This is a genomic window from Pseudodonghicola xiamenensis DSM 18339 (genome assembly GCF_000429365.1).
GTDB lineage: Bacteria > Pseudomonadota > Alphaproteobacteria > Rhodobacterales > Rhodobacteraceae > Pseudodonghicola > Pseudodonghicola xiamenensis.
Window position 1 is genome coordinate 1 of sequence record NZ_AUBS01000029.1, and the last position, 52,869, is coordinate 52,869.

A 52,869-nucleotide genomic window follows, 5' to 3' on the forward strand; every position below is an offset into this window, starting at 1 on the left:
CTGGACCGTATTCCTTCGGTGCATCGCTCCAGCGTAACCCATTGCGGTTGACGAAGATTATCCCGCTCAGAACACGACGATCATCGACCCGTGGGCGGCCATGGCTCTTCGGAAAAAACGGCTCGAGCCGCGCCATCTGCTCGTCGCTCAGCCAGAAAAGATTGCTCACCACACCCTCCTATAGTTGGAGAGCGTGAATCACGCCGCCAGTGGCGCCGCAAGCCGATTAATGGGTCCTGAGCCTAGGTGTTTGATCCCATGGTTTGATGGTGCGATCCATTCGCTGGAATGGAAGGAAGCACTATGGGACAAGTTCGTCACGGCTGCGCCACGACCACGCACGCCATCCGAGCAGCAATACAGCGATCGCAAGCTTCGACCGCGGCGCTGAGTCGGGAACTGGGGATCAATCCGAAGACGGTGGCTAAGTGGCGCAAGCGCGAGACGGTCGAGGATTTGAAGACTGGGCCGCCCAAGGAGCCCCGGTCCTCCGTTCTCAGGCCGAGGAGGCGATGGTCGTTGCCTTTCGGCGACACACGCTCTTGCCGCTGGACGACTGCCTCTATGCCCCGCCGCCCACAATCCCGCACCTAACCCGCTCGGCGTTGCACAGATGCCTGCAACGTCACGGCATCTCGCGTTTGCCCGAGGTCGAAGGCGACAAGCCAAAACGCCAGCGGTTCAAACGATATCCCATAGGCTTCTTCCATATGGATATCGCGGAAGTACAGACCTCTGAAGGCAAGCTATATCTCTTCGTGGCAATCGACCGCACCAGCAAGTTTGCCGTCACCCAGCTCGTTGAAAAGGCCGACAGGCGCACCGCCTGGGAGTTTCTGGAGCACTTGCTGGAGGCCGTTCCCTACCGCATCCATACGATCCTGACCGAGCGAGCCATTGAAGGCGCCATCGGTTCGAGCCCAATGGCGAGCGGCATTCAGTTCGCCGACCAGCCTCGGAACAGGAACACCGCCTATTCCCGGCCCATGCGGTTCGATTTGATCTGCGAGGCGAACGGGATCGAGCACCGGCTGACCAAACCGAACCATCCATGGAGTTCCGAGGATCGGAAAACATTCCGGGGGACTGTTTTCCCGAGGGACGGCCAAGTCGAGCGGCTGAACCGAACGATCAAGGAGGCCACCGTGAAACGCTTCCATTACGATAGCCACGATCAGCTCTGCGCCCATCTCACCGACTTCATCGCGGCTTACAACTTCGCCCGCAGGCTCAAGACCCTCAACGGGCTCACACCCTACGAATACATTTGCAAGATCTGGACATCCGAGCCCGACAGATTCATCCTAAATCCGATCCAACAGATGCCGGGACTGAACACCTAAACATAGCGGAGGATCACTTCAGTCGGGGAAGACCAGCATGGCGCGCAGATAGGATGCCGCATGTGCCGCGGCACACAGCCTGTGCACGACATTCCGGTCTGCCTCGGTCACGGCGCGGATGCGGTTCGACCCGCCAGGAAGCTTGCGGCGGGCGCACGAAGATCGGTCTTCAGTCAAGGCAACGTTCCTGTCCGGTCGAGCGACGCCCCCATGACGGCGATTTGCCTCGGCCCGATCAAGCCGCAGAGTGGGAATATTACTCCACGAAGGCCGCTCCCGAGCGCTGCATGCGCTGCCTGCCCCGAAACTTTCGCCCACTATATCGAGCAAGTTCCGACAGGAACTGCGTTGCGCCTGCGGCACGGCGCAAGCGCTCAGGGGCCTGGCTGCAGGTCGCCCTATCCGGCCGTGGCGCAGCTGACCGCGATCCCGGCCCCGACAAGATGGTCGCGCAGCGCCCGTGCCATGACCACCGCCTCAGCCCCATCGCCATGCAGGCAAACGGTGTCGATCCGACAGGGAATGCGCTTGCCGCTCGCCGCGATGATGGCGCCCTCGCGCAGCATCGCCTCGATCCGCGCGCCCACCTCGGCCGGATCATCCAGGACAGCCCCGGCCTCGGACCGGCTGACAAGCGATCCGTCGTCCGCATAGGCCCGATCGGCGAAGATTTCGCCGACCCAATTCGCCTGCAGCTCCCGCGCGGCCTGTTCCATCGCGGTCTGCGGCAGCACGAACAGACAGATGCCCGGTTCCACCCGCAGCGCCGCCTCGAAACAGGCCCGCGCGATCTGCACATCCTCGGCCGCCATGTTCGACAACGCCCCGTGCAACTTGAGATGGCGCACCCGTCCCCCGGCCCTGCGGGCCATCGCCTGCGCCGCACCCAACTGATAGGCAACGATATTGCCAAGCTCATCTGCCGACAGCGTCATGCGGCGGCGGCCAAAGCCCTGCAGATCGGCAAACCCGGGATGCGCCCCGATCCCCACCCCGCGCGACACCGCGCCGCGCATGGTCGCGGCCATCACCTGCGGGTCGCCGGCATGAAAGCCGCAAGCAACATTGATCGAAGACACCAGATCGAGCAGCGCCGCGTCCTCGCCCATCCGCCAGGGGCCGAAAGCCTCGCCCATGTCGCAATTCAAGTCGATTTTCATACGCGCTCCAGATCGTCGCCGCAGGTCACCCCGCTCACCAGTTGATAGGACAGAAGATCGCGGATCGTCGCCGGATCCCGAACCAGCGGGGCGCAGCGGCCCGCCAGGTCGCGCAACAGCTCTGCCTCCGAACGGATCGTCGCGATCGCCTCCTCAAGGGAAATGCGCCGGGGCTGCAGGATCACCCCCGGGGCCGCCTGCGCCACCAGCGGCAGATCAGATGGCAGCACCGTACCGATCCGCGGATAGCCTCCGACAGTCTGACATTCCGACATCAGGATATAGGGCACCCCATCACCGGTCATCTGCACGTCGCCCGGCCCGATGAGATCAGAGGCCAGACCCTTTGCATGGGCGCTGGTAAAGCGCGCGTCGGCATCAAGCTGAATGCCCTGACGGTTGCCGCGCGCACCGCGCCGGAAGGCGGTCGTGTAAAAGGCCTCGAGCACCTCGTCGCTGAACAGCGCGGTGTGCGGCCCGTCGATCACCCGAAACGTGCCGCCCTCGAATCGCGCATCGGGGACAAACCCATGGGCCGGTCGTTCCGGCACGGGATCGTCACCGACCGGCAGGCTGTCACCCGGCGCAAGGGTGCGGCCGATACCGATGTTCAGATGCGCCGCACGGCTGCCCAGCCAGGGATCGGTGGCGATACCGCCCGCCGGCGTGAGATACCCGTAGACCCCGGCGCGCGCGCCGCCAATGCGCAGTTTCTGCCCCGGCAGCACAAGATGGCTGGCATTCCACTGCAGCGGCTCCTGGTCCAGCGTCGCCGACATCGGCGCACCGGTCAGCGCAATCCGGGTCGGGGCGGTCACGGAGAATTCGCCCCCAGCCCCCGCCATTTCGATCGCCGCGCACGGAGCGTTCACCCCCAGAAGCGCCGCCGCCTCGAGCAGCGCGCAACGATCCATTGCGCCGCCGCGCGACAACCCTTCTGCAAGATGCCCGGGCCGGCCCATGTCCTGCACCGTCAGGATACCGTCGGCACGGGAAATCTGCACAGCAGTCATCGCAGAACCTCCAGCCTTGCGCCGCCCATACGGTCACCATCCTCGGCAAGGTCTGCGATCTCGTCCCAGGCGGCAGGCGCGAAGCGGATCGCATCGCCGCCCAGCAGAGGCATCGGCGGCTCACGCTCGGGAACGAAGGTGCGGAACGCGGCACGCCCGACCTGCTGCCAGCCGGTGGCCGAGGCCGCGCCGAAGAGAACGAACTGACGCACGGCCACCACCAGGGCGCCCGCCGGAACCGAGGGGTTGAGCTGCGCCATGCGCGGCAGATTCCAGGCCTCGGGCATCAGGCCGATGTAAGGCTGGCCGGGGGCAAAGCCGATGGTCAAGACCCGCAGGTCGGCCTCGCAAATCTGCCGGACGGCGGCCTCTTCGCTGATCCCCAGGGCGGCGGCGACCTCGGCCAATTGCGGCCCCTGCTCCGCCCCGAATGCCACCGGGATCGTCCAGCGGCGCGCCGGCTCCGGCAGTTCGAGCGGGCCCTGCACCGTCTCCCGCGCCATTGTCTCGAGACGGGTCTTCAGTTCGGAACGATCCGCCAACGTGGCATCGAAGCGCACAAGGACAGACACCAGCGCGGCGGCGATTTCGCTCAGCCCCTCGGGCGCGCCGGCCTCGAGCCGGGCGGCAAAGCGCCGTGCCGCCGTCATCGCCACCGGGTCCGGCGTCAGCGAAAACCGCACGAGAAACCCGTCGACACCAGCGGGCAGGACCTCCGCGGTCAGCGGTGTGGACAAGGTCATCGCGCTCACCCGTTCAGTGCATCCGCAATCGCGAGAAGCCGCGCATCGGTGCCCTTGACCCCCGCCAGCATGGTCATCGCATAGGCCGGCCTTGCCCCCGGTGTCGGCATCGCCAGCGCGCAGCCGTCGACCAAGTTCACCAGAGAGGTGTTGCGCAACATTTCGACGTTGAGCCGGTCGAATTCGGCTTCGACCTCGGCAATGCTGGGCGGCAGACGCATCAACGTCGGGGCGAGCATGGCATCCGCCCCCGCCATCGCCGCATCGAACCGCGCAACGATCTCGGCGCGGCGGGCATAGGCGGCAGCGATCTCATCGGCACTCAGCGTCTCGGCGAAGCGGATGCGCGAAAGCACGCGCGGATCGCCGACCTGCTCCAGCCGGTCGAGATCGTCGGCATAGATGCGATGCGCCTCGACCGCCACGATGATCCGGTTGAGCGAGATCGCGGCCCCGATCTCGGACATATCGACGGTCACCAGCGCATGGCCCAGATCCGCGATCCGCGCCATCTCTGCCTTGAACAGCACGGCGACCTCCTCTGACAGGCCGTCGGTAAAGGCACCGGTCGGCACCGCGAGGCGCAGGCTGGCCGGAACGCTCGCCTCAAGCGCGTCATCGGCCATCACCGCGGCAAGCCGCCGCAGCAGACCCAGGTCACCCGCCATCGGGCCCGGCACATCAAAGGTCGGCGCCAGCGGATGCACGCCCTGCGCGTCGATCAGGCCCTGGCTCGGCTTGAAGCCCCAGATACCGTTGGCGGCGGCGGGAATGCGCAATGAGCCACCGGTATCGGTGCCGATCGCCGCATCGGTGATCCCGAGCCCGACGCAGACCGCACTACCCGAACTCGATCCCCCGGGCATGCCGCCGGCGACCAGCGCGCCCGAGGGCGTGCCGTGATGCGGATTAAGGCCGACGCCGGAATAGGCGAATTCGGACATCGAAGTCCGCCCGAACATCAGCGCCCCGGCGGCTTTCAACCGGGCGACGGCAATGGCATCCGTCTGCGCCGCCGGACGGTCGGCCAAGAGGCGCGACCCGGCGCTGGTGACCTGGCCCGCCTCGTCAAAGAGATCCTTGACCGAGACCAACGTGCCATAAAGCGGCAGTGCCTCGCCCGCCGCGTGGCGGCGCTGCAGATCAGCCGCCTCGGCGCGAATGCGCTCAGGCGAGAATTCGGTGAAGATCGCGCGACGCTCCGCGGTGGGCAAGGCCTCGACGCGAGCAATCGCCTCCTCGACCTTTACGTGCAGTTCCTGGCTCATGCGACCTCCGGCAGGGCAATGGTTTCGTATTCATGGACGATCCTGCGCCCGCTCTTCGGGTCATGCATCTCCATCCGGAACCGCCCGGCCGGACGCACGCCGCCCTTGGCGCCGAAGGTACCGCAGAGCATCGCCACGGGTCCATCCTCGGAAAGTGCGACAATACCGCTGCCCTCGATCAGATCGGCAAACGGGCGGATCGAGGCGATGGTACCCGATTGGTAGAGCACCCATTCGCCGGCCTCCTCGATCCAGCTTGTCAGCTCGATCTCCTCGATCCGGTCGGCGATCTCGTCCCAGGGCCAGAGCTCTGCCGCGCAGGGTTTCGCGCAGACCTGTTTCGACATCGCCACCGAATGCGCCTCGAGCGCACGGTCGGTGTGATCCGACGCAAGCCCGAGATAGCGTTTGCCGCCCGCCACCACGATCAGCGGCTCGACCTCGCCGGAGGATGCGCCGCCAACCGCCTCGATCTCCGGCGCCATGGTCAGCAAGGGCGCCGACACCCGATAATAAAGCGGCGTCTGCGACGGCGCCGGCACGCCCAGCGCGGCGAGCTCCTCGATGTGGTGGGCAATGGCGGCGGCGTCGCGCCCAGTCCAGCCCGCGACGATGAGATGTTTCAGGGCGAGCGGAAGCGGCGCGCCGTTCGCGCGAAATTCGAGGGTCATCATGTAGTCTCCTGTCAAAGGATGGAGGGCAGCCAGAGCGCCAGACCCGGCGCGGCAATCAGCAGGGCAATCATGCAGAGCATGACCAGGACGTAGGGAATGACGCCGAGGATCACCTCGTTCATCGAGCCCTTCGACCGCGCGCCCTGCACGACAAAGAGGTTCAGCCCCACCGGCGGCGTGATCAGCGCCATCTCGATCAAGACGATCATCAGCACCCCGAACCAGACCTTGTCATAGCCAAGCCCGGCGACGATCGGCACGATGATCGGGATCGTCGCGACCATCAGAGACAGTGTCTCGATGAAGAACCCGAGCACGAGATAGAGCAGCACCACCAGCAGCAGGGTGCCCAGAGGCGGCAACCCAGTGTTCCCCAGCAAGGCGGTCAATTGACGCCCCAGCCCCGCCGAGGTCATGGCGAAGTTGAGGAAATAGGCCCCGGCGATCACCAGCATGATCATCGCCGAAATGCGAATGGTGCCATGCAACGCCTCGGCGATGGTGCCCAGACCCAACCCGCTGCCCAGCGTCATCGCGATCAGCACCGCGATGACGACACCGATGGCGGCGGATTCGGTAGGCGTTGCCCACCCCGCATAGATCGACCCGATGACCACGGTGAACAGGATGATAATCGGCACCAGTTGCACGAGGCTGCGCATGCGATCAGACCAGCTGAAGCTGCGCGACGGACCACCAAGCCCCGGGCGGAGCTTGCAGATCACCGCCGTGACGATCACGAAGGCCAGCGCCATCAGCAGCCCAGGAACCAGTCCCGCCGAAAAGAGCTGTGGGATCGAGGTTTCGGTCAGAAAGCCGTAGACGATCAGGTTGATCGACGGCGGGATCAGAATGCCCAGCGTGCCCCCTGCCGCGATCGCCCCGGAAAACAGCTTAGGGTCGTAATTCAGCCGATCGGCCTGCGGCATCGCCACGGTCGCCACGGTCGCGGCAGTTGCCACCGACGATCCCGAGGTCGCCGAGAACATGGTCGCCGTCGCGATATTGGCATGGATCAGCCCGCCCGGAAGCCAGCTCAGCCATTTGTCGAGCGCCCCATAGGTGCGCGCCGCGACGCCGCCGCGCACCAGGATCTCGCCCAGCAAGACGAACAGCGGAATGGCGATCAGGGTCGAGGAAGAGGAGGAAGACCAGATCACCTGGCCCAGCCCACGCAGCAACGGAAAGGCGGAAAAGAATTCCCCCACCCCGATGCCGAGGATGAACAATACGATCCCCACCGGAATCGACAGGGCCATAAGCCCGAGAAGAGAAACTGCGACAGTCCAGATCATTGGTCGAGCTCCGAGCCGATGCCGATCGAGGCCATGAATTCCGCCCGGCGGCCCTGAACCAGATAGGCGATGCCGATCAGGCTCAGCAAAGTTGCGCTCAGCGCGAACCAGGCCCATCCGGAGAACCAGATGCCCTGCGGAATCCACAGAGGCGTTTCAAGCGGGGTGTTTGCACGCGACCCGCGTTCCAGGGTTTTCTCCAGCACCGGCCAGCAATGATAGGCGATCAGCATGACGACGCCGTTGGTCACGATCATGGCGAACAGATCCATCATCGCCTGCCCGCCCGCGCCCAGACGTTGCCGGATCAGGTCGATCCGGACGTGGGCGCGGTCAAGCAGCGCGCAGGCCAGGCCCCAGCTTGCCACGGCCGCCATCACATAACCCGAGATCTCGTCTGAGCCCCCCAACGAGCCCCAGCCGGTCTTGCGCCCGATCACGTCGACCAGGACAAAGACAATCGTTGCCACCAACGCCGCTCCAAGCAGCAACGCGACGAGGCGGTTGGCGCGCCGCAGCGCGCCTTCCAATCTGTCGATCAGGCTCACAAGGGGCACCTCAGTTGGAAACGGGCACGGTCACGCCGACGACCTTGCCGACGCTGTCATTCCAACGGCGAGCCCAGTCAGCACCGGCGCGGTCAGCCCAATCGGGCAGCACCTGGGTCTCAAGCACCGTCCGCGCCGTTTCCATGTCCGCCGGGCTGGCCTCGACCAGCGTCATCGACGCGGTCTCACCCGAGGTGCACTCACCCTGCCCGGTCAGGCAGGCGATGTCGTTCTCGAGGCCACCCTGCGCCGCAGCCCAGGCCTTGTCCTCAAGCCCGACCTTGACCGCAGCCTTGAGTTGCTGCTGCGCCTCGGGCGCCAGACCGTCATAGCGATCCTTGTTCATCGCGATCACCACCGAGTCCCAGCCGCCGAGCGGCAGCGTCAGCAGGTGATCGGACACTTCCCACCAGCCAGCAGAATAGCCCGATCCGGCACCGGTCACGGCGCAGTCGATCACCCCGCGCTGGAGCGACCCCGGCACTTCGGAGAAGGCGATGTTCACCCCTTCGGCGCCAAGCGCCTCGAGCAGCTTCGTGGTCATCCGCCCCGAGCCGCGAACCTTCTTGCCCTTGAGGTCGTCCAGCGAGGTGATGGCGCCCTTGCAGAAGACCACCTGCGGCGGATAGGGCGCGATGCCCAGAAGCTCGGCATCGAAACGGTCGTGCATGATGTCCGACACCATGGGGCGCGCCGCGTCGACCATGGCCTTGGCCTCTTGCGCCGTCATCGCGACCAGCGGCACATCGAGCCCCTCGAGCTCGGGCGCATCGCCAACCGTGTAATCGGCAACCGTCTGGCCAATGTCGAAGACCCCATCACCAAGCATGCGCAGCACGTCGCCGCCAGCGATGCCCATCTGATCGAAACTGGTGAGCTGCGCGCTGAATGCACCATCGGTCAGCTTCGGCAGCTCTTCGGTCCAGAACGGCGTCGTGAACTGCTTGTAAAGCGGCAGGTTGGACCAGCTGCCGACTACGGCCAACTGGTCTTCGGCATAGGCGGCGGAACCGAGAAGCGCGACCGTCATTGCGGTCATCATTGTCTTTTTCATGAGAGGTCTCCTGTTGGGTTAATTCGTTCTGGTCGTCGGAACCGGGGGCGTCAGCCGGCATGAACACCGGTCAGGCGACGATCGGCCTGGCCGGAGGGGATATCAGTCACCAGCATGTGCCCCGGGGCATGGGTAATCGCGAGAGCGGGCTTGGCGGCAACGATCGCCGCTTGCGGGGTAACTCCGCAGGCCCAGAACACCGGAATATCGCCAGGCCGGATGTCGGGCGCATCGCCATAATCCGGCTGGTGAATGTCGGCGATCCCGATCTGCGACGGATCGCCCAGATGAACCGGCGCGCCATGGGCCAGCGGAAAACGTTGGCAGATCGAGACCGCCTGAATGGCGTCGGCCGCCGGCATCGCCCGCATGCTCACCACCACCGGGCCCGAGAACTTGCCCGCCGGTCGGGTCGCAAGATTGGTGCGATACATCGGCACGTTGCGCCCGGCCAGTTGGTGGCGCACCGGGATGCCGGCGCGGGTCAGCGCATCTTCGAAGCTGAACGAACAGCCGATGGCAAAGGACACCATATCGTCACGCCACAGATCGGCGATGTCGATGGGTTCCTCGACCAGTTCGCCGTCGCGCCACACCCTATAGAGCGGCAAGTCGTGGCGCAGGTCGATATCGCCAAGCGTCGGAAGCGCCGGATTGCCCGGCTCTCCCACCGCCAGCAGCGGACAGGGCTGCGGGTTGGCCTGGCAGAAACGCAGGAAGTCCTGGGCGTCTTCCCCGGGAAGTATCACCAAGTTGGCCTGCAGCGCATCGCCGCCATGGCCTGCTGTCGGCCCGAGGAACCGACCGTCGCGAATCTGCGCGCGCAGATTTTTGGGATCAAGGATGGAATTAGTGAGTTCGGTCATCGAAGTCCTCCGGTTCCAGTCAGAATCCCGCGGAACCACCGACTGGATCAAGAGTTCATTTATCACCAAAAATGATCTAATTATGAGATCAATCAGTCGCTGCCTCGATCGCCGCAAGCGTCACGGCGCGCCCGATTTCCTCGTTTCTTTCAGGATCGTAGCAAATCCCGAACTCAAGCGGCGGCAACACCGCCTCAGGGAGAACCTCGATCTCGCGCAGCATGGCATGCGGCCAGGCCGCCACGATGGAATGCGGAATCGTGCCGATCCCGAATCCCTGCTGCACCAGATGCAGCATGGTCGCCAATGACGCGGACCCATGCACCGTGGCCGGACGCCGCCGGCCTGAGCTGAGCCGTTCAAGCACCTGCCGGTGCGGAATGGTACTTTTCGGGAATGACACGATCGGCAGCGACACCAGATCCTCGATCCCCGCCGGGCTGGGCAAGGTGAAATGCTCAGGCGACACGAACCAGCCCATGCTCACCGGCGGCAGTGGCGCCAGCACGATGCCGCGCGGCGCCTGATCGCGCAGCAAGATCGCGACATCGAGCGCATCGTCCTTCAGTGCCTGCTCCATCTGGTCCGAGGTGTCGACCGAGATCTCGAAACGCAACATCGGGTGACGGTGGCCCAGGGTGGTCAACATACGCGGCAGGATCGTGTGGGTCATCGTCTCGGCCACGCCAAGCCGAACGACCCCGGCCATCATGCCCTGTGTCAATTCCTCGACGATCCGATCCCGCTGCGCGACAAGCACCTCGCCTTCGTCGCAAAGCCTGCGCCCCGTCGCGCTGAGCCGCACACCGCGCCCGTCGCGTTCAAAAATGGTGATCCCCATCCGATCCTCGAGATGCCGGATTCGCCGGGAAATCGCCGATTGCGCCAGCCCCGTCGCGTCCGAGGCCGCACGGAAGCCGCCATATCGCACAACGGAGCGGATGATTTCGATGTCTTTGAAGTCGAACATGGCGAAGCGTAATGCCCTGCGCGGCCCCGCTGTCAAGCGATTGCGCCAGGTTGCCAACAGGGCCACGGAGGGACATCCTTGCCCCGGCAATTGTCATGGCAAGGTCGGCCGCAAGATCGCCACCGGATAGGACCGCATGCCTGCGCGAAGCGACCGGCACGCCGCAAGCCGCCTCCCCTCCTCCGATCAGAACTGCAAGGGGTCCACCCCGACGATCCAGTCAAGAAAGCTCTGCGCGGTCCGTGACGTCGGTGTCGCCGCAGTGACGAAATAGCCGGTCCCCAGATCGACCTCTCCACCCGGCCACATGCGCAGCGCCCCCTCGCGGACCGCCCCGGCAGCGATCGAACGCCACCCCAGCATAAGACCACGCCCGTCCAGCACAGCCTGCGCCGCCTGCACATAATTGTTGAAGCTCTGCCCAGCCAGCCGGGCGCGATTGACGCCGCGGGTGCGCAGATAGTCCTCCCACCCGGCCCAATGCTGGTTGTGCGGGCTTCGCACATGGATCAGCGGCGCACGGTCCAGCCCCACGCCTTCGGCCAACAGCCGTTCGACCAGCGCCGGCGCACCCACGGGGCAAACCTGTTCATCGAACAGCTTCATCGTTCTTCCTTCGAGCCAGGCGCCAGTGCCATAGCGCACGGCAATGTCGATGCCCGGCGCAAGATGCGGCAGGTCAGTGGAGGGCGCCTGCACATTGACGGTAACCTCAGGATTGCGGGCGTAGAAATCCGGCAACCTCGGCATCAGCCAATACGTCGCCATGCCAAGGGTGCAGGACACGGTGATCTGACTGTCGTCTTGTCCGCTGAGGCTCCGGATATCCTCCAGCGCGGCCGAGATCTGCCCCAGACCATCCCGCACCGCGCGGGCCAGCAGCTCACCCGCCTCGGTCAGCCGCGCCGGACGCGTGCTCCGGTCGAACAGCGCCATACCGACATGGGCCTCCAGTGCCTTGAGCGCCTGGCTGATCGCCGGCTGCGTCACGTTGAGCCGCGCAGCCGCCTGCCGCATCGACCCATGGCGTGACACCGCTTCGAAGGTGGTCAGCAACCGTAATGGAGGAAGGGAGCTCAAAACTTCACCATTTGCTTAAGTTATCTTCAGGCTAATCCGTCTGTTTCGAAAATGAAAGACGTGAGATGTTGGTTTCACACTCCTTCACAACACTCCCCCAACATCCTGAGATACAACATGAATGTGATGACGCCTCCGGTCTCGACCCCCTCCCTGAAGGAAAAGGGCCTTGATATCATCCTGTCCGACGGCAGCCCCCATTACTTCAATTATTTCTGGCTGCGCGACAATTGCCCGGCCTCGTTCAACGCCGATACGCGCGAACGCAGCTTCGACATTTTCCATCTCGACGCAGCGCCGCGCGCCGCCAACGCGAAGATCGACGGCGACGCGCTGGAAATCGTCTGGGAGGGTGAGGATCATGTCACCCGCTTTCCGCTGAGCTGGCTTGAAAGCTACAAGGAAGCTACGCCGCGCCCGGATCCCTCGGACCTGCCGCGCCAGGCCTGGTACAGCGATCACTACCCCGATGTCCCCCGCTTCAGCCAACCCGAGCTGATGGCCGACCCCGCCGCGCGAACCCGATGGATCGAGGCGATGCTGGTCAAGGGCTTCGTGATCCTGACCGACATGCCCGACAGCGACGCCGGCCTGACCGAGACCGCAAGCCTGATCGGCCAGGTCCGGCCGACCTTCTTCGGCGATTACTTCGACGTGCGCACCCATATCAACCCGACCAACACCGCCTATACTGCGGCGGCGCTGGAGCTGCACACCGACACCCCCGCCGAGGAACACGCGCCGGGCGTCCAGTTCCTGCATTGCCGGGTCAATTCTGTGCAGGGGGGAGAAAGCCTCTATGCCGATGGCGTGGCGGTGGCGAACGATTTCCGTCACCGCGATCCAGAGGGCTTCAAGCTGCTGTCTGAAATCGCCATCCCCTTCTATTGCGAACACGACGACTATGACATGCGCTCGCGCCAGACCGTGATCGAACTGGACCAGCATGGCGAAGTCTCCGGGCTGACCATCAGCCAGCACATGCTGGATATCATCGACCTGCCCCAGGATCTGCTGGACAGCTATTATCCCGCCTTCTGCCGGTTCGGTCGGATGCTGCAGGAAGACAAGTACATGATGCGGTTCCTGATGAAGGCCGGCGAATGCATGGTGTTCGACAATCACCGCATCGTGCACGGGCGCGCGGCCTATTCGGCAACGAGCGGCGACCGCTATCTGCGTGGCTGCTATACCGACCGAGCCGAGATGCGATCGACCTATCGCGCGCTGGTCAGCGAAGGACGGTTCAAGCGATGACTGCGGCCCCTCTTCATACCCTGCCGGACCCGGCCCAAGATCCTGTCGCGTTGCGGCAGGACCTCGCCGCGGCGTTTCGCATCTGCCACCAGATGGGCTGGAGCGAATCCGTCGGCAACCACTTCAGCGCCGCGGTTTCAGAGGATGGAGCCCGTTTCCTGCTCAATCCACGTTGGCAGCATTTCGCAACCATCCGGCCCGAAGACCTGCTGCTGCTCGATAGCCACGACAAAACCGTGCTGAGCCGCCCTGACGCGCCCGATGCCTCGGCCTGGTGCGTGCACGGGACCCTGCACCGACGCAAGCCAGAGGCAAAGGTGATCCTGCATTGCCATTCGCCCTATGCGACAGCGCTCTCCTGCCTTGCCGATCCCACCATGGTCCCGATCGACAACAACACCGCCCGTTTCCATGGGCGAACCGCCTATGATCTCGATTTCGGCGGCATCGCCGATGCCGAAGAGGAAGGCGAGCGGCTGGCAGAGGCACTTGGCGACAAGACCGTGCTGATTATGGGCAATCATGGCGTGAGCATCGTCGGGGAAACCGTGGCCGATGCCTTCGAAGATCTCTATTTCTTCGAGAAAGCTGCCCAGACTCTGATTCTCGCCCGCTCGACCGGCGAGAAACTGGCCGTCCTGTCCGACGCGGTTGCACAAAATACCGCCGATGGCTGGCGCGCCTATCGTGGCATGGCCGATCGCCATTTCGCCTTTCTCAAGTCCCAGCTTCCTGCCCTTTAGGGCAGACCTTGCGATTGCGCCGGGGCCCTGTCGCGGCCCCGGCTACCTGGCCTCCCTGCGTCTCCTGCATTACGCTCTGGAGGCGCAACAGCTTATGGAGGCCCCCATCAAACGATTTCCGTCCATCCAGGCGCTGCGCGCCATCGAGAGCGTTTCCCGCAACGGTGCGCTCTGGCTCGCAGCCGAAGAGCTGAACGTCACCCGTAGCGCGATCAGCCATCAGCTCCGGCTGCTTGAACGCGATCTGGGGTTCAAAATTCTCGAACGGGTCGGCAACCGTACCGTGGTCACTCCCCGCGCCCGGACCTATGCCGAAGACGTAGGCCGTGCATTGAGCATGATCGCCAGCTCCTCGGCGCGGGCCAGCCAGCACGGGCTGAGCGGACGACTGACGGTCAGCGCGCCGCCGGGCTTCGTCTCGGCCTGGCTCTGCCTGCATGTCCGTGACTTTATCGAGGAAAACCCAGAAGTCGTGCTGAACATCGTCAGCGCCCGCAACCTCGCCGATACCAGCAACCCCGAGGCCGATACCTTCATCACCTTCGGTGATGATGCCCGGCCCCATGTCCATGCCGAACCCTTGCTGGCAGTGGAATTCACCCCCTTGTGCAGCCCCGCATATCTGACGCGCTTCGAAGGTTTCAGTGACCCGCGCCATCTCGAACGCGCCACGCTGCTGCATATGTACGACTTCACCGACTGGCGGAAATGGATGCAGCTTTCCGGCCTGCCGATGGAAAACGCCAACCGGGGCGTCTGCTATTCCGACATGAACATCGTGCATACTGCCGTTCTGGCCGGCGAAGGAATCGCGATCGGCGACACCGTGCTTTGGCGCAACGACCTGGAAAACGGCAAGCTGATGCGACCATTTGCCCGTTCTTTGCACTCGGATACCGGGTATTTTCTCTGTACACCTGAGGAGAGCTTGGAAAACCCGATCGTCACGGAATTCCATAACTGGTTGAAAACACGCTTGGAAGTGAACCGTCTTCACCCAGAAAACACAGCCTGACAAATTTCATTTGCCTCCCTATTCAATAGGTTTCATTTGCAGTCTTTCCTCCGGCTTCCCTACGCTTGAGACACTGTGGACAAGAACCAGAAAGCGAGGCGATTGTGGCAAGCACAACGCAAATCGAAGTGTGTTCGATCGGGAAGAAATACGGTAAATTCAAAGCGTTGGGCGATATCAACCTGGGTATCGCCGAGGGTGAATTCCTGTCGTTGCTTGGCCCCTCGGGCTCTGGCAAGACAACGCTTCTGACGCTGATCGGCGGCTATGACGCCCCCAGCTCGGGGCGCCTTCTGTTCGACGGTCAGGACATGACGAACTGGCCGGCAAAACAGCGCGGTTTCGGCATGGTGTTCCAGGGCTACGCGCTGTTTCCACATCTGACGGTCGCCGAGAACATCGCCTTTCCCCTGAAGGTGCAGAAGCGGTCGAAGGCACAGATCGCCGACCGCGTCGCCCAGATGGTCGAGATGGTCGGCCTATCCGGTCACGAAGCGAAAAAGCCCACGGCGCTTTCGGGCGGCCAGCAGCAACGGGTGGCCCTGGCCCGCGCCCTGGCCTATGAGCCGAAAGTGCTGCTGCTGGACGAACCCTTCTCGGCGCTCGACAAGAACCTACGCGGCCAGATGCAGGAAGAACTGCGTCGTCTGCACCGCGACCTGGGCACGACCTTCGTCTTCGTCACCCACGATCAGGAAGAGGCGCTGGCGCTCTCGACGCATATCGCCATCTTCAACCATGGCGAACTGCAGCAGATCGGCACCCCGGAAGAGGTATACGAGCGACCGGCCAACCGCTTCACTGCCGAATTCCTCGGCGACATCAACCTGCTGTCGCTCGACGGCAGCACCGGCTGCTTGGCCGAAACGGCGATCGAGTTGCCGAAGACTATCGCCGGGCAAAGCCACCTCGCCATCCGTCCCGAACATATGCGCCTCGCCGCCGATGACGATGCGATCCAATTGCCGGTGCGGCTGCGCGATCGCGTCTATCTCGGTTCGAAATCCAGGCTTCTCCTGGAAACCAGCGGGGGAGAGGAGCTGATGCTCTATCTCGACAACGACCCCACCGACATGCGCCCCGGATCGGAACTCCGGGTCGCATGGGATGCCCGCGACAGCTTCGCGGTCTGACCTCACCCCACAAAAAATCTCTGATCCGGGCCACCGCGTGACCCGGGCCGGCGTCTCGCATCCCAAGGTCAGCAACCAAAACAACAAACCCAACAGGAAAGTGAGAACATGAACCAGAATTTTCGCAACGATTGCATGGCGATCCTCAAGGAACGGCTCGACAAGGGCCAGATCTCGCGCCGCCAGCTCATGCAGGGCATGGGCGCGCTGCTGGGCACGACGGCGCTCGGGCTGGGCACCGGCCGGGCCCAGGCGGCCACTGACGATCTGGTCTTCGTGAACTGGGGCGGCGATGCGCTCACCGCCATGAACGAAGCCTTTGGCAAACCCTTCACCGCCGAAACCGGCATCAATGTGCGCTATGACGGCTCGGGCCCCACCGAAGGGGCAATCATCGCGCAGGCCAAGGGCGGCAACCCGACCTGGGACCTGGTCGATGCCGAGCCCTTCTCGGCACAGGCGCTTGGCCGCAAGGGCATGATCGAGCCGATCGACTACAGCATCGTCGACCCGGCCAAACAGCGCGAGGGCTTCCAATGGGAATATTCCTCGTCGTGCTATTTCTATTCCTATGTCATCGCCTATGATGCGACCCAATACGACACGCCGCCGACCTCCTTGGCGGATTTCTTCGATACCGAGAAATTCCCCGGCAAGCGGTCCATGTACAAGTGGGGCGCCGGCATGTGGGAGGCCGCTCTTCTGGCCGATGGCGTGGCCCCCGAGGATCTCTATCCGCTTGATCTGGAGCGCGCCCATGCCAAGATCGCTGGTTTCAAGGATCACATCGGTGCCTTCTGGGGCGGTGGTGCGGAAAGCCAATCGCTGCTGCTGAACGGCGATGTCTCCATGGCGCTGATCTGGAACACCCGCGCCAGCCTTCTCTACAAGGATACCGACGGGGAAATTTCCTTCACCTGGAACGACGGGATCATCGGGCCGGGCGGCATTGCCGTCATCAAGGACAACCCCGGCGGCACCGAGGCGGCGATGCGCTATATCGCAGCCACACAGGAGCCCGAGCGCCAGGTGGTACTGTTCCAGTTGCTGGGCAACGGCCCCGGCAACCCGGCGGCAGATGCGCTGATCCCCGAGGAGGAGCGCATGTTCAATCCGGTCGATCCGGAAAACTTCGCCAAGCAGGTCCCTCTCGATATGGCCTGGTACGAGGAAAACTACAGCGCCGCGCTCGACGCGTATCTGCAGATCATCTCCGCCTGACCCGCTGACAGCGCCGCTCTTGCCCAGGTTCACGCAAGAGCGGCGCAAGGACCCTCTCATGCGCGCCTTTCTTTTTCTGATATGCCCCTTGCTGCTGTTCCTCGGGTGCAGCTACCTGCTGCCGTTTCTCGGGATCATGCAGCTCAGCTTCAGCGATCCCGATCCCGGACTTGCCCAATATCGCCATGTCCTGTCCGATCCGCTAACGCTCAGCGTGATCTGGCGGACGCTGCGGATCTGCGCGATCGTGACCGTCGTGTCGGTGATCGCCGCCTATATCATCACCCTGCTCTGGGTGCGCGGCCGGCCCCTGGTACGCAGCCTGACCGAGCTGTGCATCATGATCCCGTTCTGGATTTCAGTCCTCAGCCGCGCCTTCGGGTGGATGTCGATGCTGTCGAACCGGGGACTGCTCAATACCTGGCTCAAAGATCTCGGGTTGATCGACGCCTCGTTGCAGATGACCCGCAATGAATTCGCGGTCGTCATCGGCATGTCGCACTACCTCATCCCCTTCGCCGTATTTCCCCTGGCCACCGCCATACGCAATGTCGACGAACGCGTTTTGACCGCCGCCGATGGCATGGGCGCGTCCCGCCTGCGCATCTTCTGGCAGGTGTTCCTGCCGATGACCGCCAGCGGCATCATCGGCGCCACCCTTCTGGTCTTCGTCTTCTCGATCGGCTTCTTCGTGACCCCGGCCCTGCTGGGCGGCGGCCAATCGGTTCTGATCGCCGAGCTGATCTACCTCTGGATCTTCCAGATCCCGCAATGGGGCATGGCCGCGGCAATGAGCGTGATCCTGATGATCGCGGTGGGGGGCATCCTCGTCCTGCTGATGCGTCGCTATGGGGAGGTGGCCAAATGATCAGGCTTCGCCCCGGGCGCATCGCCACATTGCTCACCGCGCTAGTCGCGCTCTTCCTGCTGATGCCGCTGATCGCGGTGATCCCGGTCAGCTTCACCTCGCGCCGCTATCTCAGCCTGCCGGACGGCAAATACTCGCTGCGCCACTACCGGGCCCTGCTCGAGGATCCCGCCTGGCTCGACAGTTTCCTCACCTCGGTTCAGGTGGGGCTGATCGCCAGCCTGCTGGCGGTGGTTCTAGCGACGGCCTTCTGTATCGGCATCTGGATGCTGCGCCCGAAACTGTCTGGTGTGATGACCGGCTTTGTCCTGCTGCCCATGGTGGCGCCGCCCGTCGTATCATCGCTGACGCTCTATTTCTTCCTGACCCGCCTGTCACAATGGAACGACCTCATCGCCTATGACTCGCTGGGCGGGGTGATCCTGGCCCATATGGTGATGATCGTCCCCTATGCGGTTGTGGTCATCATGGTCTCGCTCAGCCAGCTTGACCGGCGCATGGATCTGGCGGCCCAATCCATGGGCGCCAGCGTGGCCAGACGGGTCTTTGGGGTGATCCTCCCCAATGTACGGTTCGGTCTGCTCGGGGCGTTCTTCCTGTGCTTCCTGCTGTCCTGGGATGAAATCGGCGTGACGCTCTTCGTGACCTCGGTCGACACCATCACCCTGCCGCGCCGCATGTGGATGGGTCTGCGCGATAATGTCGATCCCTCTATTGCAGCGCTCTCGGTGCTGCTGATCCTCGTGGTCAGCACCGTGATCATTCTCCGCGCGATCCTGCTCATGCGCAGGGAGGCCCGGGCGAAATAGACCCCACGCAACACTGCCGCACGGTCCCGGCCGTGCGCCCTTCCCTCCGAACACAAGAAACAATCCCAAAGAGAAATAAGGTGCGACATGCATTTTGGTCTGACCGATGAACAGGAGATGATCGTCTCCACCGTCCGCAGCTTCGTGGAAAACGAGATCTATCCGCATGAAACCCTGGTCGAGCGCACAGGCGAAGTGCCTGCCGAGATCGCGCAGGAGATCAAGCAGAAATGCATTGACCTTGGTTTCTACGCTTCGAACTTTCCCGAAAGCGTCGGCGGTCCGGGGCTGAGCCACGTTGATTTCGCGCTGGTCGAACGTGAACTGGGCCGCGGCTCCATGGCGCTGACCCATTTCTTCGGCCGGCCCCAGAACATCCTGATGGCCTGCAAGGGCGACCAGATCGACAAATATCTGATGCCTGCCGTCCGCGGCGAAAAGATGGATGCGCTGGCGATGACTGAACCCGATGCCGGCTCGGACGTGCGTGGCATGAAATGCACCGCCACCCGCGAGGGCGGCGATTGGGTGATCAACGGCTCGAAACACTTCATCTCCGGCGCCGAGCATGCGGATTTCGTCATTGTCTTCGTCGCCACCGGCGTCGATGAAACCCCGCGCGGACCGAAGAAGCGGATCACCTGCTTCCTCGTCGATCGCGGCACCCCCGGGTTTGAGATCGCCCGCGGCTACAACTCGGTCTCGCACCGGGGCTACAAGAACTCGATCCTCTACTTCGACAACTGCCGGCTCTCGGACGCGCAGGTCCTGGGCGACGTCGACGGCGGCTTCGACGTGATGAACGAATGGCTCTATGCCACCCGGATCACTGTCGCCACGAACTCGGTCGGGCGCGCGCGCCGGGTCTTCGATCACGCGCTGAGCTATGCCGCCGAGCGCAAGCAGTTCGGCCAGCCCATCGGCAAGTTCCAGGGCGTCAGCTTCCAGATCGCCGATATGATCACGGAAATCGACGCGGCCGACCTGCTGACCCTCTCGGCGGCCTGGCGGCTGGATCAGGGACTGCCGGCGAACCGCGAGATCGCCTCAGCCAAGGTCTATGCTTCGGAAATGCTGGCGCGGGTCACCGACCGGGCGCTGCAGATCCACGGCGGCATGGGGTTGATGGATGAGCTCCCCATCGAGCGGTTCTGGCGCGATGCCCGTGTCGAACGCATCTGGGACGGCACGTCGGAAATCCAACGCCACATCATCAGCCGAGACCTCTTCCGGCCACTGGGAGCCTAACGCATGCAGCCGCTCAGCCGTTTTTTCTCGCCCCGGGCCATCGCCGTCATCGGTGGCGGCACCTGGTGCGAAAGCGTGGTGCGCCAGTGCCGCGCAACCGGCTTTACCGGACCGATCTGGCCGGTACACCCCAAGAGATCCGACGTCGGCGGCCTGCCCGCCTACCCTGATCTCGCCTCCCTGCCCGCTACGCCGGATGCCGCATTCATCGGAGTGAATCGTGACCTCTCGGTGCAAATCGCGGGAGAGCTTTCCGCCATGGGGTGCGGCGGGGCGGTCTGTTTTGCCGCCGGCTTCAGCGAGGCAGTCTCCGAACTGGCGGACGGGGACGAACTTCAGACCAAACTGGTCGAAGCCGCCGGCGAAATGCGCCTCCTCGGCCCGAACTGCTATGGCATCGTCAACGCGCTTGACGGCGTGGCACTCTGGCCGGACCGGCACGGTCTCTCGCCCTGTGAAAAGGGTGTTGCGGTCATTGGCCAGTCGTCCAACGTGCTGATCAACCTCACCATGCAGCGCCGTGGCCTGCCACTGGCCACCGTCGTCGCGGCGGGCAATCAGGCCCAGACCTCGATGGCCGATCTGGGCATCGCGCTGCTCGAGGATCCGCGCATCACGGCATTGGGTCTGCACATCGAGGGGATCAGCGATCTGCCCGCCTTCGAGGCGCTGGCGGCCCACGCGGCCGACCTGGGCAAGCCCATTGCCGCGCTGCGTGTCGGCGCATCCGAACAGGCGCAGGCGGCGGCGGTCTCGCATACCGCCTCGCTCACAGGGTCGGACGCGGGGGCCAGGGCCCTGCTGCGGCGGCTTGGCATCGCCCAGGTCGAAACCCCCTCGGAGCTCGTCGAAACGCTGAAGATCCTGCACGTCACCGGCGGCCTGCGCTCGGCGCGTATCGCATCGGCCTCCTGCTCGGGGGGCGAGGCATCGCTGATGGCCGACATGGGCGCGATCTCGGGCGTGGATTATCCGCCCCTGGATGATGCTCAGAAGACCGGGCTCCGCGCCGTGCTCGGCCCCAAGGTCGCTCTGGCCAACCCCTTGGATTACAACACCTATATCTGGGGAAACGAGGATGCGTTGACAGCAGCCTTCACTGCCCTGTGCGATACCGGGGCCGACCTGGGGATGGGCTGCGTGGTGGTGGATTATCCCCGCACCGACCGCTTCGAGGCCCCCGACTACGACCAGGTGCTGCGCGCGGTCGCCAAGACCCAAAAGGCGACGGGAACGCCGATGGCCATGGTCTCGCTGCTGGCCGAAGGTCTGCCCGAGCCGGTGGCGCGTCAGGCGCTCGAGCTGGGCATCGTGCCGCTTTGCGGGATGGGCGATGCGCTTCGGGCAATCCGCGCGTCGGTACTGGCCCCGAACGCGCGCAATGCACGCCCTGAGCCGGTAACGCAGCCGGTCAACGGCTGCAGTGCCCCGCGCATCTTTTCCGAGGCCGAGGCCAAGGCTCTGCTGTCGCAGGCAGGTATCCGGGTGCCGAGATCGCTGCAGGCCGACCGCGCCGAGAGCGCCGGAAGCTGCGCCACCGAAATCGGCTTTCCCGTGGTGCTCAAGGGCGAAGGCATCGCCCACAAGACCGAGGCCGGGGCTGTGGTGCTGAACCTCGCCAGTTCCGATGAGGTGACACAGGCCGCCGCGAAAATGCCCGCGACCAGCTTCCTGGTCGAGGAAATGATCACCGGGACCGTCGCCGAGCTGATCGTCGGTGTGACGCGTGATCCGGCGCATGGTTTCGTCCTGACGCTGGGGCTGGGCGGCATCCTGACCGAGCTGATCCGAGACACCGCTTCGGTGCTGATCCCGGCCAGCCGCGACGACATCCGCGCAGCGTTGCAAAGCCTGCGCACCGCGCCGCTGCTCTCCGGTTACCGGGGCCGCCCCGGGGCAGATATCGAGGCGGTGATCGACACCGTCATGGCGCTGCAATCCCTGGTGCAGACCCACGCAGGCGCGCTGCATGAAATCGAAATCAACCCGCTGATCTGCCGCGCTGCCGGCGCGGTTGCGGCAGATGCCCTCATCAGAATGGAAGAGGTAAAATGACGCTGAAAAATGTACTGACCGAGCGCCGCGGCGCCGTCCTGGAAGTCACCCTGAACCGGCCTAAGGCCAATGCTATCGACATGGCGACGAGCCAGGAGCTTGGCGAGATTTTCACCGCCTTCCGGGACGATCCGGAGCTGCGTGTAGCGATCATCACCGGTGCGGGAGAGAAGTTTTTCTGTCCTGGCTGGGATCTGAAGGCCGCCGCCGAGGGCGAAGGGCCGGATGCCGATTACGGCAAGGGTGGCTTTGGCGGATTGCAGGAGCTGCGCGGGTTGAACAAGCCGGTGATCGCCGCCGTCAACGGCATCGCCTGCGGCGGTGGGCTGGAACTTGCGATCAGCGCCGACATCATCTTCGCCGCCGATCACGCCACCTTCGCCCTGCCTGAAATTCGTTCTGGCACCGTCGCCGATGCAGCTTCGATCAAACTGCCCAAGCGCATCCCCTATCACATCGCGATGGAGCTGCTTTACACCGGCCGCTGGTTCGATGCCGAAGAGGCGCATCGTTGGGGGTTGATCAACCGTATCGTCCCCGCCGCCGAGCTGATGGATCAGGTGCGCCAGATGGCTGACGATCTGGCCGCCGGTCCTCCGCTGGTCTTCGCCGCGATCAAGGAAATCGCTCGCGAGGCCGAGGACATGAAGTTCCAGGACGCGATGAACCGGATCAACACGAGTCAGTTCGAAACCGTCGAACGGCTCTATCGGTCCGAGGACCAGAAGGAAGGCGCCCGTGCCTTCGCAGAAAAACGCGATCCGGTCTGGAAAGGCCGGTAACCCGCGACAGGAGACGACATGCCCCTTCAGATGAACCGCAAACTCTTTCTCACCGCCGCGATCACCGGTGCCGGTGCCACCCAGGACAAGAGCCGCCTGGTGCCGCGTTCGCCCCAGGAGATCGCCGAGGCCGCCATCGACGCCGCCAAGGCCGGCGCCGCCATCGTGCATTGCCATGTGCGCGATCCGGAAACCGGCGCGCCATGCCGCGATTTGGAGTATTACCGAGAGCTCACCGACCGCATCCGCTCTGCCGAGGTCGATGTGGTGCTGAACCTCACTGCCGGGGTCGGCGGCGATCTGACCTTCGGCGGGCCGAAGACACCGATGGCGCTGGACGCGCCGAACACCGACATGGCCGGCGCCACCGAGCGGATGGCCCATATCCGCGCCTGTCTGCCCGAAATCTGCACACTGGATTGCGGGTCAATGAATTTCGGCGACGGCGAATATGTCATGACCAACACGCCCGGCATGCTGCGCGCGATGGGCGCGATGATGACCGAGCTGGGGGTAAAGCCCGAGATCGAGGCCTTCGATACCGGCCATCTGTGGTTCGCCACGCAGTTGGTGAAGGAAGGTGTACTGGCCGATCCGGCGCTGGTGCAGCTGTGCATGGGCATCCCCTGGGGCGCCCCCAACGACCTCAACACCTTTCTGGCGATGGTCAACAACGTGCCGGCAAACTGGACCTGGTCGGCCTTCAGCCTGGGGCGCGATCAGATGCCCTATGTCGCCGCCGCAGCCCTGGCCGGGGGCAATGTGCGTGTGGGGCTTGAGGATAACCTCTATCTCGATCGCGGTGTGCTGGCGACCAATGCGCAACTGGTGGAGCGCGCGGCCAGCCTTCTGTCCAACATGGGTGCCACGCTGATGGGCCCGCAAGAGGTACGCGACATGCTGGGCCTGACCAAGCGCGCGCCCGCCGGGGTGGGCGCATGAGCCGCGCGGCGATCATCGGCGGCGGCGTCATCGGCGGCGGTTGGGCGGCGCGTTTCCTGCTGAACGGCTGGGATGTGGCGGTCTTCGATCCCGATCCAGAGGCCGAGCGTAAGATCGGCGAGGTGTTGGCCAATGCCCGCGCCGCGCTACCGGCGCTGTATGACCGCGCGCTGCCTTCGGAGGGCACGCTCTCCTTCTGCGGCTCCATCGCCGAAGCAGTCGAGGGCGCCGACTGGGTGCAGGAAAGCGTTTCGGAACGGCTAGATCTGAAGCACCGCGTTTACGACGAAATCGCCGCAGCCCTGTCAGAGGCGGGCTTTATCGCCTCCTCCACCTCCGGCCTAAAGGCCAGCGATCTGGCGGCCAAAGGGCATCCCGTGGTGGTGGTCCATCCGTTCAACCCGGTCTATCTGCTGCCGCTGATCGAACTCTCCGGCGCGCCTGCGCTCTGCGACCGGGCGGCTCAGGTGGTCACCTCCCTTGGCATGGCGCCCCTGACCCTGCGCAAGGAAATCGACGCCTTCATCGGAAACCGCTTTCAGGAAGCCGTCTGGCGCGAGGCGCTGTGGATGCTGAAGGACGGCATCGCCACCACCGCCGAGATCGACGATGCGATCCGGCTGGGCTTTGGCCTGCGGTGGGCGCAGATGGGCCTGTTCGAAACCTATCGCATCGCCGGCGGCGAGGCCGGGATGCAAAGCTATCTCGAACAATTCGGCCCGACATTGTCCTGGCCCTGGACCAAATTGATGGACGTGCCCGATCTGGATCAGGCGCTGATCGAGACGATCAGCCGGCAATCCGATGCGCAATCGGGCGGCAAGACCGTGCGCGAGCTGGAGCGGCTGCGCGACGACAATCTGGTTGCCATCCTGCGCGGACTGCGCCGCACCGGCAGCGGTGCCGGCGGCGTGATCCTCGGCCATGAAGCGACCCTGCCCGAGGGCGGAGAGATCGACGGCCTGCCGATTACCTCGCGCCGCGCCGTGCCGGTGACCTGGACCGATTACAACGGCCATATGAACGAAGCCGCTTATCTGGAGCTTGGCACCTGGGCCACCGACGGCATGATGCAACTGGTTGGCGCCGATGAGGCCTATATCGCCAGCGGCAAGAGCTTTTTCACCGTCGATACCCGCATCCGCTATCTCGATGAGGTGCAGCGGGGTGAAGTGCTGAGCGTCACCACCCAGGTGCTGCAGGGCGAGGGCAAGAAGATGAAGCTGTTCCACCGCGCCTTCAAGCTGGATGGCGGCCTGGCCGCCACCATCGAGACGCTGCTGCTGCATACTGATCTGACCACCCGCCGCGCCTGTCCGCCAGAACCCGAGGTGGCCGCGGCACTCGCCCGTTATGCCAAAGCCCATGCCGGCCGCTCTGCCCAAGGCGCTAGTGGGGCCGTCGGCGACAGACCCTGAGATCAAGGAGGACTGACATGACGATCTCTCCCGAAGAACAACAAACCCGGGAAGAGCTGGCCGCCTGCTACCGGCTGGCGGCGCTGCACCGGCTGACCGATCTGATCTATACCCATATCACCGCCCGGGTTCCGGGAGAGGAGGGGCATTTCCTGATCAACCCCTACGGCTGGCGCTGGGAAGAGATCACCGCCTCCTCCCTGGTCAAGATCGACGTCGACGGTAACACCGTCGACGGCAGCCCGCATCGGGTCAACCCGGCGGGCTTCACCATCCATTCCGCGGTGCACATGAACCGCCACGATGCCGCCTGGATCATGCACACCCATACCCGCGCGGGCGTGGCGGTGTCCTGCCTGGAAGAGGGGCTCTTGCCGCTCAATCAGATCTCTCTGCAATTCCACAACCGGATCGGCTATCACGACTTCGAGGGTATCGCGCTGGATCTGGAGGAGCGGGACCGCATCGTCGCCGATCTGGGGAATCATCCGGTGCTGATGCTGCGCAATCACGGGCTGATCGCGACGGGGCGCAGCGCTGCCGAGATGTTCAGCAACATGTTCTATCTGGAACGCGCCTGCGACATCCAGATCGCCGCCACCTCCAGCGGCCAGCCGATCCGGCTGATCGACGACGAGATCGCCGCGCGGGTCCATCGGCAATATGTACAGATGAACGAAGAAGATGGCGATCTGGCGCTGGAATGGGCCGCGCATCTGCGGTCGATCGACGGGGTGGGCAGCGATTATCGAGGCTGACCGCCCAGGTCCGGCGGCGCATCGCATCGCCGGACCGTCCCTGCCGCCCGCCCCCCGAGCACGTTCGGCGGCCGCAAGCCTTACGACCACTTCTTCGCCAAACCGCTCGCGGCCAGCCGGAACCGCCGCCGCGACGGCGCACAGCCCCCCCTTGAACCCGGCCTCGGGTCGGAGTATCGCTCGATAGGCTACCGGCTTGCTGCCGGTGGCGAAATCCACATCCGCAGACCGCGCGCCTCAGGCAAGGGATCACCGATCCCAGGCAGAATGCCCTACGCCTCCAGGCGCCGGCCCCAGACACAGGACCGATATCGGCATCAGCCCCTCTTCCGTCACGGAGGATGGAGAATGCGTCATCCCGCCTGACCCACGCGCCAGCACTGCCCCCGACGCTCGCCCAGCGACCACGCGAACAAAAGACGTCCCACCCGAATGCAGAAATTGCTCCGACCGCTCCCTCTCGCGCTTCTCTCTCTCGGGATCTTGCTGCACGGTCGCCGGGATTTCCTCCTGACCGATGGCGCCCCCCTGATCACGACACTGGTTTTTCTGCTCTCCGCCCTGCCCTATCTGATCGCCCTGATCGCGCTCAGGCGTCACCCCGAAAGCTGGCAGCCGGCCCTGGTGGCGGCTTCTGTCCTGCTGATGATGGATCTGGCGGTGGCCCACAGCGTCCTGATTGCTCCGGATCTTTCTGCCGGGCTTTTGTCTCTCGTGGTCGAGCCGCTGGTCAATCTGCTGCTGGCGCTGCCCTTTGGCTGGCACCTGGGCCGCCTTATGTCGCGGGGGTGAGCCCGCGGGCCTCGCGCGCCAGCCGCTCGATCGCCGACCAGTCGCCGGCAGTGACCAGAGATTTCGGTGCCACCCAGCTGCCGCCCACACAGGGCACCGTAGGCAGACGCAGATAGTCCGGCGCCGTCGTCACGCTGACCCCACCGGTCGGACAAAAGGAAATCCCCGGCAACGGCGCCGCCAATGCGGCCAGTGCCGGCGCCCCACCGGCAGGCCCGGCAGGAAAGAACTTCAGCATATCATACCCGCGCGCGGCCAGCCGCATTGCCTCGCTCGCAGTGGCGGCGCCAGGCAACAATGGCAGCCCGGCAGCCTCGCAAGCGGCCAGAAGGTCATCGGTCGCCCCGGGCGAGACCGCGAACTGGGCCCCCGCCGCCAGGGCCAGATCGACATCGGCCGGCGTTATCACCGTCCCGGCGCCCACCACCGCGCCCTCCAGCCCGGCCATGGCGCGGATCGCCTCAGCCGCCGCCGGGGTGCGCAGGGTCACCTCCAGCACCGGCAGGCCACCGGCGACCAGCGCCTGACCCAGCGATCGCGCCTGCGCAGCCTGCTCGATCACCAGAACCGGGATCACCGGGGCCAGCACCGCCAGCTCCCGCATGCGCCGGCTGGCCGAGTGCGGATCAATCCTCATCCCCGCCTCCGAAAAACACGCTGGCGCCGGCTGTCGCCGCACCGACATGGGCGCGAAACGCACCAAACAGCTCGCGCCCGACGCCGGCCTGATGCGCCGAGAGATCGGCCATGGCCGGAGCACGGTCCAACACCCCCGGCGTCAGGATATCCAACCTCCCCGTCACCGCATCGAGCCGGACCAGATCGCCATCGCGCAACCGCGCGATAGGGCCACCGTCCAACGCCTCGGGGCAGACGTGGATCGCCGCCGGAACCTTGCCCGAAGCGCCCGACATCCGCCCATCGGTCACCAGCGCCACCTTGAGCCCCTGCCCCTGCAGGATCGACAACAGTGGCGTCAGGCTGTGCAGCTCGGGCATGCCGTTCGCACGCGGTCCCTGGAACCGGACCACAACGATGGTATCGCTGGTGAATTCGCCCGCCTTGAATGCCGCCTTCACCGCCTTTTGCCCACTGAACACCCTGATCGGCGCTTCGACCACATGGTGTTCGGGCGCCACCGCCGATACCTTGATCACCGCTTCGCCCAGCGACCCGCTGAGCTTTTTCAGCCCGCCCGAGGTCTGGAACGGATCGATCACCGGGCGCAGGATCTGCCGGTTCACGCTGTCGCCCGGACCATCGTGCCAGACCAGTTCATCGCCGATCAGCTTCGGCTCGCGGGTGTAGCGGTCCAGTCCGGGGCCAACGACCGTTTCGGTATCCGGGTGCAACAGCCCCGCACCCAGCAATTCGCCGATCACATAGGCCAGGCCACCCGCCGCATGGAAGTGGTTCACATCGGCAAGCCCATTGGGATAGACCCGCGCGATCAGCGGCGTGACCGCGGAAAGATCGGAAAAATCCTGCCACTCGATCTGAATGCCACCTGCCCGCGCCATGGCGACGAGGTGAATCAGGTGGTTGGTAGAGCCCCCCGTCGCCATCAACCCGACGATGCCGTTGACGAAGGCGCGTTCGTCGAGGATGCGGTAAGTGGGCGTGTAGGCCTGCCCCAGAGCGGTGATCTCCAGCGCCCGCCGAGTGGCCGCTTGGGTCAACGCGCTGCGCAAATCGGTTCCCGGATTGACGAAACTGGCACCGGGCAGATGCAGCCCCATCAGTTCCATCAGCATCTGGTTGGAATTCGCCGTCCCGTAGAAGGTGCAGGTGCCCGGTCCGTGATAGGCCGCCATCTCGGCCGCCATCAGGGCCGTGCGGTCGATCTCTCCCTTGGCGAAGCGCTGACGAACCTTGGCCTTTTCGTCATTCGGCAGGCCACTGATCATCGGCCCCGCCGGCACGAAGACCGCCGGCAGATGACCAAAGGCCTGGGCGGCGATCACCAGCCCCGGCACGATTTTGTCGCAGACCCCCAGGAAAAGCGCCGCATCGAACACATTGTGGCTGAGCGCCACCGCCGCCGCCATCGCGATCACATCGCGCGAGAACAGGCTGAGCTCCATCCCCGCCGCCCCTTGGGTGACCCCGTCGCACATCGCCGGAACCCCGCCCGCTACCTGGGCGGAGCCACCAGCCGCGCGCGCAGCATCGCGGATCAGCGCCGGATAGGTTTCAAACGGACGGTGCGCCGAGAGCATGTCATTATAGGCTGTGACAATGCCCAGATTACCGCCCGAGGCTCCGGCCAACGCGGCCTGATCCGGCCCCGCCCCGGCATAGGCATGGGCCTGACCGGAACAGCTCAGATGGGTCCGGGCCGGCCCCTCTTCTTCCGCCGCGCGCATCCGGTTCAGATACGCCGCCCGCGTCGCCGCGCTGCGGGCCGTGATCCGCGCGGTCACATCTGTCACCGCGGGTCTGAGAGTGGGGATCAAAGTCATCGGTGTCCTGCCCTGGCTGGGCGACAAACGCCCGGCTGGCGGGTATCATTCCAGCCCACCGGCGCTGTTGCAAGCCTTCTATGGGGGGGAAGTTCGGTTCGCTGTTCCCATCGTGGGCGCCGCTGGCGAAAACCTGCCGCAGCAACGATATTGCAGCAGGGCATGCCTTGGCCCGCCCTTGTCCCCTACCCTCAGCATCATCCTGTAACCCCTTGATCAGAAACTCGTTTCAAGCTGCATATCCGCGCCAGAAACACACGGCCCCACCGACGGGTGCCCACAGAGCGCGTCCGGGGGGAAATAATCCACAATTCTATCCACAAAGCGCCCCACGCAGACAAACCCAAAGCCACGCGATATTGATTAAAGACAAGAACTGCGCATCCCGACGGGGGTAAATCGAGAAAAATGACGAAAAATATCAGTTCACATTAAGGCGTTATTCGCCTGAAAACATCCGTAACGCTGTGGATAACGATCAACCCCAAGCAGCGAGCGCAGCAAAGACCGTTCAAGGCAGGCTGCGCAGATACTCCAGCACGGCGGGCCGCACGCTTTGGTCTCCGCGATGGCGGGCGTCGATGATCCGCTTGCGGAGCTCGCCCAGATCGACGCGGTGCAGCAGGCTCTTGACCGGGCCGATCGAGGCCGGACGCATCGACAGCGTCCGGATCCCTATCGCAGCCAGGCACAGCGCCTCTACCGGGCGACCGGCGTCCTCTCCACAGAAGCTCAATGGCGTGCCTGACCGATCGCACCGTTCGACGATCCGCTCGATCAGGCTGAGGAAACTGACATTCAGCGTATCATACCGCCGCCGCACCCGTTCGTTTTCACGGTCGGCAGCAAAGAAGAACTGCTTCAGGTCATTGCCGCCGATCGACAGGAAGCCGACCTCGTCAAAGAACTTCTGCGGCGCAAAGGCGAGTGAGGGCGTCTCGAGCATCGCGCCCACCTCGATCCGTTCAGGCAGGACGTGCCCCAGCTTGCGCTCGCGTTCGACCATCTTGTCGACCTCGGCGCGCGCCTCACGATATTCCTCGAACTGGGCGACAAAGGGGAACATGAGTGACAAAGGCCGGCCCGCCGCCGCCCGGAGCAGCGCCTGCAATTGCATCCGCATCACCCCGGGCTTGTCGAGCCCGACGCGGATCGCCCGCCAGCCCAGAGCCGGATTGGGTTCATCCGTGGGCTTCATATAGGGCAACACCTTGTCCGATCCGATATCCAGGGTCCGGAACACCACGCGCTTGCCGTCGGCGGCATCCAGCACCCGTTCGTAGAGCGCCACCAGCTCCGACCGTTTCGGCATCTTGTTGTGGATCAGAAACTGCAGCTCGGTCCGGAACAAGCCGACCCCTTCGGCGCCCGAACTGTCAAGCGAGGGCAGATCCGCCATCAGACCGGCATTCATCACCAGGGCAATCGTCTGACCGTCCTGCGTTACAGCCGGCTTGTCGCGGATCGAGGCATAGCGCTCTTGCGCCTCTGCCCGCATCGCGATCTTGTCGCGGAACGCGGCGACGATCGTGTCATCGGGGCGCAGATGCACCAGCCCCTGATCGCCATCGACCATGATGTGATCGCCATTCAACGCCTCTGCGGTGATCCGTTTCGCGCGCACGACCAGCGGGATCGCCAGGGCGCGGGCGACGATGGCGGCATGTGACCCGACCGAACCCTCTTCGAGCACGATACCACGCAGGTTACGGCCATATTCCAGCAGATCCCCCGGGCCGATATTGCGCGCGACCAGGATCGGATCGGCCGGCAGGTCGGCACCAGTGTTCTGGCCCTGACCGGTCAGAATTCGCAACAGCCGGTTCGACAAATCATCCAGATCCGAAAGCCGTTCGCGCAGATAGGCATCCTGCGCCTGCGCCATCCGCTTGCGCGCCAGGCTTTGTTCCTTTTCCACTGCGGCCTCGGCCGACAGGCCCCGGGAGATGTCCTCTTCCATCCGCCGCATCCAACCGCGGGAATTGGCGAACATCCGGTAAGTTTCCAGCACCTGAAGCTGTTCGGTGTCCTCGGTCGACGACAATTGCAGCATTTTGTCGACACCGACGCGCAATTCCTCCACCGCAGTATGCAACCGCTCGGTTTCACGCTGGGGATCGTCGGCGATCGGATTGGTGACGACGACGCGGGGCTCGTGCAGCCAGGCGTGGCCTTCTGCGGCTCCCTCCTGCGCGCTGACCCCACGGATCAGTTCGGTGCGCTGATGCGGCGGCGACAGCGCAGCGCCCTCTCCGACAAAGGCGCCAAGCTCCGCCATCTCGGCCAGCACCATGGCGACGACTTCAAGGGCATAGACCTCATCCGCCGAGAATTGCCGTGCCTCGCGTGACTGCACCACCAGCACACCCAGCGATTCGCCCAGACGCTGCACCGGAATCCCGAGGAAGGAAGAATAGCGTTCCTCCCCCGTCTCCGGCATGTAACGAAAGCCCCGTTCGCTTGGTGCATCGGCGGTGTTGACCACGACACCTGTCTTGGCCACCCGACCGACCAGCCCTTCACCCAACCGCATCCGGGTGTGATGCACCGCCTCGGCCTTGAGACCTTCTGTCGCGCACAACTCCAGCGTATCCGCGTCGCGGAACAGATAGATCGAACAAACCTCGGACCCCATGCTGTCAGCGATCAGATGGGTAATCTTGTCCAGCCGGGTCTGGCCCGCATCGCTGCTGGCCATAACCTCTCGCAGCCGTTTCAGCAGCTTGCGACTCTCGCTTTCCGTGCCGTCTGGCATAGGCCTCGTTCACATTGCGGCGTCAGACACGCCCGAGCGGGAACCGCTCAGGCCGCCTTATCCAGTTCGAACGCATCATGCAGCGCCTGAACCGCAAGTTCCATGTATTTCCGATCAATCAGGACGGAAATCTTGATCTCCGAGGTCGTAATGACCTTGATGTTGATCCCCTCGTCCGAGAGCACCTTGAACATCTTGGCCGCAACCCCGGTATGAGACCGCATGCCGATCCCCACCACCGAGATCTTGCAGACGTTGGTATCCTCGACGATGTCGTGGAAATTGATCTCACCGCTGTCCTTGGCCTTCTTCAGCGCCTCTTCGGCACGGGCCACCTGATTGGTCGGGCAGGAGAAGGTCATATCGGTGCGACCGTCCTCGCTGATGTTCTGCACGATCATGTCGACATTCACGCCAGCCTCGGACAGGGGCATGAAGATCGCGGCGGCGATGCCGGGACGATCGGCGACCGAGATCAGGGTCATCTTGGCCTCGTCACGGGAATGGGCCACACCGGAGACAACATTCAGTTCCATGATTTCCTCCTCGTCGCAGACGAGCGTGCCCGCCTCGTCGGATTGTTCCTCGAAGCTCGAAAGCACCCGCAGTTTCACATTATAACGCATCGCCAGCTCGACCGAGCGGGTCTGCAAGACCTTGGCGCCCAGAGAGGCCAGTTCCAGCATCTCTTCAAAGGCGATCTTGTCCAGCTTGCGCGCCTTTTCACAGATGCGCGGGTCGGTGGTATAGACCCCGTCCACATCCGTATAGATATCGCAGCGTTCGGCATCGAAGGCGGCGGCGAATGCCACGGCGGTGGTATCCGATCCGCCCCGGCCCAGCGTTGTGATCCGACCCTCGGGGCTGACGCCCTGAAAGCCCGCCACGACGGCGACCTTCATGCCCTCGTCAAACTTGCGCAGGATGTTTTCCGTCGGAATATCGACGATCCGCGCAGCGCTGTGCGCCGAGGTGGTCAGCAACGGCACCTGCCAGCCCTGCCAGCTCCGGGCCGGGATATCCATCTCTTGCAGCGTCAGCGCCATCAGCCCGGCGGTGACATTCTCCCCCGAGCTGACCACGGCATCATATTCGCGTGCGTCGAACAGCGGCGATGTCTCTTCGACATAGTTCACCAGCTCATTGGTCTTGCCGGCCATGGCCGAAACGATAACGATGACGTCATAGCCCTTGGCCACCTCGACACCGACACGTTTCGCAACGCGTCGGATCCGGTCGGGGTTGGCAACCGAGGTACCGCCGAATTTCATGACTAGGATGGGCATATGCGCTTTCCCTTAGGGCCCAAGTTCCGGCGCGGTTTATGCGCTGTCGCGGCAAAGAGCAAGATGGCTTGGGGATAACCGCCGGTTTTACCAGGGCTTGACGGATATCACCGCCGATAGTCGGCGGGGCGCAGAACATCAGACCGCACGTGGGTTTCGGCGCCCTCGACCACATCGGTATTTTGCGCCGCGACCACCTGCCAGCCCTGTGGCACGTCCCGGGCCACAAAGGTCAGGATGGTACGCCGGGGGCCGGCGACACCACCATCGGGCAGCCGCTGACCGGTCAGGGTGAAACGGCAACTCACCACCGCCACCTCGCCCAGATCACGAGTCCTGATCACCCCCGGCGTCAGGAGGCTCTCGGCAAAGAAAGTGCTCAACCCATAGGCATGCGACCGTTCGATTGCGGCACGGTCATGCCACCAGAGCCCGACGACATTCACGAAATCCGCATCTTCGGCAAAGAGTGCCGCCAGCGCCTTGGCATCCCGCGCCGCCCAGGCCGCAGCAAAAGCCGCGGGAATATCCTCGGGCCGCTGCGGCAGATCGGTCAATAGGCGTGCTCCCGCCCGTCCCAGGTGCGGAAACAGCCGGTATCGGCCAGATCAAGCGCAGCAAAACGGGTGACCAACCCATCGGCCGCCTCGTCCACGGTGATCTCGGCCGCCGCACCGCCCATGTCGGTCTGCACCCAGCCGGGATGATAGATGCCAACGGCGATGCCTTCAGCCCTCAGATCGGTCGACAGGTTGCGGCCAAGGTTCAGCACCGCCGCCTTCGAGGCCCGATAGATGTAACTGCCCCCCGGCGCCCGCTGATCCGACGCCATCTGCGACGAGATCACCGCGATCTTGCCGGTTGCCGCCCGCAGATTGGGCAACAATGCCTGAACCGCCAGAAAGGTGCCGGTGACATTCACCGCAAAGGCCTCGGCCCACATCTCGGGCGGATAACCGTCGTCCAACCGCTGGCCCTTGTCAGGATAGATGCCGGCATTGCAGATCAGCAGATCGACCGGGTCGCCCGCCAGCGCCGCCGCCATGGCACGGTGCCCGGCCGGATCGGCGACATCCAGCACCAGATCGGCACTGCCGTCGCGCGCGGTGCCGGTAACGCGATGACCGGCGGCGCGATACCGATCCGCCAAGGCCTTGCCAATGCCGCGTCCGGCTCCGGTGATCACAACATGCATCAATTCGTCTTTCTGTTGGGTAGAAAGGGCAACGGCGTGACCGGCACGCCGTCCTCGATCAGCGCGCGCGCCTCCTCGGCCTTAGCCTCTCCATAAATGGCCCGTTCCGGCGCGTCACCCTCATGCATGGCGCGCGCCTCGGCGGCGAAATTCATTCCGACGTATTCCGAGTTTCCCTCGATCTTACGCTTGAGCTCGGCCAGCGCCTGTTCGGCAGCGCTGGCAGGAGCAGCCAGCGGATGCTCGGCCGTGGCGGGCTCGGTCTCGCGCCCGTGCTGGACCTGCGGCGCCATCAACGCCTTTTCAACCTGGGGTGACCCGCAGACAGCACAATTCACCATGCCAGCGCCGGCCAGCTTGGTATAAGCGTCAGCGGATTGAAACCAGCTGTCGAAGGCGTGCCCTTCGGCACATTTGAGCGAATATCGGATCATTCCGGGATCCCTTGAAGAAGTACAGGATTAGATATCCACCCGACGGCGAAGATCAACCCCGCGGCACGATCCGCGCCGCGAAGCGCGCCACCAGATCGGCATGCGGGACATCGGCCTCGATCGCCAGGCGACGCAGACCGAAATGCACCTCGGCCACCTGCTGGTAATAGCGAGTATAGGCATAATTCACCCCTGCCCCCGCAACCGCGCCCAAAACCGGCACCGCCTGCGCCGCCAACTTCTGCCCCAGCGCCACCGACAACCGTGGCGCCACCGCCGTGATCAGCCGCTGCAACGCCGGCCCCGTCAATGTCAACCTGAGCGACAGGAAACTCAGATCGCTGCCATCGTCATCGGCCAGGGGCCCAGCCGCCGCGAAAACCCGGACACAATCGAAACGAACGCTCTCGGCTGCCGGATCGAAGCCCTGACGCGCCGCCGCCCCCTGAATCGCCCGCATCAGCAGAGTGGTGGTTGCCGGCAGTTCCAACAATGCACCCGAAAGGCCGGCAAAGCCGCCGGCGGCCCCGAAGACTGAAGTCATGGCTGTATTCACCCAGGGCGCCGGATCGCCGGTAACACGCCGGCTCTGTTCGGCCGCACGCAACGACAGATACAGCGCCTGCTCTGTCGCACCATCCAGGCCCGTGCGCACAGGCGCTGGCAAACGGTCGAGCAGACCTTCGGCACCGGTGCCCAGCGCATTCAGGAGCTTGAGCCCAGCCCCTCCGGCCGCGCGATAGCGTACCGCCAACCGGTCAAGCTCCGCCTCCGGATCAAGGGCTCCCTCTGGAGGTGGGAGAACTATGGCCTCGGTCATTGCGATCCCTCTGATTCCCCTTATCAGATCGGCACGCAGCGCCCGGGTTTCAATGGGAAGAGATCAGCCCGCCGGGCTCCAACGGGCAACGGCCCCGGTAATTTTGCCCCAAGCACCGGGGGTGAGCTCACGGCCCAGAACCCGATCCGGGTTGGTGGGCGGCGGCATTTCGACCCCGTCGAGCTTGGTGAAGCCGAACCGGTTGTAATAGGGCGCGTCCCCCACCAGCATCACCCGGTCCCAACCGGCCTCCTGCGCGGCAATCAGCGATTCCTCGATCAGCAAACCACCGAGCCCTTCGCCCTGGTGCGTCGGATGCACCGCCACCGGTCCGAGCAACAGCGCCTCGACCGCGCCGATCCGGATCGGCCAATAGCGAATGGCGCCGGCAACCGTACCGTCGTTGTCGCGCGCGACCAGACACAACCCGGCCACCGGATCGACGTCATCTCGCAGCCGATAGGACGACAGCGCCTCGCGCCCCGGCGCGAAACACAGATCATAAAGCGCCTCGACGTCCCACCAGTCTCCGGTTTGTTCCGGCCGCAGTTCGATCACCCGCCTGCCCTCCGCATCAGCTCGGCTGCTGCCCCTAGCACTCTGACGGGCGACGTCAAGCGCCACCGCGCCGGCAAACAGAGAAAGGGGGCTGTCTGCCCCCTCTTGGCCTTCGGCCAATTCACCCCCGAGGATATTTTTGCCAGATCGAAAGCCAGACCGCGCCCGCCCCTTCGATCTGGTTCAAATATCCCGGGGGGAAGGCCGCAGGCCGTTGGGGGGCAGCGCCCCCCCGCCGCCCTCAGGGGTCAATGCGATCCAAGGATGCCGGTCTTCACCGAGTAATCCACTGCCAGCGCGTAATCAGGATCATCGTCGCTGTCGATCATCAGATGGCCCGCCCTGGTCAGCAGCCGATGGCAATCGCGGCTGAGGTGACGCAACTGGATGCGCTTCCCCTCGGCCTCGTATTTCGCGGCCAGGGCCTCGATCGCCTGCAGCGCGGATTGGTCCACCACCCGGCTGTCGGCGAAATCGACGATCACCGTCGAGGGGTCTTCTTTCGGATCGAACAGTTCGACAAAGCCGTCGGTCGAACCGAAGAACAGCGGCCCCTGAATTTGATAGACCTTCGCGCCTTCCGGCGTCGCATAGGCCTTGGCATGGATGCGCTTGGCGTTATTCCAGGCGTAGGCCAGTGCCGAGACGATGACGCCGACCACCACGGCCACCGCCAGATCCTCGAACACCGTCACCACGGTGACCAGAATAATGACGAAAGCGTCGATCAGCGGCACCTTGGCGAGAATGCGGATCGAGTTCCAGGCGAAGGTGCCGATCACCACCATGAACATCACGCCCACCAGCGCGGCCAACGGGATCTGTTCGATCAGCGGCGAGGCAAAGAGGATGAAGCCCAGAAGGCAAAGCGCGGCGAAGATCGCAGCGATACGGGTGCGGCCGCCGGATTTCACGTTGATCATCGACTGGCCGATCATGGCGCAGCCGCCCATGCCGCCGAAGAAGCCGGTCAGCACGTTGGCGGTGCCCTGGGCGATGCATTCCTGGCTGGCGCCACCGCGCTTGCCGGTGATCTCGCCCACCAGGTTCAGCGTCAGCAGGCTTTCGATCAGCCCCACAGCGGCCATGATGACGGAATAGGGCAGGACGATCTTCAAGGTTTCCCAGGTGAAGGGAACTGCCGGAATATGGAACACCGGCAGCTCCCCCTTGATCGAGGCCATGTCGCCCACCCGCGGCACGTCGAGACCGAAGGCGATCACCAGCACGGCGGTCACCAGGATACCGGCGAGCGGCGCCGGCACCACCCGGGTCACCCGCGGGATGAAATGGATCACCGCCATGGTCAACGCCACCAGCCCCAGCATGGTCCAGAGCTGGAGACCCGACAGCCACTCTCCTCCACCGGTCGCGGCGCTGGCCGGCACCCGGAACTGGGTCAGCTGCGCCAGGAAGATCACGATGGCCAGCCCGTTGACGAACCCCAGCATCACCGGATGCGGCACCAGCCGGATGAACTTGCCCCATCGCATGATGCCAACGACAATCTGGATCAGCCCCATCAGCACCACCGCCGCCAGAAGGTATTCGACCCCGTGGCTCATCACCAGCGACACGATGACCACAGCGATGGCCCCGGTCGCGCCCGAGATCATGCCGGGCCGGCCACCGATCAGCGCGGTCACCAGTCCGATGATAAAGGCGGCATAGAGCCCCATCAGCGGGTTTACATCGGCGACGAAGGCGAAGGCCACCGCCTCGGGCACCAGCGCCAGCGCCACGGTCAGCCCGGAGAGAAGCTCGATCCTGAGCCGACCGAGACTGAACCCTTCGTCCGGCATCCAGCGCAGATCGGGTTTTTCGATACGAGAGGCGAAGGCGGCCAGAAGGGCGCGGGGCATGCATGCTCCTTGGGGTTGGGTTTGGCGGGACATTTGTCTTTGCTGCGGCGCAGCGTCTACAGGGTTACCCCCTGGCACGTCAATGCAAGCGGGCCAATACACCGAACAGCGGGTCCATGAGGGCACAGATCACGGGCATTGCCGCGAAGTCCCCCCTCCCCTCTGACGTCCGGGCGAGCTAGGCTGCCCAGTGGGGGCGGATCATGGCAATCATCACCTGTTGGCAGGATATCGAGGATCGGGGCAGCGACTGGCTGACCCCTGCGGAGAGAAAGCTGATCGCCGCCTGCCGGGTGGCGGAAGAATGTATCCTCGGCGACGGGACATTGCCACCCGAGGGGACACCTGATCCCGAACGCCGGGTGCGGGCGGAGGTGTTGCGCTATCTGATCCTCGGGGGATGCGATCGGTGCAAGGTTCAGGGTTGGGGTGTGCGGGTATCCGGAGCCTATGTGGAGGGGCGGCTCGATCTGTCGTTTCAGACGGCAGTGGGGGTAACGAGCCTCCTTGTTTGTCGCATCGAGCAGGAGATTGTCGCCCTCCAGGCTCGGTTTGAATTTCTGAACCTCACTGAAAGCCACCTGCCCGGCCTCAATGCACAGGGTGCAAAGGTGACTGGCGATGTTTTTCTACGCGGCGTCACCGCGACCGGCGCGGTCAGCCTCGCCGGCGCCTCCATCGGCGGTTCGCTTGTCTGCGAGGGCGCCCACTTTATCGGGAGAGAGGACAGTCATGCGCTGAGCGCGCAAGGCGCGACAGTGACCGGAAGTGTTTTCCTGCGCGACGTCACCGCTACCGGCATGGTCCGCCTTTCCGGCGCCTCCATCGGTGGCCAGCTTGCCTGTGTCGGCGCTCGCTTCGCTGGAACGAAAGGGGAAAAGGCGCTGAACGCGCAGGGGCTGCGGGTCACCCGGGGCCTGATTTGGCGCCACGTGACGGTCGAGGCCGGATCGGTGGACCTCAACGCCGCACATATTGGCGAACTGTTTGACGATCCAAACTGCTGGCCGGATCGGGGACGGCTGATCCTCGATGGTTTCACCTATGACCGGATTTCCGGCGCCCCAACCGATGCCAACACCCGACTGAACTGGCTTTCCATGGGCGACACCTGGAATGGCACGTTCTTCCCTCAGCCCTATACCCAGCTTGCCAAGGTGCTGCACGAGATGGGGCACGACCGGGATGCGCGGAAGGTGCTGGCGCGGCGTGAGCAGAAGATTCAGGCGGACATGCGTCGGCGTCTGCGTGTGGAGCTCGACGGCAGTTGGAGGGCCGGGGTTCGCTCGGTCTGGCTCGACGTCCTCCGCCCGTTGCTCTGGGTCTGGGATCTGCTGCTGCGTTGGGTGGTGGGCTATGGGCATCATCCGTTCCGCAGCCTTCTCTGGTTGCTGGGGCTTTGGGCCGCCGCCGTCTGGCTGGCGCATATGGCCTGGACCGCTGGCGATTTCGCGCCGAACTCCGGGCCGGTGCAGATGTCCGACCGCTGGCAGGCGCTGGCGGTGAGCGTCGAAAACCCCTCCCTGATCTGGTCGTCGGCCTCCGAGGCCGGCCGCGATTGGGAAACCTTCAACCGCTATGGCTGGGCCGCCGATCTGGTGATCCCGATCATCGACCTGGGCCAGACCGCGGCCTGGGCGCCCTCCACCGCGCGCGGCGACTGGGGGCGCAGGCTCTGGCGCTGCGGCTTCCTTTTGCAGATGGCGGGCTGGATCGTCACCGCGCTGGGGGCTGCCGCGATCACCGGGATCATTCGCCGGGACTGAGCCGATTTTGGGCAGGGTCGCGCCCTGCCCCGCCCTCCGCCGCCACGGGTCGCGACCTGCGGTTGCATCCGCGCGCGCCCGGGCTAATGTCGGCGTCACAGGCAAGCGGGGGCAAGGCACCATGACACCTACCAAGATCGGCATTATCGGCGGATCCGGCATCTATGAGATCGACGGGCTGGAAGACGCCAAATGGATCGAGGTCAATAGCCCCTGGGGCAAACCCTCGGACGCGCTGCTGGCCGGCCGACTGAATGGGATCGAGATCGTCTTCCTGCCGCGGCACGGGCGTGGCCATTACCTCAGCCCCACCGACGTGCCCTATCGCGCCAATATCGACGCGCTCAAGCGGATCGGCGTCACCGATGTGATCAGCATCAGCGCCTGCGGATCGTTCCGCGAGGAACTGGCGCCGGGCGATTTCGTCATCGTCGATCAGTTCATCGACCGCACCTTCGCCCGCGACAAGAGCTTTTTCGGCACCGGCTGCGTGGCGCATGTCAGCATGGCGCATCCGACCTGCGACCGGCTGAGCGCGGTCTGCGAGGTCGCCGCGCGCGACGCCGGGATCACCGTGCACCGCGGCGGCACCTATCTGGCGATGGAGGGGCCGCAATTCTCGTCCCTGGCCGAATCCCGGATGTATCGCGAACACTGGGGCTCCGATGTGATCGGCATGACCAACATGCCCGAGGCCAAGCTCGCCCGCGAGGCGGAGCTTTGCTATGCCTCGGTCGCGATGATCACCGATTACGATAGCTGGCACCCGGAGCATGGCGCGGTCGATGTGACCCAGATCATCGCCACACTGACCGGCAATGCCGACAAGGGCCGCGACAAGGTCCGCCGCCTGCCGGCCCTGCTGGGGGCGGAGCGCGATCTTTGCCCCTGCGGCTGCGACCGGGCGCTGGAATTCGCCATCATGACCGCGCCGGAAAAACGCGATCCCGCGCTGGTGGCAAAGCTGGATGCGGTCGCCGGGCGGGTGCTGAACCGGGGCTGATCCCCCGGCTCACCGGCCCCGCTGCGCGCGCCACGAGGCGGTCTCAGCCCTCGCTCCAGCCGGCGGCCACCAGCAGGCGGACCAGATCGGCGGCGCTCGTGGCGCCCATCTTCTCCATCGCGTTATGGCGGTGGTTCTCAACCGTCTTCTGGCTGATCCCCAGTTCATGCGCGATCTGCTTGTTCATCAGCCCCCGCAACACGGCACGGGCGACTTCGGCCTCGCGGGTGGTAAGACTGTCGATCCTGCGGATCAGCCGGACCTTTTCGCGTTCGGTCCCAGCCCGGGCCCTGCTCTGGTCCAGCGCCTCCTTGATACGGTCAACCAGGGTCATGCCGTTCACCGGCTTTTCAAAGAAATCGACCGCCCCGGCCCGCATCGCCCTGACCGCCATCGGCACATCGCCATGGCCTGTGATCATGATCACAGGCAGCAGGCAGCCGCGGCGGCCCAATTCGTCCAGCAGCTCCAGCCCGCTCATCCCCGGCATCCGCACATCGGCCAGGATGCAGCCCTCGGCCTGATCGTCAATCGCCTCCAGCAGCTCTGCCGCACTGGCATAGGCCCGGGTCTTGAGCCCCAACGAGGACAGCAAGAAGCCCAGCCCCTCGCGCGCAGCGCGGTCGTCGTCGACAATATGGATCACCGCCTGATCGGTCATGCGTTCGGCTCCTCCGGCAGCCAGATCGAGATGTTCAGGCCGGGCCCGTCTCCCGGCGCCTCCGCCTTCATCCAGCCGCCATGCGCCTCGACGATCGAGCGCGACAGCGCCAACCCCAGCCCGATGCCCTCGGGCTTGGTGGTATAGAAGGCCTCGGCGAAATGATCCATGGCAGCAGCATCCATGCCATGGCCTTGATCACGCACCGACAGGCAGACGCCAGCGCCATGATCCGGATCGCCGCGCCGTTCGGCGCGGATAGTGATACGCCGCGCCTCGGCCGGGGTGCCGGCCATCGCATCAACGGCATTCTGCACCAGGTTCAGCATCACCTGCTGGAGCTGAATGCGGTCGCCCAGAACCTTCGGCAGCCCGTCTTCGCAGATCACCTTGTCCTCGACCCCGGCGCGATGGATCGACGCCGCATAGAGCGTGGCGCATTCCTCGAGGAAATCGCAGATATCGACCGGCCCCATCTGGCTTTCGCGCTTGCGCACGAAGGCGCGGATACGGCGGATCACGGTGGCAGCGCGGGCCGCCTGATCCGAGATTTCGCCGGCGGCGCGCCGCATCTCCTCGGGCTCTGCCCGGCCTGCGGTCAGCCGCAAAAGCATGCCCTGCGCATAGGTCGAGATCGCTGAAAGCGGCTGGTTCAGTTCATGCGCGACGCTCGAGGCCATCTCTCCCAGGATCGACAACCGCGCCACATGCTCCAGCTCGCGGCGGTTCTGCCGCTCGGCCTCCTCGGCGCGGCGGCGTTCGGACATCTCGCGCACAAGCTGGGCATTGCTATCGTTCAAGGCCCTTGTACGGCGACGAACAAGAGTTTCGATCCTCACCGAATAGATCGCCCAGAACACCAAGGCGACGACCAGCGCGATCAGCCAGTCACGATAATCGGCAATGAATTCGCGCACCGAAACCGGCCCCTTGCGCACATAGGGACCGATCTGCAGCTTGCGCATCAGTTCATGCACCGGCTGATAGTCCAGCGGCACCGTCCACAGGGTGCCCCCCTGCATGCTGAGAAGCGCCACTGCCACCTTCTTGGCCAGATCGGGCCGCGTGGTCCGCGTCTTGGCAAAGGGCCAGCCGGGGAACACCGGGCTGGAGAGCGCACAATCGGTGCCCTGCCCCGGCTTCAGCGCGAAGGCATGAAGCGGTGCATAGCGCTGAGGGTCAGCCGCCTTCAGCTCCTCCAGCATGCAGGCGCGCAGAACTGCGGCATCGGCTCGCCTCTCCAGCACCGCCTGAGCCGCCAGTTGCATCGGATAACCGGTCATGACCAATTCCACCCGCCCGGGCAGGCCACTATCGGCATCGGCCATTTCCGACCAGATCAGCTGGAATCCCCCAAAGGCCTCGGGCGAGACGATGGCGAGCCTGCGACCGGCCAGATCGGAGAGCTTTTCCAGATCACCCGCCGTTACTAGTGTCGAGGCCACCGGCTGATCGCCCTCGGCAGTGGCGATCCGGCTGATGTGATAGAGATATTCCAGTTCGGCATAATTGCCGGGGTTGGTGATGACGAAATCCAGCCGGTCGGCCTCCAGCGCGGCGGCCAACTGGCGAATGTCCAGCGGCTCGAACTGGAAATCATAATCCGGCAGAGCCGCGTTCAACGCCGCCTCAGTCACCGCCCAATGGCTGAGCGAATGCTCAGACCCGAGATAATCGAGCACGCCGATCCGAAGCACCTCCGCCGCCCGTGCCGCGGGGGCGAGCAGCAGCGCCAACATCACCAGCGCGGCACGGCAAAGCAATGGGAATGCGGCGGAGAAACGCTCTGTCACTTTCAAGGTCCGGGCTGAAGATCTGTGCAGCCCCGGCGGGGCCGCACCATGGCAGATGACCAGATACCAGGGCCAAGGTCAAACGCCGAGCCTTCCCAAGAAATTGCCGAAAATCCCGACAATTCCCTCCTGTGACATCCGGTTTCGTCGCTGTACTATACCGCCGTTTCACCCCAGACTGATGCGAAGACGCCCCGCAAGGAAACCGCCATGAAACGCCGCCCCGCCCTGCCCCGGCTGACCACCCTCGCCTGCTGCCTGCTAGCCTCTCCCGCGCTGGCGACGCTGTCCCCCTTTTACGACAGCGCCGAGCAGATCGACACAATTCTGGGCGACCGCCGCATCGCCGAAGCGGCGCATCAGACCCCGATCGGGGCGATATCCAACACCGGCACCCGCGCCGATGGCGCCATCGAATGGACCATCCGGCTGCAATCCTGCGATCTGAAGGCCTATCTGCTGCCGGTCCCGCCCGAAGGTCTGGGCAAGACCACCTACAAGGTCGATGCGGTCACCTCCTGCGACTAGGATCAGGCGGGGCAGGCATTCGAACAGCGGCCTTGCAACTGGGGTCCAAGCTTTCGCCCCTGCAGGCCGAGCGGCGCTGCGTCAGGGCCAACCGCTCTGTTGCTGGAGTGAAATTCCCTCTCCAGCGGCACATTCGAAGGCTTCCAAACAGCTTCAAATCGGGCGGAAAACGGCGCTGCCGGATCACCCCTCGACAGGCCGCGACCGCAAGTTGCCATGCGCATTCGGAATGAATGTAGCTTCAACCGTCATTGTGCCCCGGACAGCACCCCGGTTAGGATCGCCACCAAATTGCCCGATCAATCGAGACTGCCAAACATGACCAGCCCCCAGCTTTCCCCGAACGATATCCGTACCCTTTTCTCCCGTGCAATGTCGGAGATGTACCGCGATGAGGTGCCTGCCTATGGCACGCTGCTCGATCTGGTGGCCGAGCTGAACGGCAAGACGCTCGCCGGCCACCCCGAGGAAAAGGCACGGCTTGCCTCGCTGGGAGAGCTTGAGCGCCTTTCCGAGGAGCGCCATGGGGCGATCCGTCTGGGCACCGCCGCCGAACTGGCCACCATGCGGCAGCTGTTCGCGGTGATGGGCATGTATCCGGTGGGCTATTACGATCTGTCTGTCGCCGGTGTCCCGGTGCATTCCACCGCTTTCCGGCCGCTGGAGGATGCGGCGCTGCGGGCCAATCCCTTCCGCGTCTTCACCTCGTTGCTGCGGCTCGATCTGATCGCGGACGAGACCCTGCGCGCCGATGCCGAGGCGGTGCTGGCACAGCGTCAGATCTTCACCCCCGGCTGCCTGCGGCTGATCGAGAAGGCCGAGACCGAGGGCGGGTTGTCCGCGGAAGACGCCCGGAGCTTCGTCGCCGAGGCGCTGGAAACCTTCCGCTGGCACACCCGGGCCAATGTCGACCATCGCATGTACCGCCGATTGCACGATGCGCATCGGCTGATCGCCGATGTGGTCGCCTTCAAGGGACCCCATATCAACCATCTGACCCCGCGCACGCTCGATATCGACGCGGTGCAGCGGATGATGCCGGAAAAGGGCGTCGCCCCCAAGGCGGTGATCGAAGGCCCGCCGGCCCGCAGGGTGCCGATCCTGCTGCGCCAGACCTCGTTCAAGGCGCTGGAGGAGCCGGTGGATTTCATCACCGACGGCACCAATGAACCGGGCAGCCATACCGCCCGCTTCGGCGAGATCGAACAGCGCGGCATGGCGCTGACACCGAAAGGCCAGGCTCTGTACGACCGGCTGCTGGGCGAGACCCGCGCCGCGATCACCCCCGCGCCCGACGGCTCGAATGCCGCCGCCTATATGGCGAAGCTGCAAGAGATCTTCGCCGCCTTCCCGGACGACCCCGAGCAATTGCGCAAGGACGGGCTGGGGTATTTCCGCTACAGCGTCACCGGCAAGCCGGCCTCGGCCGCCGATGTCACCCGCGACGCGGACGCCCTGATCGCTGCCGGCCTGCTGCGCGCCGATCCCATCGTCTATGAGGATTTCCTGCCGGTCAGCGCCGCCGGGATCTTTCAGTCGAACCTCGGCGACGATGCCGCGCAGACCTTTGGCGCCACCCCCAACCGCGACATGTTCGAAACCGCCCTTGGGGCCCGGGTCATCGACCTGCACCATTGCTATGCCGAGATCGAGGCAGCCTCGCTCGCCCGGGCGCGATCGGAGCTTGGCCGCAGCGCGGCGGCCTGATCCCGCCAGACGGCCGCCTTCCCACAGCTTTGCGCGCGGCGCCGCCGCGCGCGCCCCGTCAGAAGAAAAGGACACGACACGATGCAAAGCAAATCCCTTGCGGCGATCACCGCCGAGACAATGGCCGCCTGCGGCGTCAGCGCCGCGCTGGATGTCAGCGGCGGCATGGCCGTCGTTTCGCCGGTGACCGGAGAGGCAGTTGCCACTCTTGCGGAGCATTCGGTGGCTGATGCCGAAGCGGCTGTCGCGCTGGCAAACGAGGCATTCCGGAGCTGGCGGATGATCCCGGCCCCGCGCCGGGGCGAACTGGTCCGTCTGTTCGCCGAAGAACTGCGCAAATCGAAGGAAGACCTGGGCCGCATGGTGTCGATCGAGGCCGGCAAATCGCCCTCGGAAGGTCAGGGCGAAGTGCAGGAGATGATCGACATCTGCGATTTCGCCGTCGGCCTGTCGCGCCAGCTCTATGGTCTGACCATCGCCACCGAACGCCCCGGCCACCGGATGATGGAAACCTGGCATCCGCTCGGCGTCGTCGGCATCATCACCGCCTTCAACTTCCCCTGTGCGCCGTGGTGCTGGAACTCGGCGCTGGCGCTGGTCTGCGGCGATCCGGTGATCTGGAAGCCGTCGGAAAAGACCCCGCTGACCGCGCTGGCGGTGCAGGCGGTCTTCGAACGTGCGCTCGCCCGGTTCGGGGGGGATGCGCCTGAAGGTCTGAGCCAGGTTCTGATCGGTGGCCCGGCAGTGGGCGAAACGCTGGTGGAAAGCGAAAAGGTTGCGCTGATCTCGGCCACCGGCTCGACCCGCATGGGCCGGATCGTCGGACCGAAGGTCGCCGCGCGCTTTGGCCGCTGCATTCTGGAACTTGGCGGCAATAACGCCGGCATCGTCTGCCCCTCGGCCGATCTGGACATGACCCTGCGCGCGGTGGCCTTCGGCGCCATGGGCACGGCCGGCCAGCGCTGCACCACGATGCGCCGGCTGTTCGTGCATGCAAGCGTCTATGACCAGATCGTGCCGGCCCTGAAGAAAGCCTACGCCTCGGTCACCGTCGGCAACCCGCTGGAAACCCCGGCTCTGGTCGGTCCGCTGATCGACAAGCACGCCTATGACGCGATGGTCGCGGCTCTGGAAGAGGTCAAGGAGCTGGGCGGCGTGATCCATGGCGGCGAGCGTCAGGATGTCGGCCCCGATACTGCCTATTATGTCAAGCCGGCGATCGTGGAGATGCCCGAGCAGACTGGCCCGGTCTTCCGCGAGACCTTCGCGCCGATCCTCTACGTCATGAAGTACACCGACTTCGACGATGTGCTCGAACAGCACAACAACGTCGGCGGTGGCCTGTCGTCGTCGATCTTCACCACCGACCTGCGCGAGATGGAGACCTTCCTGTCGGCGCGCGGTTCCGATTGCGGTATCGCCAACGTCAACATCGGCACCTCCGGCGCCGAGATCGGCGGCGCCTTCGGTGGCGAGAAAGAGACTGGCGGCGGCCGTGAATCCGGCTCCGACGCCTGGCGCGCCTATATGCGCCGCGCCACCAACACCATCAACTATTCAAAAGACCTGCCCCTGGCCCAGGGCGTCGTCTTCGACATCAACTGACACCGCCTGTTTCCTGGGCAATCAATGACTGCCCCGGCCCGCCATGCGCATCCCCTTGCGCGGCGGGCCGGGTGCCCCACAGATCGGCGCCCGCCACGCGCATCGCCGCTCTGGCTCAGGCCCTTCGCTTCAGAACCGCGCGCATGATCCGCTTGAAGCGGGGACAATCCAGATGGTTGGAGGCAGAGCATTGGGCGATATGGCGTATCCCGTCGCGAAGCGCAGTCAGTTCGCCGATCTTCCGGTCGATCTTGTCCGCCTGTCGTTCCAATGCCGCCCGGTCCAGTTCCGGCCGCCCCTCCGCCCCGATCAGGGCGCGTATCTCGTCCAGGGAAAAACCCGCCGTCTGTCCCAGCGAGATCAGCGCCAGACGGGTGGTGACCTCTTCTTCGAACAGTCTCTTGAGCCCTTTTCGGCCAGATGAGCGGATCAATCCAATCTCTTCGTAATACCGCAGTTTCGACGCGGGACACCCGCTGAGCCGGGAAAGTTCGGTGATGTCGAGCATATGAGTTGACCTCAAGTTGGCTTGAATTCCTATCTGACCTCGGCGACGCGATTTTCAACCGTGCAGGAGGTTCACAGGCCACCGGACCGCTGCCCACACTCGGCACAAGCCCCTCTCGGATCGGCGAAACATCCCGGTCGGGCGCGCCCATGGCTTTCCTCACCGCCGCCGGTGCTCTAGGTTGCCGATATGACCGCGACCAAGCTTCCTTTTGCTGCATCTTCAGATGTCGGTGATCTCATCGCCTGCCCGACCTGCGACGCGCTGTTGCACGAACGGCCGGTCGCGGTTGGAGAGACCGCCCGCTGCCCAAGGTGCCACACGGTGATCGAGGCCCCCCGTGCGCTGGCGATGACCCGGATCATCATGCTCGCGCTGTCGGCACTGATACTGATGGTCGCGGCGATCTTCTTCCCGTTTCTCGAACTCGAGGCCGCCGGCATGATCCGCCGGTCCTCACTGCTCGATACGGTGATGGCCTATTCCGGCGGGTTGACCGAACCGCTGACCATTGTCATGGCGGCGCTGATCGTGGTGCTGCCCACGACCCGGTTCCTGGGGCTGCTTTACGTGCTGGCCCCGATGGCCTTCGGCTGGCATCCCGCCCGACATGCGGCACCGGTGTTCCGCTTTGTCGAACTGCTGCGCCCCTGGGCGATGGCCGAGGTCTTTGTCGTTGGCGTCGCGGTGGCACTGGTCAAGGTTGGAGGACTGGCGCATATTTCCCTTGGCCCGGCCTTTTGGGCTTTTGTCGCCCTCGTCATCGTGACAGTCCTGAAAGACAATTTCATGAGCAGAGTGACGGTTTGGAAAACACTGGACGCCCGCCGCAGATCCTGACCGCCCATCGGGCAGGGCTGATCGGCTGCACCCAATGCGGCAAGGTCCATCACCCGGGCACGGCGCGATGCGGCCGGTGCGGTGCGGCGCTGGCCCGTTTCAACACCGCCAGCCTGCAACGGGTCTGGGCCTGGCTGATCGCCGGGCTTGTCGTCTATGTGCCGGCCAATCTCTATCCGATGCTGCGCACCACCCAGCTCGGACGGGAGTATGACAACACGATCCTCGGCGGCGTGCTTGAGCTGATGCATCATGGCGACATCGGCGTGGCGCTGATCGTCTTCCTGGCCTCGATCGTCATCCCGGTGTCGAAATTCGTCGCCATTTCCTATCTCGCGCTCAGTATCCCGCATCGGGTGCGGCTGCCGTCGCACCGGCGCCACCTGCTTTACGAGGTGGTGGAATTCATCGGGCGCTGGTCGATGATCGACGTCTTCGTCGTGGCGATCCTGTCCTCTCTCGTACAGCTCGATTTCGCGGCGACGATCCGGCCCGGCATCGCAGCGGCGAGTTTCGCCCTCTCCGTCGCCTTCACCATGCTGGCGGCGCTGAGTTTTGATCCCCGTTTGATCTGGGATGAAGCCGACTGACATGGCAGAAGAGACCAACGATACAGACCGCCGCGCGATGGAGAGCCGCAAGATGGACGAGCCCACCCCTTCAGCCCCGATCGTCGAAGGCCCCAAGCCCTCGTTCTGGCGCAACCTGTCGGTTGTCTGGCTGGTGCCCCTGGCGGCGCTGGCGGTCACCCTGTTCATCGCCTGGCAAAGCTGGGCGGAACGCGGCACGCTGATCGAAATCCATTTCGAGAACGCCGCCGGCGTCACCGCCAGCGAAACGCTTATTCGCTATCGCGACGTGAATATCGGCGTGGTCGAGAAAGTCACCTTCTCGGACGATCTGACAGCGGTCATTATCAATGCCCGGATCGACCGGGCGGTGGCGGCCAAGCTGCCACATGACGCCAAATTCTGGGTGGTCCGCCCCGAGGTCTCGGCCAGAGGGATTTCCGGCCTCTCCACCGTGCTGTCCGGCGTCTACATTCAGGCCGCTTTCGAACCCACAGACGATGGCAGCGACCCGATCTTTACCGGTCTGGAGCAACCGCCGCTGATCCAGCCGGGCATGAAGGGCACGCGGGTGACGCTGAGCGCGCGGGACGGCGGCCAGTTGACCGCCGGCGCACCGATTTATTTCCGCGGCATCGAGGTCGGCAATATCGAGGCGCCCCGGCTGCTGGCAAACGGCAACGGGGTTGAGGTGAACGCCTTCATCTCCGCCCCGCATGACAAGCTTTTGACCTCGGCCACTCGTTTCTGGCTGACCTCTGGCTTTTCCGTCAACTTCGGACCGCAGGGGATCAACCTTTCGGTCGGCTCGGTCGCGGGCATCCTGCGTGGCGGGCTGACGTTCGACACGGTCTATTCGGGCGGGAAGCCGATCGAGCCCGGCCATGTATTCGACCTTTATGCCAGCGAGGATGTCGCACGATCCTCTGCCTTCACCAAACCGCTTGAAAACCCGGTGGATCTGACCGTGGAATTCGACCAGTCCGTCGCCGGGCTCGCGGTCGAGTCCGAGGTGATCTACAAGGGGCTGGTGATCGGCAAGGTCTCGGCGCTCGGCGCCTTTGTCGAAGAGCGCAATGGCGAAAAGGACGTGATCCTGCGCGCCACCCTCTCGATCGACCCGGGGCGGCTCGGTCTCGATCCCGACACCTCGAAGGATGATATCATCGCCTTCTTCGCGCAGGAGGTCGACAGCGGGCTGCGCGCGCGGCTAATGTCGAAAAGCATCTTCTCGCGTTCGCTCTCGGTCGAGCTGGTCGAATTGCCCGATGCGGCGCCGGCGCATCTCGATACCTCCTCGGCGGTGCCTCGCATCCCCTCGGTCGCCTCCGACATTCCGGATGCGGCGGCCACCGTCCAGGGCGTGATGAACCGGGTCGGCGCCCTGCCGATCGAAGAGCTGATGCAACAGGCCATCGCGACGCTCTCCTCGATCGAAAGCTTGGCCGGCGACGAAAAGCTGCGCGCCGCCCCCGATGCCTTCGTCAAGCTGATAGACGATGCGCGCGGCCTGGTGGGCAGCCCGGATGCCCAGGCCCTGCCCGGCGAATTGCGCAGCGCCATCGAAGAACTGCGCGGCGTCGCCGAAAACCTGCGCACCGCCGAGGCGGTGGGCAAGCTGGTCACTGCGCTGGATTCGGCCACCGAGGCCGCCAATACAGTCACCGATGTCGCCAATTACTTCGACCAGAAGATTGCCGGCGTGCCGGGGCTGGTCGATGGGCTCAACCAGTTGACCGCCAAGGCCAACTCGCTTGATGTCGAGGAGTTCGTGACCGCCGCCACCGCTTTCCTCGACAGCACCCGCGCGCTGATCGACCAGGACAGCACCCGCGCCCTGCCCGCAAGCCTGTCGAGCGCGCTGGACCAGGCCCAGGCGGCCCTGGCCGAGTTGCGCGCTGGCGGAGCGATCGAAAACGTCAATGACACACTTTCCTCGGCCCGCGATGCAACCGCAGCGGTGCAAGAGGCGGTCGCCGGCCTGCCCGATCTTGCCCAGCGGATCGACCGTTTGGTAAGCCAGGCCCAGGATGTGCTGGCCGGCTACGGCCAGAATTCGCGCTTCAACCGCGAAACGCTCGATGCGCTACGCGAACTTCGGACGACGGCGCAGGCCCTGACCAACCTTGCCCGCACGATTGAGCGGTCTCCCAATTCCCTTCTGTTCGGACGGTAACCCATGACACGCATTGCCCCTCTGCTCCTGCTTGCTCTGGCCGCTTGCGGCGACACCACGCCGCGTTACCTGATCCCGACGGCAACCGAAGCCCCCACCTCGCGGATGGCGCTGCGGGTTGCCTCGCTCGAGATGCGGCAGGTCTCGCTTCCCGCCTATGCAGGGGAGGATCAGATCCTGAGGGAAGAAGCCAGTGGCGCACTGAAACCCGTCAAAAGCGCACTCTGGGCCGACACACCCAGCCGCGCCATTACCCAGCAACTGGCCGACGGTCTCGCCGCAAGCAGCACCGCGCAGGTCGCCGCCGAGCCCTGGCCGCTGTCCACCCCCGCCCAGGCCCAGGTCGCGGTGCGGGTGTCAGAGCTTGCTGCGCGTCTGGACGGGCAATTGCACCTGAGCGGGCAATTCGCCATCTCCTCCTACGACAGGATCATCCGCGAACGCATCGTTCCCTTCAGCATCGCCGTCCCGCTGGCAGGCGATTCGCCGGCACAGATCGCCCAGGCGACCGGAATCGCCATCGACCGGCTGGGGACAGAGATCGCGACCAATCTGCGCCGCTGATCCTGGCGCACAGACAAACATTTCGGAAAATCCCCCTGCGACCAGCGCAGCGGGGCGCTCTTGCTCTGCTACCCAAACCAGCCGCAGACTTTCGCCCCATGGCCCTAGCCCTCGCATCCTATCGGGCAGAAAAGCAGCTTCTGCCCAAGGCACGGCACAAGGCAACCATAGGGTATTGCAATATATTCCGGGTATTATGAAGGAGAATGGTGCGGTCGAGAAGACTCGAACTTCCACGGGAGTTACCCCACAGCGACCTCAACGCTAACGTGCTTCGCACTATCAAGCCCTCAAAATTAAAGAATTTTTCCGGCTAGGCTGCGTCTACCATGATCCAATTGCATCCAGCGCACTGATAGCACCTTGGGGCCGAATCCTGCAAGATGTGTGCCAATGTGTGCCAAAATGTGTGCCAATCCAAACCGCCCGAGTAGCCTAGCTTGCCCACTCCCATAGGATGTGTGATGGTCAATCCAAAGTGGGGTGAGCCAATGTCAGAGTGTATTAGCTGCGGTGGGAATTTGTCATTCTGGCAAGGGGATCAGCATAGGCGTTGCAAGGATTGCATATCTGCCGATAAGTGGCCTGAAGGTCATCCACATTACTCCATCGAGAGCCAACGTGAACAACAAGCTTCTCGGGAGCGAGAAGAAAGTATAACCAAAATTCTCCTAACCACAGAGACAGCACCTGACCTGCCCATCACCGAGCGTATAGAGATC

The 52,869-nt window shown here is 64.4% G+C and carries 49 protein-coding genes and 1 pseudogene; 24 read left to right on the forward strand and 26 right to left on the reverse strand.

What is annotated here, in order from left to right:
* Window positions 1–169 (reverse strand): transposase (locus tag G455_RS24490; protein WP_035366953.1); only part of this gene is annotated, 169 nt, incomplete at its 3' end.
* 134 nt (window positions 170–303) lie between these two features.
* On the opposite strand from G455_RS24490, the pseudogene G455_RS0117300 reads away from it, so the two are divergent.
* Window positions 304–1,343 (forward strand): annotated as a pseudogene (locus G455_RS0117300) (IS481 family transposase).
* Window positions 1,344–1,361: 18 nt separating this feature from the next.
* Here the strand turns inward: G455_RS0117300 and G455_RS26460 are convergent.
* From G455_RS26460 to G455_RS0117360, 12 genes are all read right to left on the reverse strand, one after another.
* Window positions 1,362–1,520 carry a hypothetical protein gene (locus G455_RS26460; RefSeq protein ID WP_154664417.1) on the reverse strand — a complete coding sequence of 53 codons (159 nt, stop codon included), beginning with the start codon at window positions 1,518–1,520 and terminating at the stop codon, window positions 1,362–1,364.
* 221 nt (window positions 1,521–1,741) lie between these two features.
* Window positions 1,742–2,503 (reverse strand): LamB/YcsF family protein, encoded by a 762-nt coding sequence (locus tag G455_RS0117310; RefSeq protein ID WP_035366955.1) that lies wholly within the window; start codon window positions 2,501–2,503, stop codon window positions 1,742–1,744.
* On the reverse strand, window positions 2,500–3,516 hold the full coding sequence (locus G455_RS0117315; protein ID WP_028094850.1) for a 5-oxoprolinase subunit C family protein: 1,017 nt from the start codon (window positions 3,514–3,516) through the stop codon (window positions 2,500–2,502). The genes G455_RS0117310 and G455_RS0117315 overlap by 4 nt, the downstream gene beginning before the upstream one ends.
* Window positions 3,513–4,259, reverse strand: a complete 747-nt coding sequence (locus tag G455_RS0117320) for a 5-oxoprolinase subunit B family protein (protein ID WP_028094851.1) — start codon at window positions 4,257–4,259, stop codon at window positions 3,513–3,515. The genes G455_RS0117315 and G455_RS0117320 overlap by 4 nt, the downstream gene beginning before the upstream one ends.
* Before the next feature lie 5 nt (window positions 4,260–4,264).
* Window positions 4,265–5,527: an amidase family protein gene (locus tag G455_RS24495; RefSeq protein WP_051312595.1), complete on the reverse strand. Its 1,263-nt coding sequence runs from the start codon at window positions 5,525–5,527 to the stop codon at window positions 4,265–4,267.
* Complete coding sequence (locus tag G455_RS0117330; protein WP_028094852.1) at window positions 5,524–6,198, reverse strand: DUF2848 domain-containing protein; 675 nt, start codon at window positions 6,196–6,198, stop codon at window positions 5,524–5,526. Before G455_RS0117330 ends, G455_RS24495 begins: the two co-directional genes overlap by 4 nt.
* 14 nt (window positions 6,199–6,212) lie before the next feature.
* Complete coding sequence (locus tag G455_RS0117335; protein ID WP_028094853.1) at window positions 6,213–7,496, reverse strand: TRAP transporter large permease; 1,284 nt, start codon at window positions 7,494–7,496, stop codon at window positions 6,213–6,215.
* Complete coding sequence (locus G455_RS0117340) at window positions 7,493–8,044, reverse strand: TRAP transporter small permease subunit (protein WP_028094854.1); 552 nt, start codon at window positions 8,042–8,044, stop codon at window positions 7,493–7,495. Before G455_RS0117340 ends, G455_RS0117335 begins: the two co-directional genes overlap by 4 nt.
* Window positions 8,045–8,054: 10 nt before the next feature.
* Window positions 8,055–9,098: a TRAP transporter substrate-binding protein gene (locus G455_RS0117345; protein WP_028094855.1), complete on the reverse strand. Its 1,044-nt coding sequence runs from the start codon at window positions 9,096–9,098 to the stop codon at window positions 8,055–8,057.
* Window positions 9,099–9,148: 50 nt separating this feature from the next.
* Entirely contained in the window at window positions 9,149–9,964 is an 816-nt protein-coding gene (locus G455_RS0117350; protein WP_028094856.1) for a putative hydro-lyase, read from the reverse strand.
* A gap of 88 nt (window positions 9,965–10,052) precedes the next feature.
* Window positions 10,053–10,934, reverse strand: a complete 882-nt coding sequence (locus tag G455_RS0117355; RefSeq protein ID WP_028094857.1) for a LysR family transcriptional regulator — start codon at window positions 10,932–10,934, stop codon at window positions 10,053–10,055.
* A 186-nt stretch (window positions 10,935–11,120) separates the two neighbouring features.
* Window positions 11,121–12,014, reverse strand: coding sequence for a LysR substrate-binding domain-containing protein (locus tag G455_RS0117360; protein ID WP_028094858.1), 894 nt, complete (start codon window positions 12,012–12,014; stop codon window positions 11,121–11,123).
* 117 nt (window positions 12,015–12,131) lie between these two features.
* Here G455_RS0117360 and G455_RS0117365 point away from each other — a divergent pair, with 117 nt between their 5' ends.
* From G455_RS0117365 to G455_RS0117430, 14 genes are all read left to right on the forward strand, one after another.
* The gene (locus G455_RS0117365; protein WP_028094859.1) at window positions 12,132–13,271 is read left to right on the forward strand and encodes a TauD/TfdA family dioxygenase; all 1,140 of its coding nucleotides are present in this window, start codon (window positions 12,132–12,134) and stop codon (window positions 13,269–13,271) included.
* On the forward strand, window positions 13,268–14,014 hold the full coding sequence (locus G455_RS0117370; RefSeq protein ID WP_035366956.1) for a class II aldolase/adducin family protein: 747 nt from the start codon (window positions 13,268–13,270) through the stop codon (window positions 14,012–14,014). Before G455_RS0117365 ends, G455_RS0117370 begins: the two co-directional genes overlap by 4 nt.
* Window positions 14,015–14,108: 94 nt before the next feature.
* Complete coding sequence (locus tag G455_RS24500) at window positions 14,109–15,029, forward strand: LysR substrate-binding domain-containing protein (protein WP_084437118.1); 921 nt, start codon at window positions 14,109–14,111, stop codon at window positions 15,027–15,029.
* Between the two features lie 104 nt (window positions 15,030–15,133).
* Entirely contained in the window at window positions 15,134–16,162 is a 1,029-nt protein-coding gene (locus G455_RS0117380; RefSeq protein ID WP_028094861.1) for an ABC transporter ATP-binding protein, read from the forward strand.
* 108 nt (window positions 16,163–16,270) lie between these two features.
* Window positions 16,271–17,383, forward strand: a complete 1,113-nt coding sequence (locus tag G455_RS0117385) for an ABC transporter substrate-binding protein (RefSeq protein WP_028094862.1) — start codon at window positions 16,271–16,273, stop codon at window positions 17,381–17,383.
* A gap of 58 nt (window positions 17,384–17,441) precedes the next feature.
* Window positions 17,442–18,251: an ABC transporter permease gene (locus tag G455_RS0117390; RefSeq protein WP_028094863.1), complete on the forward strand. Its 810-nt coding sequence runs from the start codon at window positions 17,442–17,444 to the stop codon at window positions 18,249–18,251.
* On the forward strand, window positions 18,248–19,060 hold the full coding sequence (locus G455_RS0117395; RefSeq protein ID WP_028094864.1) for an ABC transporter permease: 813 nt from the start codon (window positions 18,248–18,250) through the stop codon (window positions 19,058–19,060). The genes G455_RS0117390 and G455_RS0117395 overlap by 4 nt, the downstream gene beginning before the upstream one ends.
* Window positions 19,061–19,147: 87 nt before the next feature.
* The gene (locus tag G455_RS0117400) at window positions 19,148–20,308 is read left to right on the forward strand and encodes an acyl-CoA dehydrogenase family protein (protein ID WP_028094865.1); all 1,161 of its coding nucleotides are present in this window, start codon (window positions 19,148–19,150) and stop codon (window positions 20,306–20,308) included.
* A gap of 3 nt (window positions 20,309–20,311) precedes the next feature.
* Window positions 20,312–22,363, forward strand: coding sequence for an acetate--CoA ligase family protein (locus tag G455_RS0117405; protein WP_028094866.1), 2,052 nt, complete (start codon window positions 20,312–20,314; stop codon window positions 22,361–22,363).
* Window positions 22,360–23,145, forward strand: a complete 786-nt coding sequence (locus G455_RS0117410) for a carnitinyl-CoA dehydratase (RefSeq protein ID WP_028094867.1) — start codon at window positions 22,360–22,362, stop codon at window positions 23,143–23,145. Before G455_RS0117405 ends, G455_RS0117410 begins: the two co-directional genes overlap by 4 nt.
* Window positions 23,146–23,163: 18 nt before the next feature.
* Window positions 23,164–24,087, forward strand: coding sequence for a BKACE family enzyme (locus tag G455_RS0117415; protein ID WP_028094868.1), 924 nt, complete (start codon window positions 23,164–23,166; stop codon window positions 24,085–24,087).
* Window positions 24,084–25,505, forward strand: coding sequence for a carnitine 3-dehydrogenase (locus G455_RS0117420; RefSeq protein ID WP_028094869.1), 1,422 nt, complete (start codon window positions 24,084–24,086; stop codon window positions 25,503–25,505). The genes G455_RS0117415 and G455_RS0117420 overlap by 4 nt, the downstream gene beginning before the upstream one ends.
* A complete protein-coding gene (locus G455_RS0117425) occupies window positions 25,502–26,263 on the forward strand; it encodes a class II aldolase/adducin family protein (protein WP_268246097.1) in 762 nt (253 codons plus the stop codon). Before G455_RS0117420 ends, G455_RS0117425 begins: the two co-directional genes overlap by 4 nt.
* A 432-nt stretch (window positions 26,264–26,695) precedes the next feature.
* Window positions 26,696–27,055 (forward strand): hypothetical protein, encoded by a 360-nt coding sequence (locus tag G455_RS0117430; protein ID WP_028094871.1) that lies wholly within the window; start codon window positions 26,696–26,698, stop codon window positions 27,053–27,055.
* Here G455_RS0117430 and eda read toward each other — a convergent pair.
* The 10 genes from eda to G455_RS0117480 all read right to left on the reverse strand — a co-directional run bounded on the left by eda (window position 27,039) and on the right by G455_RS0117480 (window position 38,427).
* On the reverse strand, window positions 27,039–27,692 hold the full coding sequence (gene eda, locus G455_RS0117435; protein ID WP_028094872.1) for a bifunctional 4-hydroxy-2-oxoglutarate aldolase/2-dehydro-3-deoxy-phosphogluconate aldolase: 654 nt from the start codon (window positions 27,690–27,692) through the stop codon (window positions 27,039–27,041). The two genes, G455_RS0117430 and eda, sit on opposite strands and share 17 nt — an antisense overlap.
* A complete protein-coding gene (gene edd, locus G455_RS0117440; protein WP_035366958.1) occupies window positions 27,682–29,517 on the reverse strand; it encodes a phosphogluconate dehydratase in 1,836 nt (611 codons plus the stop codon). The genes eda and edd overlap by 11 nt, the downstream gene beginning before the upstream one ends.
* A 511-nt stretch (window positions 29,518–30,028) precedes the next feature.
* Entirely contained in the window at window positions 30,029–32,272 is a 2,244-nt protein-coding gene (gene ptsP / locus G455_RS0117445; RefSeq protein WP_028094874.1) for a phosphoenolpyruvate--protein phosphotransferase, read from the reverse strand.
* A gap of 47 nt (window positions 32,273–32,319) precedes the next feature.
* A complete protein-coding gene (locus G455_RS0117450; RefSeq protein ID WP_028094875.1) occupies window positions 32,320–33,558 on the reverse strand; it encodes an aspartate kinase in 1,239 nt (412 codons plus the stop codon).
* Between the two features lie 107 nt (window positions 33,559–33,665).
* Entirely contained in the window at window positions 33,666–34,115 is a 450-nt protein-coding gene (locus tag G455_RS0117455) for an SgcJ/EcaC family oxidoreductase (protein ID WP_028094876.1), read from the reverse strand.
* Window positions 34,112–34,753, reverse strand: coding sequence for an SDR family NAD(P)-dependent oxidoreductase (locus G455_RS0117460; protein WP_028094877.1), 642 nt, complete (start codon window positions 34,751–34,753; stop codon window positions 34,112–34,114). Before G455_RS0117460 ends, G455_RS0117455 begins: the two co-directional genes overlap by 4 nt.
* On the reverse strand, window positions 34,753–35,187 hold the full coding sequence (locus G455_RS0117465; RefSeq protein ID WP_028094878.1) for a DUF1178 family protein: 435 nt from the start codon (window positions 35,185–35,187) through the stop codon (window positions 34,753–34,755). The genes G455_RS0117460 and G455_RS0117465 overlap by 1 nt, the downstream gene beginning before the upstream one ends.
* Before the next feature lie 52 nt (window positions 35,188–35,239).
* Complete coding sequence (locus tag G455_RS0117470) at window positions 35,240–36,007, reverse strand: EcsC family protein (protein ID WP_051312597.1); 768 nt, start codon at window positions 36,005–36,007, stop codon at window positions 35,240–35,242.
* Between the two features lie 63 nt (window positions 36,008–36,070).
* Window positions 36,071–36,565, reverse strand: coding sequence for a GNAT family N-acetyltransferase (locus tag G455_RS0117475; RefSeq protein ID WP_028094880.1), 495 nt, complete (start codon window positions 36,563–36,565; stop codon window positions 36,071–36,073).
* 248 nt (window positions 36,566–36,813) lie between these two features.
* A complete protein-coding gene (locus tag G455_RS0117480; RefSeq protein ID WP_028094881.1) occupies window positions 36,814–38,427 on the reverse strand; it encodes a SulP family inorganic anion transporter in 1,614 nt (537 codons plus the stop codon).
* A 203-nt stretch (window positions 38,428–38,630) separates the two neighbouring features.
* Between G455_RS0117480 and G455_RS0117485 the strand changes: the two genes are divergently transcribed.
* Complete coding sequence (locus tag G455_RS0117485; RefSeq protein ID WP_028094882.1) at window positions 38,631–40,193, forward strand: hypothetical protein; 1,563 nt, start codon at window positions 38,631–38,633, stop codon at window positions 40,191–40,193.
* Between the two features lie 121 nt (window positions 40,194–40,314).
* Window positions 40,315–41,196 carry an S-methyl-5'-thioadenosine phosphorylase gene (locus tag G455_RS0117490; RefSeq protein ID WP_028094883.1) on the forward strand — a complete coding sequence of 294 codons (882 nt, stop codon included), beginning with the start codon at window positions 40,315–40,317 and terminating at the stop codon, window positions 41,194–41,196.
* Window positions 41,197–41,239: 43 nt separating this feature from the next.
* On the opposite strand, the gene G455_RS0117495 is transcribed toward G455_RS0117490, so the two are convergent.
* Together G455_RS0117495 and G455_RS0117500 are read right to left on the reverse strand one after the other, a co-directional pair.
* On the reverse strand, window positions 41,240–41,857 hold the full coding sequence (locus G455_RS0117495; protein ID WP_028094884.1) for a response regulator transcription factor: 618 nt from the start codon (window positions 41,855–41,857) through the stop codon (window positions 41,240–41,242).
* On the reverse strand, window positions 41,854–43,650 hold the full coding sequence (locus tag G455_RS0117500; protein ID WP_154664418.1) for a sensor histidine kinase: 1,797 nt from the start codon (window positions 43,648–43,650) through the stop codon (window positions 41,854–41,856). Before G455_RS0117500 ends, G455_RS0117495 begins: the two co-directional genes overlap by 4 nt.
* A 210-nt stretch (window positions 43,651–43,860) precedes the next feature.
* On the opposite strand from G455_RS0117500, the gene G455_RS0117505 reads away from it, so the two are divergent.
* The 3 genes from G455_RS0117505 to amaB all read left to right on the forward strand — a co-directional run bounded on the left by G455_RS0117505 (window position 43,861) and on the right by amaB (window position 47,490).
* Complete coding sequence (locus tag G455_RS0117505; RefSeq protein WP_028094886.1) at window positions 43,861–44,178, forward strand: hypothetical protein; 318 nt, start codon at window positions 43,861–43,863, stop codon at window positions 44,176–44,178.
* 318 nt (window positions 44,179–44,496) lie between these two features.
* Entirely contained in the window at window positions 44,497–45,885 is a 1,389-nt protein-coding gene (hglS, locus tag G455_RS24510; protein ID WP_035366961.1) for a 2-oxoadipate dioxygenase/decarboxylase HglS, read from the forward strand.
* 81 nt (window positions 45,886–45,966) lie between these two features.
* Window positions 45,967–47,490 carry an L-piperidine-6-carboxylate dehydrogenase gene (gene amaB / locus G455_RS0117515; protein ID WP_051312599.1) on the forward strand — a complete coding sequence of 508 codons (1,524 nt, stop codon included), beginning with the start codon at window positions 45,967–45,969 and terminating at the stop codon, window positions 47,488–47,490.
* Window positions 47,491–47,605: 115 nt separating this feature from the next.
* Here the strand turns inward: amaB and G455_RS0117520 are convergent, their stop codons facing one another.
* The gene (locus G455_RS0117520) at window positions 47,606–47,998 is read right to left on the reverse strand and encodes a helix-turn-helix domain-containing protein (RefSeq protein ID WP_028094888.1); all 393 of its coding nucleotides are present in this window, start codon (window positions 47,996–47,998) and stop codon (window positions 47,606–47,608) included.
* Between the two features lie 189 nt (window positions 47,999–48,187).
* On the opposite strand from G455_RS0117520, the gene G455_RS0117525 reads away from it, so the two are divergent.
* From G455_RS0117525 to G455_RS0117540, 4 genes are read left to right on the forward strand one after another with little or no spacing between them, the layout of a single operon-like run.
* Window positions 48,188–48,838: a paraquat-inducible protein A gene (locus tag G455_RS0117525; protein ID WP_028094889.1), complete on the forward strand. Its 651-nt coding sequence runs from the start codon at window positions 48,188–48,190 to the stop codon at window positions 48,836–48,838.
* A complete protein-coding gene (locus G455_RS0117530) occupies window positions 48,805–49,428 on the forward strand; it encodes a paraquat-inducible protein A (RefSeq protein WP_028094890.1) in 624 nt (207 codons plus the stop codon). The genes G455_RS0117525 and G455_RS0117530 overlap by 34 nt, the downstream gene beginning before the upstream one ends.
* Before the next feature lies 1 nt (window position 49,429).
* A complete protein-coding gene (locus G455_RS0117535) occupies window positions 49,430–51,583 on the forward strand; it encodes a PqiB family protein (protein ID WP_229861827.1) in 2,154 nt (717 codons plus the stop codon).
* 3 nt (window positions 51,584–51,586) lie between these two features.
* Entirely contained in the window at window positions 51,587–52,147 is a 561-nt protein-coding gene (locus G455_RS0117540) for a PqiC family protein (protein WP_028094892.1), read from the forward strand.
* The last annotated feature ends 722 nt before the right edge of the window (window positions 52,148–52,869 follow it).

Excerpts from the sequence above, each read along its gene's own strand:
- G455_RS0117370 (WP_035366956.1), top strand. The coding sequence starts at position 13,268 with ATGACTGCGGCCCCTCTTCATACCCTGCCGGACCCGGCCCAAGATCCT.
- G455_RS0117410 (WP_028094867.1), top strand. The coding sequence starts at position 22,360 with ATGACGCTGAAAAATGTACTGACCGAGCGCCGCGGCGCCGTCCTGGAA.
- G455_RS0117385 (WP_028094862.1), top strand. The coding sequence starts at position 16,271 with ATGAACCAGAATTTTCGCAACGATTGCATGGCGATCCTCAAGGAACGG.
- G455_RS24500 (WP_084437118.1), top strand. The coding sequence starts at position 14,109 with ATGGAGGCCCCCATCAAACGATTTCCGTCCATCCAGGCGCTGCGCGCC.
- G455_RS0117470 (WP_051312597.1), bottom strand. The coding sequence starts at position 36,007 with ATGACCGAGGCCATAGTTCTCCCACCTCCAGAGGGAGCCCTTGATCCG.
- edd (WP_035366958.1), bottom strand. The coding sequence starts at position 29,517 with ATGACTTTGATCCCCACTCTCAGACCCGCGGTGACAGATGTGACCGCG.
- ptsP (WP_028094874.1), bottom strand. The coding sequence starts at position 32,272 with ATGCCAGACGGCACGGAAAGCGAGAGTCGCAAGCTGCTGAAACGGCTG.
- G455_RS0117520 (WP_028094888.1), bottom strand. The coding sequence starts at position 47,998 with ATGCTCGACATCACCGAACTTTCCCGGCTCAGCGGGTGTCCCGCGTCG.
- G455_RS0117525 (WP_028094889.1), top strand. The coding sequence starts at position 48,188 with ATGACCGCGACCAAGCTTCCTTTTGCTGCATCTTCAGATGTCGGTGAT.
- G455_RS0117390 (WP_028094863.1), top strand. The coding sequence starts at position 17,442 with ATGCGCGCCTTTCTTTTTCTGATATGCCCCTTGCTGCTGTTCCTCGGG.
- G455_RS0117400 (WP_028094865.1), top strand. The coding sequence starts at position 19,148 with ATGCATTTTGGTCTGACCGATGAACAGGAGATGATCGTCTCCACCGTC.
- G455_RS0117465 (WP_028094878.1), bottom strand. The coding sequence starts at position 35,187 with ATGATCCGATATTCGCTCAAATGTGCCGAAGGGCACGCCTTCGACAGC.
- G455_RS0117420 (WP_028094869.1), top strand. The coding sequence starts at position 24,084 with ATGAGCCGCGCGGCGATCATCGGCGGCGGCGTCATCGGCGGCGGTTGG.
- G455_RS0117365 (WP_028094859.1), top strand. The coding sequence starts at position 12,132 with ATGAATGTGATGACGCCTCCGGTCTCGACCCCCTCCCTGAAGGAAAAG.
- eda (WP_028094872.1), bottom strand. The coding sequence starts at position 27,692 with ATGAGGATTGATCCGCACTCGGCCAGCCGGCGCATGCGGGAGCTGGCG.
- G455_RS0117480 (WP_028094881.1), bottom strand. The coding sequence starts at position 38,427 with ATGCCCCGCGCCCTTCTGGCCGCCTTCGCCTCTCGTATCGAAAAACCC.
- G455_RS0117315 (WP_028094850.1), bottom strand. The coding sequence starts at position 3,516 with ATGACTGCTGTGCAGATTTCCCGTGCCGACGGTATCCTGACGGTGCAG.
- G455_RS0117505 (WP_028094886.1), top strand. The coding sequence starts at position 43,861 with ATGAAACGCCGCCCCGCCCTGCCCCGGCTGACCACCCTCGCCTGCTGC.
- G455_RS0117395 (WP_028094864.1), top strand. The coding sequence starts at position 18,248 with ATGATCAGGCTTCGCCCCGGGCGCATCGCCACATTGCTCACCGCGCTA.
- G455_RS0117430 (WP_028094871.1), top strand. The coding sequence starts at position 26,696 with ATGCAGAAATTGCTCCGACCGCTCCCTCTCGCGCTTCTCTCTCTCGGG.
- G455_RS0117535 (WP_229861827.1), top strand. The coding sequence starts at position 49,430 with ATGGCAGAAGAGACCAACGATACAGACCGCCGCGCGATGGAGAGCCGC.
- G455_RS0117405 (WP_028094866.1), top strand. The coding sequence starts at position 20,312 with ATGCAGCCGCTCAGCCGTTTTTTCTCGCCCCGGGCCATCGCCGTCATC.
- G455_RS24495 (WP_051312595.1), bottom strand. The coding sequence starts at position 5,527 with ATGAGCCAGGAACTGCACGTAAAGGTCGAGGAGGCGATTGCTCGCGTC.
- G455_RS0117490 (WP_028094883.1), top strand. The coding sequence starts at position 40,315 with ATGACACCTACCAAGATCGGCATTATCGGCGGATCCGGCATCTATGAG.
- G455_RS0117460 (WP_028094877.1), bottom strand. The coding sequence starts at position 34,753 with ATGCATGTTGTGATCACCGGAGCCGGACGCGGCATTGGCAAGGCCTTG.
- amaB (WP_051312599.1), top strand. The coding sequence starts at position 45,967 with ATGCAAAGCAAATCCCTTGCGGCGATCACCGCCGAGACAATGGCCGCC.
- G455_RS0117450 (WP_028094875.1), bottom strand. The coding sequence starts at position 33,558 with ATGCCCATCCTAGTCATGAAATTCGGCGGTACCTCGGTTGCCAACCCC.
- G455_RS0117335 (WP_028094853.1), bottom strand. The coding sequence starts at position 7,496 with ATGATCTGGACTGTCGCAGTTTCTCTTCTCGGGCTTATGGCCCTGTCG.
- G455_RS0117415 (WP_028094868.1), top strand. The coding sequence starts at position 23,164 with ATGCCCCTTCAGATGAACCGCAAACTCTTTCTCACCGCCGCGATCACC.
- G455_RS0117485 (WP_028094882.1), top strand. The coding sequence starts at position 38,631 with ATGGCAATCATCACCTGTTGGCAGGATATCGAGGATCGGGGCAGCGAC.
- G455_RS0117495 (WP_028094884.1), bottom strand. The coding sequence starts at position 41,857 with ATGACCGATCAGGCGGTGATCCATATTGTCGACGACGACCGCGCTGCG.
- G455_RS0117350 (WP_028094856.1), bottom strand. The coding sequence starts at position 9,964 with ATGACCGAACTCACTAATTCCATCCTTGATCCCAAAAATCTGCGCGCG.
- G455_RS0117540 (WP_028094892.1), top strand. The coding sequence starts at position 51,587 with ATGACACGCATTGCCCCTCTGCTCCTGCTTGCTCTGGCCGCTTGCGGC.
- G455_RS0117345 (WP_028094855.1), bottom strand. The coding sequence starts at position 9,098 with ATGAAAAAGACAATGATGACCGCAATGACGGTCGCGCTTCTCGGTTCC.
- hglS (WP_035366961.1), top strand. The coding sequence starts at position 44,497 with ATGACCAGCCCCCAGCTTTCCCCGAACGATATCCGTACCCTTTTCTCC.
- G455_RS0117355 (WP_028094857.1), bottom strand. The coding sequence starts at position 10,934 with ATGTTCGACTTCAAAGACATCGAAATCATCCGCTCCGTTGTGCGATAT.
- G455_RS0117330 (WP_028094852.1), bottom strand. The coding sequence starts at position 6,198 with ATGACCCTCGAATTTCGCGCGAACGGCGCGCCGCTTCCGCTCGCCCTG.
- G455_RS0117320 (WP_028094851.1), bottom strand. The coding sequence starts at position 4,259 with ATGACCTTGTCCACACCGCTGACCGCGGAGGTCCTGCCCGCTGGTGTC.
- G455_RS0117310 (WP_035366955.1), bottom strand. The coding sequence starts at position 2,503 with ATGAAAATCGACTTGAATTGCGACATGGGCGAGGCTTTCGGCCCCTGG.